45 protein-coding genes and 1 tRNA gene (2 of these 46 only partly in view) are annotated in these 57,671 nt (G+C 66.3%); 14 read left to right on the forward strand and 32 right to left on the reverse strand.

Annotated elements, in window-relative coordinates; all coding sequences use genetic code 11:
- Window positions 1-2,679, reverse strand: the beginning of a protein-coding gene (locus AC5P5V_RS02135; RefSeq protein WP_495215806.1) for a hemagglutinin repeat-containing protein. 9,906 nt of this gene lie to the left of the window's left edge; 2,679 of the gene's 12,585 nt are visible here — the first part of the coding sequence; its start codon is at window positions 2,677-2,679; the stop codon falls past the left edge of the window.
- A 21-nt stretch (window positions 2,680-2,700) separates the two neighbouring features.
- Window positions 2,701-4,377, reverse strand: coding sequence for a ShlB/FhaC/HecB family hemolysin secretion/activation protein (locus AC5P5V_RS02140; RefSeq protein WP_231352616.1), 1,677 nt, complete (start codon window positions 4,375-4,377; stop codon window positions 2,701-2,703).
- A gap of 364 nt (window positions 4,378-4,741) precedes the next feature.
- On the opposite strand from AC5P5V_RS02140, the gene AC5P5V_RS02145 reads away from it, so the two are divergent.
- The 4 genes from AC5P5V_RS02145 to katG all read left to right on the forward strand — a co-directional run bounded on the left by AC5P5V_RS02145 (window position 4,742) and on the right by katG (window position 11,052).
- Window positions 4,742-5,134, forward strand: coding sequence for a barstar family protein (locus AC5P5V_RS02145; RefSeq protein WP_061479158.1), 393 nt, complete (start codon window positions 4,742-4,744; stop codon window positions 5,132-5,134).
- Window positions 5,135-5,269: 135 nt separating this feature from the next.
- Window positions 5,270-7,861: a DNA mismatch repair protein MutS gene (mutS, locus tag AC5P5V_RS02150; RefSeq protein ID WP_134967845.1), complete on the forward strand. Its 2,592-nt coding sequence runs from the start codon at window positions 5,270-5,272 to the stop codon at window positions 7,859-7,861.
- 206 nt (window positions 7,862-8,067) lie between these two features.
- Entirely contained in the window at window positions 8,068-8,667 is a 600-nt protein-coding gene (locus AC5P5V_RS02155) for a DUF937 domain-containing protein (RefSeq protein WP_231352615.1), read from the forward strand.
- 147 nt (window positions 8,668-8,814) lie between these two features.
- Window positions 8,815-11,052 carry a catalase/peroxidase HPI gene (gene katG / locus AC5P5V_RS02160; protein WP_134967844.1) on the forward strand — a complete coding sequence of 746 codons (2,238 nt, stop codon included), beginning with the start codon at window positions 8,815-8,817 and terminating at the stop codon, window positions 11,050-11,052.
- A 220-nt stretch (window positions 11,053-11,272) separates the two neighbouring features.
- Here katG and AC5P5V_RS02165 read toward each other — a convergent pair whose 3' ends face one another.
- The gene (locus tag AC5P5V_RS02165) at window positions 11,273-11,680 is read right to left on the reverse strand and encodes an RNA-binding S4 domain-containing protein (RefSeq protein ID WP_005415742.1); all 408 of its coding nucleotides are present in this window, start codon (window positions 11,678-11,680) and stop codon (window positions 11,273-11,275) included.
- 9 nt (window positions 11,681-11,689) lie between these two features.
- On the reverse strand, window positions 11,690-11,929 hold the full coding sequence (locus AC5P5V_RS02170; RefSeq protein ID WP_061479154.1) for a hypothetical protein: 240 nt from the start codon (window positions 11,927-11,929) through the stop codon (window positions 11,690-11,692).
- A gap of 62 nt (window positions 11,930-11,991) precedes the next feature.
- Here AC5P5V_RS02170 and AC5P5V_RS02175 point away from each other — a divergent pair, with 62 nt between their 5' ends.
- Window positions 11,992-13,464, forward strand: a complete 1,473-nt coding sequence (locus AC5P5V_RS02175; RefSeq protein ID WP_134967843.1) for an MATE family efflux transporter — start codon at window positions 11,992-11,994, stop codon at window positions 13,462-13,464.
- A gap of 68 nt (window positions 13,465-13,532) precedes the next feature.
- Here the strand turns inward: AC5P5V_RS02175 and AC5P5V_RS02180 are convergent, their stop codons facing one another.
- The 10 genes from AC5P5V_RS02180 to ffh all read right to left on the reverse strand — a co-directional run bounded on the left by AC5P5V_RS02180 (window position 13,533) and on the right by ffh (window position 20,592).
- Complete coding sequence (locus AC5P5V_RS02180) at window positions 13,533-13,940, reverse strand: DUF1801 domain-containing protein (protein ID WP_061479152.1); 408 nt, start codon at window positions 13,938-13,940, stop codon at window positions 13,533-13,535.
- A gap of 38 nt (window positions 13,941-13,978) precedes the next feature.
- Window positions 13,979-14,413 carry a DUF1801 domain-containing protein gene (locus AC5P5V_RS02185; RefSeq protein WP_231352614.1) on the reverse strand — a complete coding sequence of 145 codons (435 nt, stop codon included), beginning with the start codon at window positions 14,411-14,413 and terminating at the stop codon, window positions 13,979-13,981.
- 78 nt (window positions 14,414-14,491) lie between these two features.
- Complete coding sequence (locus tag AC5P5V_RS02190; RefSeq protein WP_134967842.1) at window positions 14,492-14,872, reverse strand: DUF6404 family protein; 381 nt, start codon at window positions 14,870-14,872, stop codon at window positions 14,492-14,494.
- Window positions 14,873-14,954: 82 nt separating this feature from the next.
- Window positions 14,955-15,356: a 50S ribosomal protein L19 gene (rplS, locus tag AC5P5V_RS02195; RefSeq protein ID WP_005415736.1), complete on the reverse strand. Its 402-nt coding sequence runs from the start codon at window positions 15,354-15,356 to the stop codon at window positions 14,955-14,957.
- Window positions 15,357-15,509: 153 nt separating this feature from the next.
- Complete coding sequence (gene trmD, locus AC5P5V_RS02200) at window positions 15,510-16,268, reverse strand: tRNA (guanosine(37)-N1)-methyltransferase TrmD (protein WP_005415735.1); 759 nt, start codon at window positions 16,266-16,268, stop codon at window positions 15,510-15,512.
- Window positions 16,269-16,276: 8 nt separating this feature from the next.
- On the reverse strand, window positions 16,277-16,789 hold the full coding sequence (gene rimM, locus AC5P5V_RS02205; protein WP_005415734.1) for a ribosome maturation factor RimM: 513 nt from the start codon (window positions 16,787-16,789) through the stop codon (window positions 16,277-16,279).
- Window positions 16,790-16,833: 44 nt separating this feature from the next.
- Window positions 16,834-17,094: a 30S ribosomal protein S16 gene (gene rpsP / locus AC5P5V_RS02210; RefSeq protein ID WP_005415733.1), complete on the reverse strand. Its 261-nt coding sequence runs from the start codon at window positions 17,092-17,094 to the stop codon at window positions 16,834-16,836.
- An 87-nt stretch (window positions 17,095-17,181) separates the two neighbouring features.
- A complete protein-coding gene (locus AC5P5V_RS02215) occupies window positions 17,182-17,994 on the reverse strand; it encodes an aminotransferase class IV family protein (protein ID WP_231352613.1) in 813 nt (270 codons plus the stop codon).
- The gene (locus AC5P5V_RS02220) at window positions 17,991-19,067 is read right to left on the reverse strand and encodes an NAD(P)H-dependent flavin oxidoreductase (protein WP_061479149.1); all 1,077 of its coding nucleotides are present in this window, start codon (window positions 19,065-19,067) and stop codon (window positions 17,991-17,993) included. Before AC5P5V_RS02220 ends, AC5P5V_RS02215 begins: the two co-directional genes overlap by 4 nt.
- Window positions 19,068-19,215: 148 nt before the next feature.
- Window positions 19,216-20,592 (reverse strand): signal recognition particle protein, encoded by a 1,377-nt coding sequence (gene ffh / locus AC5P5V_RS02225; protein WP_014036403.1) that lies wholly within the window; start codon window positions 20,590-20,592, stop codon window positions 19,216-19,218.
- Window positions 20,593-20,714: 122 nt separating this feature from the next.
- On the opposite strand from ffh, the gene AC5P5V_RS02230 reads away from it, so the two are divergent.
- Window positions 20,715-21,509: a cytochrome C assembly family protein gene (locus AC5P5V_RS02230; RefSeq protein ID WP_134968855.1), complete on the forward strand. Its 795-nt coding sequence runs from the start codon at window positions 20,715-20,717 to the stop codon at window positions 21,507-21,509.
- Window positions 21,510-21,598: 89 nt separating this feature from the next.
- Here AC5P5V_RS02230 and AC5P5V_RS02235 read toward each other — a convergent pair whose 3' ends face one another.
- The 4 genes from AC5P5V_RS02235 to radA all read right to left on the reverse strand — a co-directional run bounded on the left by AC5P5V_RS02235 (window position 21,599) and on the right by radA (window position 27,958).
- On the reverse strand, window positions 21,599-22,063 hold the full coding sequence (locus tag AC5P5V_RS02235) for a YqhG/Tai3 family protein (RefSeq protein ID WP_134968854.1): 465 nt from the start codon (window positions 22,061-22,063) through the stop codon (window positions 21,599-21,601).
- Window positions 22,064-22,166: 103 nt separating this feature from the next.
- The gene (locus AC5P5V_RS02240) at window positions 22,167-24,473 is read right to left on the reverse strand and encodes a tetratricopeptide repeat protein (protein ID WP_231352612.1); all 2,307 of its coding nucleotides are present in this window, start codon (window positions 24,471-24,473) and stop codon (window positions 22,167-22,169) included.
- 49 nt (window positions 24,474-24,522) lie between these two features.
- Window positions 24,523-26,379: an ATP-binding protein gene (locus tag AC5P5V_RS02245; protein WP_134969392.1), complete on the reverse strand. Its 1,857-nt coding sequence runs from the start codon at window positions 26,377-26,379 to the stop codon at window positions 24,523-24,525.
- Between the two features lie 202 nt (window positions 26,380-26,581).
- The gene (gene radA, locus AC5P5V_RS02250) at window positions 26,582-27,958 is read right to left on the reverse strand and encodes a DNA repair protein RadA (protein WP_061479145.1); all 1,377 of its coding nucleotides are present in this window, start codon (window positions 27,956-27,958) and stop codon (window positions 26,582-26,584) included.
- 150 nt (window positions 27,959-28,108) lie between these two features.
- Here radA and AC5P5V_RS02255 point away from each other — a divergent pair, with 150 nt between their 5' ends.
- The gene (locus AC5P5V_RS02255) at window positions 28,109-30,166 is read left to right on the forward strand and encodes a putative bifunctional diguanylate cyclase/phosphodiesterase (RefSeq protein WP_231352611.1); all 2,058 of its coding nucleotides are present in this window, start codon (window positions 28,109-28,111) and stop codon (window positions 30,164-30,166) included.
- Between the two features lie 186 nt (window positions 30,167-30,352).
- Here AC5P5V_RS02255 and cyoD read toward each other — a convergent pair whose 3' ends face one another.
- The 4 genes from cyoD to cyoA are packed head-to-tail and all read right to left on the reverse strand — an operon-like array spanning window position 30,353 to window position 34,369.
- Window positions 30,353-30,694, reverse strand: a complete 342-nt coding sequence (cyoD, locus tag AC5P5V_RS02260) for a cytochrome o ubiquinol oxidase subunit IV (protein ID WP_005415725.1) — start codon at window positions 30,692-30,694, stop codon at window positions 30,353-30,355.
- Window positions 30,694-31,332, reverse strand: coding sequence for a cytochrome o ubiquinol oxidase subunit III (cyoC, locus tag AC5P5V_RS02265; protein ID WP_134968501.1), 639 nt, complete (start codon window positions 31,330-31,332; stop codon window positions 30,694-30,696). The genes cyoD and cyoC overlap by 1 nt, the downstream gene beginning before the upstream one ends.
- Window positions 31,329-33,326, reverse strand: coding sequence for a cytochrome o ubiquinol oxidase subunit I (gene cyoB, locus AC5P5V_RS02270; RefSeq protein ID WP_061479143.1), 1,998 nt, complete (start codon window positions 33,324-33,326; stop codon window positions 31,329-31,331). Before cyoB ends, cyoC begins: the two co-directional genes overlap by 4 nt.
- 2 nt (window positions 33,327-33,328) lie before the next feature.
- Window positions 33,329-34,369 (reverse strand): ubiquinol oxidase subunit II, encoded by a 1,041-nt coding sequence (gene cyoA, locus AC5P5V_RS02275; protein ID WP_231352610.1) that lies wholly within the window; start codon window positions 34,367-34,369, stop codon window positions 33,329-33,331.
- A 352-nt stretch (window positions 34,370-34,721) separates the two neighbouring features.
- On the opposite strand from cyoA, the gene AC5P5V_RS02280 reads away from it, so the two are divergent.
- On the forward strand, window positions 34,722-35,357 hold the full coding sequence (locus tag AC5P5V_RS02280; protein WP_134968503.1) for a GyrI-like domain-containing protein: 636 nt from the start codon (window positions 34,722-34,724) through the stop codon (window positions 35,355-35,357).
- A gap of 13 nt (window positions 35,358-35,370) precedes the next feature.
- Window positions 35,371-35,703 carry a hypothetical protein gene (locus AC5P5V_RS02285; RefSeq protein ID WP_134968504.1) on the forward strand — a complete coding sequence of 111 codons (333 nt, stop codon included), beginning with the start codon at window positions 35,371-35,373 and terminating at the stop codon, window positions 35,701-35,703.
- Window positions 35,704-36,194: 491 nt separating this feature from the next.
- On the opposite strand, the gene AC5P5V_RS02290 is transcribed toward AC5P5V_RS02285, so the two are convergent.
- The 7 genes from AC5P5V_RS02290 to AC5P5V_RS02320 all read right to left on the reverse strand — a co-directional run bounded on the left by AC5P5V_RS02290 (window position 36,195) and on the right by AC5P5V_RS02320 (window position 48,623).
- Complete coding sequence (locus tag AC5P5V_RS02290) at window positions 36,195-37,118, reverse strand: RHS repeat-associated core domain-containing protein (protein WP_321573207.1); 924 nt, start codon at window positions 37,116-37,118, stop codon at window positions 36,195-36,197.
- Window positions 37,119-37,375: 257 nt separating this feature from the next.
- Window positions 37,376-37,451, reverse strand: a tRNA-Thr gene (locus tag AC5P5V_RS02295).
- A 295-nt stretch (window positions 37,452-37,746) separates the two neighbouring features.
- The gene (locus AC5P5V_RS02300) at window positions 37,747-38,088 is read right to left on the reverse strand and encodes a hypothetical protein (RefSeq protein ID WP_134968505.1); all 342 of its coding nucleotides are present in this window, start codon (window positions 38,086-38,088) and stop codon (window positions 37,747-37,749) included.
- Complete coding sequence (locus AC5P5V_RS02305; RefSeq protein WP_134968506.1) at window positions 38,085-39,074, reverse strand: RHS repeat-associated core domain-containing protein; 990 nt, start codon at window positions 39,072-39,074, stop codon at window positions 38,085-38,087. Before AC5P5V_RS02305 ends, AC5P5V_RS02300 begins: the two co-directional genes overlap by 4 nt.
- Window positions 39,043-44,430, reverse strand: coding sequence for a hypothetical protein (locus AC5P5V_RS02310; protein ID WP_495215809.1), 5,388 nt, complete (start codon window positions 44,428-44,430; stop codon window positions 39,043-39,045). The genes AC5P5V_RS02305 and AC5P5V_RS02310 overlap by 32 nt, the downstream gene beginning before the upstream one ends.
- Before the next feature lie 220 nt (window positions 44,431-44,650).
- Window positions 44,651-45,652, reverse strand: a complete 1,002-nt coding sequence (locus AC5P5V_RS02315; RefSeq protein WP_134968509.1) for a 2-hydroxyacid dehydrogenase — start codon at window positions 45,650-45,652, stop codon at window positions 44,651-44,653.
- Between the two features lie 97 nt (window positions 45,653-45,749).
- A complete protein-coding gene (locus AC5P5V_RS02320) occupies window positions 45,750-48,623 on the reverse strand; it encodes an autotransporter outer membrane beta-barrel domain-containing protein (RefSeq protein ID WP_134968510.1) in 2,874 nt (957 codons plus the stop codon).
- 236 nt (window positions 48,624-48,859) lie between these two features.
- Here AC5P5V_RS02320 and AC5P5V_RS02325 point away from each other — a divergent pair, with 236 nt between their 5' ends.
- The 5 genes from AC5P5V_RS02325 to AC5P5V_RS02345 are packed head-to-tail and all read left to right on the forward strand — an operon-like array spanning window position 48,860 to window position 54,868.
- A complete protein-coding gene (locus AC5P5V_RS02325) occupies window positions 48,860-49,387 on the forward strand; it encodes an RNA polymerase sigma factor (RefSeq protein ID WP_134968511.1) in 528 nt (175 codons plus the stop codon).
- The gene (locus tag AC5P5V_RS02330; protein WP_231352608.1) at window positions 49,384-50,352 is read left to right on the forward strand and encodes a FecR family protein; all 969 of its coding nucleotides are present in this window, start codon (window positions 49,384-49,386) and stop codon (window positions 50,350-50,352) included. The genes AC5P5V_RS02325 and AC5P5V_RS02330 overlap by 4 nt, the downstream gene beginning before the upstream one ends.
- Window positions 50,353-50,363: 11 nt before the next feature.
- Complete coding sequence (locus tag AC5P5V_RS02335) at window positions 50,364-53,162, forward strand: TonB-dependent receptor plug domain-containing protein (RefSeq protein WP_231352607.1); 2,799 nt, start codon at window positions 50,364-50,366, stop codon at window positions 53,160-53,162.
- A gap of 45 nt (window positions 53,163-53,207) precedes the next feature.
- The gene (locus tag AC5P5V_RS02340) at window positions 53,208-54,164 is read left to right on the forward strand and encodes a hypothetical protein (protein WP_134968491.1); all 957 of its coding nucleotides are present in this window, start codon (window positions 53,208-53,210) and stop codon (window positions 54,162-54,164) included.
- A complete protein-coding gene (locus AC5P5V_RS02345; RefSeq protein WP_134968492.1) occupies window positions 54,161-54,868 on the forward strand; it encodes a hypothetical protein in 708 nt (235 codons plus the stop codon). Before AC5P5V_RS02340 ends, AC5P5V_RS02345 begins: the two co-directional genes overlap by 4 nt.
- Before the next feature lie 82 nt (window positions 54,869-54,950).
- On the opposite strand, the gene AC5P5V_RS02350 is transcribed toward AC5P5V_RS02345, so the two are convergent.
- The 3 genes from AC5P5V_RS02350 to ispH form a co-directional block, all read right to left on the reverse strand.
- Entirely contained in the window at window positions 54,951-55,616 is a 666-nt protein-coding gene (locus tag AC5P5V_RS02350) for a lysoplasmalogenase (protein WP_134968493.1), read from the reverse strand.
- A complete protein-coding gene (locus AC5P5V_RS02355) occupies window positions 55,613-57,496 on the reverse strand; it encodes a M61 family metallopeptidase (RefSeq protein WP_134968494.1) in 1,884 nt (627 codons plus the stop codon). Before AC5P5V_RS02355 ends, AC5P5V_RS02350 begins: the two co-directional genes overlap by 4 nt.
- Window positions 57,497-57,659: 163 nt before the next feature.
- Window positions 57,660-57,671 carry the final stretch of a 4-hydroxy-3-methylbut-2-enyl diphosphate reductase gene (ispH, locus tag AC5P5V_RS02360; protein ID WP_019659291.1) on the reverse strand. It continues 939 nt past the right edge of the window, so the window shows 12 of its 951 coding nt (coding positions 940-951); its start codon lies beyond the right edge, outside the window — the gene reads right to left on this strand; the stop codon is at window positions 57,660-57,662.

Here is a 57,671-nt window from a genome sequence, read left to right on the forward strand (position 1 = left end):
ATCACCGGTACCGGCCACGCGGCCACCGTTGCTGTTGTCCAGCAGCTCGCGGGCCAGCACCTGCAATGCAGCGCTGCCTGCGGCCAGTACCTTGCCGCCCTGGTTGACCAGGCTGTCGGCCTGCAGCTGCACCTGGCCATTGCCGGATATCGCGCCGCCCGTGTTGTCCAGGGAGTCGCGTACCGTCAGCACCAGACCTTGCGTGCCGGCCGACTGCAGCGTGCCCTTCTGGTTGTCGATGCGACCGGCGGCGATGCGCAGGCCGCCGTTACCGACGATCTGGCCGCCCTGGTTGTCGAGCGCATCGCGCACGTCCAGCGCCAGCGCCGAGACACCCTGCGAAACGATCTGGCCCTGGCGGTTGCGCAGTGCCCCGGCGTGGATCTGCACACTCTGCGCCGATGTCGTACCGCCACTCACGTCCAGCTCGCCGCCGGACAGCACCAGCGCGCCGTTGCTGAGCAGGCGCCCTTCGCTGCCACGCAACGTATCGGCCTGCACGCTCAGGGTGCCGGTGCCAGCCTGCTGAACCAGGCCGTTGCTGTTGTCCAGCGTGGTCGCGACCAGTGCCAGATCGCCGTTGCCGGCCAGCGTGCCGCGGGCACGGTTGTCCAGCGTCGTGGCCTTCACCGAACTGGCCCCGCTACCCAGCGACAGCAGGCTGCCGCCCCGGTTGTCCAGCGTCGCGGCCAGGATGTCGAACCCGGCCGCACTGAGCGAACCGCTGCGCAGATCGGCGTTGCCGGCCGACCATTGCAGGCGGCCCAGGGTACTGAGTCGCCCACCACTGCCGGCCCAGTCGCCCGTAACCAACGCGAGACCATCGCCACCGGCATGTTCGATGCGGCCACCGGCATTGCCGACCTGGCCTGCACGCAAGGCCAGCTGCGTGGCATTGGTGGCCAGCAGACCACCGTCGTTGTTGAACAGGCCCTGCACCGTCCACGACGATGCCGCCTTGCCGGCGTGCCGCAGTTCACCCCCGCGGTTGTCGAGCGACTGCGCATCCAGCCACAGGTCGCCGGCCACGCTCAGCGCACCCTTCTGGTTCGACAACAGGCCCACCTGCAACGCGGCATCGCCATGCACCTGCAGCATGCCGCCGTCATTGCGCAGCTCCCCCCCGGCCTGCAGCGCGCTCACGCCCAGGCGACCGCCGCTGTTGTCGAGACCGTTGCGTGCGGCCAGTGACACCGCGCCGCCGTTGCTGATGCTGCCGCCGTCGTTGTCCAGCGTACCGGCGATGGCGATCAGGCCCTCGGCCAGGGGCAGCTCCGGCGACGTCGGCGTGCCCGCCGAGCCGCCATTGCCGCCTCCGGTTCCCGGCGTTCCCGGCGTGCCGGTTCCGGGTGTTCCACCGCCATTGCCGGGCGACGTGCCGCTGCCAACGCTGCTCCCGTTACCACCTGACGCTACGGCATCCAGTGCACCCAACAGGCCATTGCTACGGTTGCTGGCTGCGTCGGCCTTGAGCGCCAGCGCTTGCGCGCCGGTCTGTTCAATGGCGCCGCCATGGTTGCGCAACCCGTGCGCCTCCACCTGCAGGCGCTGTGCATTGAGCGTGCCGCCGCTGTTGTCCAGCGTGCCACCGGCGGTGATCGCAACTTCGCGCGTGGCCGCGATGGTGCCGCCATTGGCAAGATCGCCACTGGCCTGCACGCGCACGTTCTGCCGCGACTGCAGGGCGCCGGTGTTTTCCAGCCGGCCATCCACCGTCACCACCAGCTCGCCGGCCTGTGCGCCAATGCTGCCGGCATTGCGCACGCCCACGCCGTGCTCGTTGCCGACCAGCCAGATCTTGTTGGCGAACATGCCGCCCAGCGCGCCAACGTCCAGCGCGAAGGCCGGTGCCTCGCCGCTGGCCGCGGTCGCGCTGGCCTGACTGTGGTCGGCACTGACCACGTTGTTGCCCAGCGTCGCCTGCAGCTGGTTGGCCCAGATGCCGGCGTTGACCTGCAACGAACGGGTGATCAGGTCGGTGTAGTCGGCGCGGCTGGTGTCCAGGCCCTGACCATCGATCTGGATCGCGCCCCCTGTGACGCGATATCCCTCAAGTGCGCCTGCACCCGTGAACATCGGCGTGCCGGTGGTCAGGGTCACGCGGCTGGCGTTGAGGAAGCCGCCGCCGTTGACCTGGATGCCGGCCGGGTTGGCAATGATCACCTCGGCGCGCTGCCCGGCCACTTCCACGTAGCCGTTGAGCCGGCTGGCCGGACCGTTCACTTCATTGAGGATGACCCGCGCACTGCCGGTGGCAAGCCACGGATTGCCCTGCACCCAGCCACCCAGCTGCGTCTGCACCTGGCCGCGGGCGTTGTTGAGGATGACGCCCTCGCGTCCGACATCGAACTGCGAATAGCGGTTGCGCGACACACCCGCCGCCGACGGCGTGGTGATGTTCACCATCGGCACGCCATTGGGGGCCGTCACCATCGTCGGCCGTTCACGGCCCGGCGCATTGGGGTCGGAAATGATGCGCGCATCGGATTGCGCCAGCGCAGGGGGTACCAGGCTGACCCAGCCCAGTGAGCACATCAGTGCGAAGCCCAGGGGCGACAGCGCGGCGCTCTGCCGGCCCGGCACATGGCCGACCAGGCCACCGCCCCCCTTCACCAGCTCCGACGCCACCTGCCAGACGCGCAGCGCGCGGTTGAAAACCAGACGATAGATAGTGTTCATGTCACGTGTCCTTGTGGCAGATCAGTAGCGCCAGGCCAGGCTGAAGCCGAATGTGGTGTAGTCGGTGGGGAAATGGGCGGGCTTGTGCAGTGCCGAACCCACGAAGCCATCCCAGGAAAGCTGCTGCCAGCCGCCGCGCAGGCCCAGCGCCATGCCCGCCAGGTCACGGCCGGACTGCCACTGCGCGGATGGGCCGCCGATGCGGCCGTAGTCGGCGGCGACGTAGAACTCCTGGCCACCGCCGATGCCCAGCGAAAGATCGTTGCGCAGCGACCAGCCGCGCTCACCGCTGAGCGAGCTTTCACCATCGAAACCGCGCACGGTATAGCGGCCGCCGATGGCGAAGCGGTCCTGTGGCGAGAGCGGCGTGCGGTTCCACTGTGCCCGCCATGCGGCGGTGTAGCGCAGGCGCTGCCTGCCCAGCTGGAACGGCACGCTGAACTGCGCGTCGGCGGTGATCAGCTTCATCCGCGAGGTCCCTTCCAGCGGCAGCGTCGGATCCCACTGCTGCGCCATCTCTTCTGGCGAGCGCAAGGCGTGGAAGGCCCCCGTGCCACGCCGGTAGGCCACGCTGGCATCGAGCGTGGCGTTGCCGATGAACTGCTTGTGGGTCAGGCCCAGTTCCCAGCCCGCGGTGCGGCGACGCTGTACTTCGATCTCGGTATCGTCGATGTAGTTCTTCGACTCTCGCTGCCAGCCGCGCGCGTAGGCGCTGAACTTGACCTTGGCATTGCGCAGCAACAGCCGGTCTACCCGCGCTTCGGCGTTTTGGCTGCGGCCGCTGTAGTCATAGCGTTCAAAGGCACCAACCACGTTCTGGCTGTAGTCGTAAGCGCTGGCGGTGGCACCGAACAGCCAATACCCGTAGGGCACGTCGTAGTGCGCGGTCCAGCTGTTGGTGTCCTTGCCTCGGCCATTGAACACGCCACGGCCGGCGCTGATGTAGAACAGCTCGTTCAGGCCCAGCGGATTGTCCAATGACAGCGTGGCATTGGCCTGCAGCTTGCCGGTGCCACGGCTGCCGGCATCGTCCAGGGTGACGCTGGCGCGTACCGGTGAACGCTGCGTCCAGTCGATCTGCAGGTCGCTCTGGCCCGGCGCCGCGCCCTCGCCGTCGGCCGGCGCGATCTTGATGTCGGCGCTCACGGTGGGCACGCGCTGCAGGTTCTCCAGCCCCTGCTCGATGTCACGCAGGTTGAGCAGGCCGCCGCTGCGGATCGGCAGTGCATTGGCGAGGACCGGATGCCGTCCCTGCGGGTCGGAGAACACGGCCTCGCGGAACCGGCCTGGCACCACCGACAACGTCAGCGTGCCCTGGTTGAGGTCCTGCGGTGCCGACAGCACCCGCGTGGTGACATAGCCGCGGGCGATGATCGCGTTCTGCACGCGCTTCATCACCACGTTGATGCCTTCGGTCCCCAGGCAACGGCCTGTGGCCGGATCGTCCGCCGGGTCGGCGGCCGCCAGTGCCCAGCCGAAGCGCTGGCTGTCCTCGCCTTCCAACACGATGCGATCGATGCGCACGCAGGGGTGCTCCTGCGCCGGCAGGCGGTCGCCCTCCTTCTGCGCGTTCCGCTCCAGGCGGACGTCGGGGCGTTGTTCCTGCTGCTCGCGCAGCACGCGTTCGCGTTCCTGTTGCCTCAGCAGTTCCTGCGCGGCTGGATCACCGGCCTGCTGGGCGGCAACACCGAAGGTCATGCCAAGCAACACCACCCACCCACCACCACGGCACGCCTGTCGTGCCTGCTTCTTCCCTGACCGCACAGTGTTTTCCTGATATTGATGCAGGCCGTCAGGCGCTCTGTCCGGAAAAGGACAAGGCATCGACGTGCCGGCTTGATTCGGGTCTGCCGACGCACAGGCGACAGCACGCCGCTACGCGAAGCGCAGAAAGGCGCAAAGGGTATCGGCCGCCTCAGGAACTTCTATAGGAAAGATTGCAAATTCAGTCGACTGCGGGGCAACACACCGCAAACGCCCAGGACGCTGCGCGTTCGGGCCATGGCGCGAACCCTGGTCCTACAGCACGCCAGCTTCCGCCTGCTGACGCTACAGTCGCCGCATGACCATCGTCCTACAGATTGAAGGCGCCGCCATCAATGACATCCCCAGCCTGTACGCGGAGATCAATCGCGTGTTCATGGCCGGCGGGAACTGGCAGCTCGGGCCAAGCCTGGATGCCCTGGATGACCTGCTGCATGGCGGCTATGGGGTGTTGGCCGGCCACGACCGGGCCACGGTGATCTGGGGTGATATCGAGCACAGCCGCGCCGCACTGGGACGAACTACCACATGTCAGTGGCTGCAGTCCAAGCTGGAAGCCCCGGGCACGTTCAATACGCGGACCATTGCGCTCCAGCTGGACGCCCTGCAACGAGGCCAGGGCCAGACCTACTTCGAGATCGTAATGGAGATCTTCGCAAGCCACCGGCAGATCACCCTGGTTCCGGCCTGACTGTGTGCCCCGCACGGGCAATGCCCACCAACCGCAGCGGCGCCCACCGGCCCCAGCAGTTACCATGGACGGCCCTGTACCCGCTCCGCTGCCGCTGCCGCCCGGCGCGGCCGGACGCCCTGATCCACGAGTCCCATGTCCAAAGACAAGTCCGCCGAACATACCCCGCTGATGAAGCAATTCTTCGCAGCCAAGTCCGAGTACCCGGACCTGCTGCTGTTCTTCCGCATGGGCGACTTCTACGAGCTGTTCTACGACGATGCGCGCAAGGCCGCGCGCCTGCTCGACATCACCCTGACCCAGCGTGGCAGCTCCGGCGGAGCGCCGATTCCGATGGCCGGCGTGCCGGTGCACGCCTACGAGGGCTACCTGGCACGGCTGGTGGCGCTGGGCGAGTCAGTGGCGATCTGCGAGCAGATCGGTGACCCGGCGCTGGCCAAGGGCCTGGTCGAACGCAAGGTGGTGCGCATCGTCACCCCCGGCACCGTCACCGACGAAGCGCTGCTGGACGAGCGCCGTGACACCCTGCTGATGGCGCTGTCGCGCACGAAGCAGGGCTACGGCCTGGCCTGGGCCGACCTGGCCGGTGGCCGCTTCCTGGTCAACGAAGTGGAAACCGACGACGCCCTGGAAGCCGAACTCGCCCGACTGGAGCCGGCCGAGCTGCTGGTGCCCGACGAAGAGAACTGGCCGGAATTCCTGCGCCAGCGCACCGGCGTGCGCCGTCGCGCCCCCTGGTTGTTCGACGCCGACAGTGGCCGCCGCCAGCTGCTGGCCTTCTTCAAGCTGCATGACCTGAGCGGCTTCGGCATCGATGACAAGCCGCGCGCGACCGCTGCCGCAGGTGCCCTGCTCGGCTATGTCGAGGAAACCCAGAAGCAGCGGCTGCCGCACCTGACCTCGATCGCGATGGAAACCGCTGGCGAGGCGATCGCGATGAACGCCGCCACCCGCCGCCACCTGGAACTGGACACGCGCGTCGACGGCGATACCCGTAATACCCTGCTGGGCGTGCTCGACAGCACGGTGACGCCGATGGGCGGCCGCCTGCTGCGGCGCTGGCTGCACCGCCCGCTGCGCCTGCGCGAGGTCCTGGTACAGCGTCACCATGCGGTGGAAACCCTGATCGACCGCGGCAGCGACGCCGATATCCGCGAACAGTTCCGCCGCCTGGGCGACCTGGAACGCATCCTCACCCGCGTCGCGCTGCGTTCGGCGCGCCCGCGCGATTTCTCCACCCTGCGCGATGGCCTGGGCATGCTGCCCGCCGTGCGCGAGGTGCTGGCGCCGCTGGATTCGCCGCGCCTGCAGGCCCTGCACGCCGCGCTGGGCGAGCATGACGCGTGCGCGCAGCTGCTGGCCAGCGCCATCGCCGAGATGCCACCGCTGAAACTGAGCGACGGCGGCGTGCTGGCTGACGGCTTCGATGAAGAGCTGGACGAGCTGCGCCGCCTGTCCACCCATGCCGACCAGTTCCTGGTGGACCTGGAACAGCGCGAACGCGAAAGCAGCGGCATTCCCACCCTGAAGGTGGGCTACAACCGCGTGCACGGCTACTACATCGAGATCAGCAAGGGCCAGTCCGACCGTGCGCCCGTGCACTACACCCGCCGCCAGACGCTGACCAATGCCGAGCGCTACATCACCGAAGAACTGAAGGCGTTCGAAGACAAGGTGCTGTCCGCGCGCGACCGTTCGTTGTCGCGAGAGAAATACCTGTACGAGCAGCTGCTGGACACCCTCGGCGAACAGCTGGAACCGTTGAAGCAGTGCGCCGCTGCGCTGAGCGAACTGGACGTGCTGGCCGCCTTCGCCGAGCGCGCGCAGGCACTGGACTGGTCGCGCCCGGAGCTGGAAACGGCACCGTGCCTGAAGATCGAGCGTGGCCGCCACCCGGTGGTCGAAGCGGTGCGTGAGCAGCCGTTCGAACCGAACGACCTGGACCTGCATCCCGACCGTCGCATGCTGGTCATCACCGGCCCGAACATGGGCGGTAAATCGACCTACATGCGGCAGAACGCGCTGATCGTGCTGCTGGCCCATATCGGCAGTTTCGTGCCGGCCAGCCGCGCTGTGATCGGCCCGATCGACCGCATCCTGACCCGCATCGGCGCCGGTGACGACCTCGCCCGCGGGCAGTCGACCTTCATGGTCGAGATGGCCGAGACCAGCTACATCCTGCATCACGCCACCGCCCATTCGCTGGTGCTGATGGACGAGATCGGCCGTGGCACCTCCACCTACGACGGCCTGGCGCTGGCGGACGCGGTGGCCCGCCACCTGGCCCACCAGAATCGCTGCTACACGCTGTTCGCCACCCATTACTTCGAACTGACCGCGCTGGCCGACGAACAGCATGAGGGCGGCCGCAGTGGCATCGCCAACGTGCACCTGGACGCCGTCGAGCACGGTGAGGGGCTGGTGTTCATGCACGCGGTGAAGGATGGCCCGGCCAACCGCAGCTTCGGCCTGCAGGTGGCGGCACTGGCCGGCCTGCCGCGGGCTACTGTGGCGCAGGCGCGTCGCCGCCTGGCCGAGCTGGAACAGCGCGGCGGTGAAAGCCACGCGGCCGAACTGGCACCGCAGGCACTGGATGCACCGCAGCAGTTCGGCCTGTTCAGCGCGCCGTCCAGCAAGGCGCAGGAAGCGCTGGCGGCGATCGACCCGGACGAGTTGACGCCGAAGCAGGCGCTTGAGGCGCTGTACCGGTTGAAGACGCTGCTGTAACCGCGCCCGCTGGCAGGCCTGGGCCGAGCGCGGGCTCGGCTCTACAACTCACGCCCTGCCTGTAGAGCCGAGCCCATGCTCGGCTCCACAACGACCCCGTGGCGCTCTGTCTGTAGAGCCGGGCCCATGCTCGGCTGCCTTCGCATTCCCGTAGTGCACGCAGCGTTATGCTCGGGCCGTCCTTCCTTCACAGAACAGAGACTGCCATGAACACCGAATCGCTCGCTGCATCCCTCTTCCAGCAGCTGCAGCAGGGCCAGGGCCTGCAGCAGGTGTCCCAGCAACTCGGCCTGGACAGCAGCCAGACCGCCCAGGCCGTCGGCAGCGCCCTGCCCCTGCTGCTTGGCGCGATGGGGCAGAACGCCAGTGAGCCGCAGGGCGCGCAGTCGCTGCTCAACGCGTTGCAGCGCGACCACAGCGGTGGCGGCGGTTTCGACCTGAGCGGGATCCTGGGCGCGGTGATGGGCGGGGGCGGCAGCGGCGCCACCGATGGCGCCGGCATCCTCGGCCACGTGTTCGGTGGCCAGCAACCGCAGGCGGCACAACTGCTCGGGCAGAAGACCGGTCTCGACAGCGGCACTTCGGGCAAGCTGCTGGCAATCCTCGCCCCCATCGTCATGTCCTTCCTGGCCCAGCGCTTCGCCCAGGGTGGCAACGCAGGCCAGCTGAGCCAGGCATTGGGCCAGGAAACGCAGCAGTCCGGCGGCATCGGCAACCTGCTCGGCGGCGTCCTGGACCAGGACGGCGACGGCCAGTTCGGAGCCAGTGACTTGATGAAGCTGGGCGCGGGCCTGCTGAAGCGTTGATCGGACACGACCGTCCTAGTCGGACGGCTCCATAGTTCGCCACTATCGCATCGGTTGAATCAATCGAATTTACCCATTGGTAGGCGCCACCTATCGTGGTCAGGCCTCCCCCGATTCCACCTTTCGCCAGTCCACAGGTAGAGACCCATGAAAAGCGAAGCGAAGTGCCCGTTCAACCATGCCGTCGTCGGCGACGCGACGACCAACCGCGACTGGTGGCCGAACCAGTTGCGCGTGGACCTGCTCAACCAGCATTCGGCGCGCTCCAATCCGCTCGATGCCGGCTTCGATTACGCCAAGGCCTTCAAGGGGCTGGACTACGCCGCGCTGAAGGCGGACCTGAAGGCGCTGATGACCGATTCGCAGGACTGGTGGCCGGCCGACTTCGGGCACTACGGTGGCCTGTTCATCCGCATGGCCTGGCACAGTGCCGGCACCTATCGCATCGGCGACGGCCGCGGCGGCGGCGGTCGTGGCCAGCAGCGCTTCGCACCGCTCAACAGCTGGCCGGACAATGTCAGCCTGGACAAGGCCCGGCGCCTGCTGTGGCCGATCAAGCAGAAGTACGGCCAGGCCATTTCCTGGGCCGACCTGCTCATCCTCACCGGTAACGTCGCTCTGGAATCGATGGGGTTCAAGACCCTGGGCTTTGCCGGCGGCCGCCCCGATACCTGGGAGCCGGACCAGGATGTGTACTGGGGCCGCGAGACCACCTGGCTGGGCGGTGACGTGCGCTACAAGCATGGCTCGGAAGGCGTTGAAGAGAACCATGGCGTGCTCGTATCCGATGACGATGCCGACGGCGACGTGCACTCGCGCACGCTGGAAAACCCGCTGGCCGCAGTGCAGATGGGCCTGATCTACGTCAATCCGGAGGGGCCGGATGGCAACCCGGATCCGGTGCTGGCCGCGCATGACATCCGCGATACGTTCGGCCGCATGGCCATGGACGACGAGGAAACCGTCGCGCTTATCGCCGGCGGCCACAGCTTCGGCAAAACCCACGGTGCCGGCCCGGCCGACAACGTCGGCAAGGAACCGGAAGCCGCCGGGCTGGAAAACCAGGGCCTGGGCTGGGCCAGCAGCTTCCGCAGCGGCAAGGGCGGCGACGCCATCACCAGCGGCCTGGAAGTGACCTGGACGCGCACCCCGGCGCAGTGGAGCCACGATTTCTTCGAAATCCTGTTCGGCAACGAATGGGAGCTGAGCAAGAGCCCGGCCGGTGCCCACCAGTGGGTGGCCAAGAACGCCGAAGCGGTGATTCCCGACGCGCACGACCCGTCGAAGAAGCACCGCCCCACCATGCTCACCACCGACCTGTCGCTGCGCATGGATCCGGCCTACGAAAAGATCTCGCGCCGGTTCCTCGCCGAGCCCCAGGCCTTCGCCGATGCCTTCGCCCGCGCCTGGTTCAAGCTGACCCACCGCGACATGGGCCCGCGCGCACGTTACCTCGGCCCGGAAATTCCGGCCGAACAGTTCATCTGGCAGGACCCGCTGCCGGAAGCACAGCACCCGCTGATCGACGCCAGGGACATCGCCGCGCTGAAGCAGCAGATCGCCGCAGCGGGCCTGAGCGTCGCCGAGCTGGTGTCCACCGCATGGGCGTCGGCTTCGACCTTCCGTGGTTCGGACAAGCGCGGCGGCGCCAACGGTGCGCGCATCCGCCTGGCGCCGCAGAAGGACTGGGAGGTGAACCAGCCGCAGCAGCTGGCCAAGGTGCTGGCCGCGCTGGAAAAGGTGCAGGCCAGCTTCAATGCCGGCGGCAAGCACGTGTCACTGGCCGACCTGATCGTGCTGGCCGGTGGCGTAGGTGTCGAGCAGGCGGCCAAGGCCGGTGGCCATGAGGTCAGCGTGCCGTTCACCCCGGGCCGCACCGATGCCAGCCAGGAACAGACCGACGTCGAATCGTTCGCGGTGCTCGAGCCGGTCGCCGATGGCTTCCGCAATTACCTGAAGGGCGCCTACAGCGTGCCCGGGGAGGCGCTGCTGATCGACAAGGCGCAGCTGCTTACGCTGACCGCGCCGGAGATGACCGTGCTGGTCGGCGGCCTGCGCGTGCTCGGTGCCAATGCCGATGGTGGCAAGCACGGCGTGTTCACCACGCGCCCAGGCACGCTCAGCAACGACTTCTTCGTCAACCTGCTGGACATGGGTACGCAGTGGAAGGCCACCGGCCGCGAAAGCTACGAAGGCCGTGGCCGCACCGACGGCGCTGTGCGCTGGACCGGTACCCGCGCCGACCTGGTGTTCGGCTCAAACGCGGTGCTGCGCGCATTGGCCGAGGTCTATGCCAGCGCCGATGGCGAGAAGAAGTTCGTGCAGGATTTCATCGCCGCCTGGACGCGGGTGATGGAACTGGACCGCTACGACCTGCACGGTTGAGGCGATCGGGGTAGTCGCCGGGCATGGCCCGGCGCTACCGGCGCGCTTCACCGGGTGCGAAGCGTCGGTTCGCATGCTCTCCACAGCAGGTACGCCATTTCGGCTGGCGTCCCGCAGCGCCTGGACGCAGGCACGGTCCGGCGAACTCTCGTTGAAGCCGTTGCCACCGCGCTGCGGCGTATCCCGGAAGGTGATGTCGCCGGCGAACGCCGGGGCTGCGTCACAGCGCGTCGATGTCCCCCAGCGCGCGGATCAACCGGCGTGCGCGCTTATCCGGCTTGTGCTCCGGCGGCTGGAACCCATCGCGCGCGGCGATGCGCAGCGCACGCTGTTCGGCACGACGCGCCTTGGAGGCCTCGCTCTCGGCATACAGCTGCTGCGCCGTCGCTGCGGGCCCACGCTGATCGCTCAAGCCGAGCACCTGGACCTCGAAATGCTCTTCACCACGGTCGACCTGAAGCTGCTCGCCCACGCGCACCGCGCGTGAGGATTTCGGACGCTGCCCGGCAACGCTGACCTTGCCGGTCTCGATCGCCTGCTTGGCCAGGCTGCGGGTCTTGAAGAAACGGGCCGCCCACAACCAGATGTCCAGGCGGACACTGGGTGACAGCGGGGAAAGCTCGGGCATGGGGGCAGGCTACTCCAGTGGCTTGTTGAGGGGACGCGGGTTGTCCGGGTCGGCGCGGCAGCCTGTGCCGCCGATCAATGGCCGCACCCCGGAGGCCAGGTCCTGGCGCTGGCTGCCGACCAGGCACTCGGGACGGTCGGTTGGCCGGATCTGGGTATCACCCAGCCGGTCGTCCATCGAACATGCGGCCAATACAGCGCTGATCAAGGCCAGCGCCAACCTCCGCTCCACCTGCAGTCGTTGATGCATTGCCACATCCCGCGAACCGGCTTGGTGCTAGTGTGCGCCTCCCGGGATTCGATCACCACTCCATGGCCAAAGCGCCGCTTGACCTGACCTCCGGCCCGATCGGGCGCAATCTCCTGTTGTTCTCCCTGCCGATCCTGGCGGGCAACATCGCGCAGTCGCTGAACGGTTCGGTGAACGCGGTCTGGGTCGGGCGCTTCCTCGGCGAGGCGGCACTGACCGCCACCGCGAACGCCAACAACATCATGTTCTTCCTGATCGGCTCGGTGTTCGGTTTCGGCATGGCCTCCACCATCCTGATCGGCCAGGCGATCGGCGCGCGCGACATCGTGCAGGCGCGGCGCGTGGTCGGCACCAGCGCCACCTTCTTCATCGGCCTGTCGGTGATCATCGCCCTCGCCGGCTGGTTCATGGCCCATCCGCTGCTGGCGGCGATGGGCACGCCGGCCGCTTCGCTGCCATTGGCCGAGGCCTACCTGCAGATCATCTTCCTGGCGATGCCGACGCTGTACGCGTTCGCCTTCCTCACCGCCGCGCTGCGCGGTGCCGGTGACTCGCGTACGCCGTTCCGCTTCCTGATGGTGTCGGTGGCACTGGACATCGTGCTGAACCCGGTGCTGATCTTCGGCATGGGGCCGTTCCCCGCGCTGGGTATCGCCGGCTCGGCCTGGGCCACGCTGGTCGCACAGACGCTGTCGCTGGCCGGCCTGCTGCTGTACATGCGGCACAAGCGCCACACCCTGTGGCTGGGCCGCGCCGACATGCGCCTGTTCAGGCTCGACATGACCATCCTCAAGGCGCTGGTGGTCAAGGGCGTGCCGATGGGCCTGCAGATGGTGCTGATCTCGCTGTCGGTGATCCTGCTGATGACCATGGTCAACCAGTACGGGACCGACACCGGCGCGGGCTACGGTGCTGCCCTGCAACTGTGGAACTACCTGCAGATGCCAGCGATGGCGATCGGTGCAGCGTGCTCTTCGATGGCCGCACAGAACGTGGGTGCGCAGCGCTGGGACCGCGTGCGCGGCACCGCGCGCCAGGGCGTGCTGTTCAACTTCCTGCTGACCGGCGCGTTGATCCTGCCGCTGGTGGTGTTCGATCGCCAGCTGCTGGCGCTGTTCCTGCCACCGGCCAGCCAGGCGCTGGAGATCGCGCGCCACCTCAACCACGTAGTGATCGGCTCGTTCCTGTTCTTCGGCGTCAGCTTCGTGATCTCCGGCGTGGTGCGCTCCACCGGCGCGGTGATTCCGCCGTTGCTGATCCTGGCCGGCTCGCTGTGGGGCGTGCGCGTGCCGTTCGCCGAACTGCTGCAGCCGTACTGGGGCGCCGATGCGATCTGGTGGAGCTTCCCGGTCAGCTCGCTGGTGTCGATGCTGCTGTCGCTGGCGTATTACCGCTGGGGTGGCTGGCGCAAGGCGAAGATGATGGGCAAGCCTTCGCATGCCGAAACGCTGGCCACGCCCTCGGAGATTCCCGCCTGCCCACCCTCGCCGGTGGCCGACCCGGATGCCGCACTGGAGCCAGCGCCGCCACGTTGAGGTGGGTGCGGACCGTTGGTCCGCACAGGCCTGTCAGCCGAGCATGGGCTCGGCTCTACAGAAGACGGTCAGCGCTTCTTCTTCGCCGCGTTGAACGTCGCCGCCGCGCGCAGCAGCGCCTTGAACGCAGCGGCATCCGGCATCGCGCCTTGATGGATATCGATCGCGCGCCGGGTGTTGCCGTCCAGGCTGGCATTGAACAGGCCCTTCGGGTCCGGCAGCGCCGCGCCGTGGGCGAAGGTCAGTTTCACCGCCTGCCTGTAGGTTTCGCCGGTGCACAGGATGCCGTCCTGCTCCCACACCGGCGTGCCGCGCCACTTCCAGGTTTCCTGCACGTCGGGCAGGGCTTCATGGATCAAGGCGCGCACGCGTGCCAGCGTTTCGCCGCGCCAGTCACCCAGTTCGGCGATGCGCGCGTCGATCAGTTCAGCCGCCGGTGTTCCGGCATCGGCAGGATTCGGTGCATGCGTGACCATCAGCGGCTCTCGTCGGGAAGGGAATCGGAACGTCGGGGTTACATGCGCTCGCCGGGCAACGCGGCGGCCTGGCGCACCCAGTCGCGGAACTGCGTTTCATCCAACGGGGCATCTTCGAAGATGTGCAGGTAACGCGTATTGGCGCTCCTGGACGGCTCCGGCGGCACTGGCGCCAGTGCCGCGCCGCGGAAGAACGCCACCTTGATGTAGCGGGTGAAGCAATGGAAGCTGAGAAACCACCCTTCGCCCGGCGCAACCGCATACATCGGCGAGTTCCACTTCACCGCCTTGTGCACGCCAGGTACGGCCTGCTCGATCAATGCATCCAGTCGCGCGCCGATCACACGTTTCCAGTCCGGCATGGCGGCGATGTATGCCTGCACCGGCGCATCGCCCTCGCCCTTGGCGATCTGCGGGTTGCCACCGGACAGCAGCGTGGGCGCAGTGGAAGGTGCGGTTCGCTTGGCAGGCATCGCACGATACGTCCATCGGGATGAAGCTGCAGCCTAGCGCGGGCCCGCCGTGTGGTCACGGCGCAGTGCGCCATCGGCTCAATCGGCCTGCCGCGCCCGGAACCGGCGCCAGTCCGGCAGCTTGCGGTGGCGGCGCAGCGAGCGCATCAGCGCCGCCATCACCATGCCGAACAGCGCTCCGGCCAACAGGCCGGCCACCAGCAACAGCACCAGCGGACGTTCGCTGCCCTGCCACAGCATCAGCCACATCAGCGCGGTCCAGAACAGCCCGAACAACAGGCCCTGCACCAGCGCATTGGTACCAAAACCAGCCAGGATCGGTGGTGGCAGCGCGATGCCCGCGCGCCACAGCAGGCGGTGCAGCAACGGCGCCGACTGCACGCGCGCCAGCCCCTTGCCGTCGAGAAAGCGCAGCGCCGACTGGATCACGGCGGGATAGCGCGGGTTGATATCGTTCATCAGCTGATCGTGGCCGATGCGATGCCGGAAACGCAAACGGCCACCCGAAGGTGGCCGTCGCGGCAACAACCGAAGTTGTTTATCAGGCCTTGTCGGCCAGACGGGCAGCCTTGGCGGCAGCAGCGGCAGCCAGGTCTTCCTTGATGCGGGCAGCCTTGCCTTCCAGGCCACGCAGGTAGTACAGCTTGCCGGCGCGGACCTTACCACGACGCTTCACTTCGACCGAGTCGATGATGGCGCTGTGGGTCTGGAAAACGCGCTCGACGCCGTAGCCGTGCGAGATCTTGCGGACGGTGAACGAGGAGTTCAGGCCGGCATTCTTGGTGGCGATGACGACGCCTTCGTAGGCCTGCACGCGCTCGCGGCTGCCTTCCTTCACCTTCACGTTGACGACAACGGTGTCGCCCTGGCTGAACTTCGGCAGTTCACGGGTGATCTGGGCGGATTCGAATTCCGCGACGATGGACTTGTTCAGCTTGCTCATGGGTTACACCGATTCTTGTTCGGGTGGGCGTGTCGTATCGACAACGTGGGCTCATGCAGTCACCGGACTGTGCTGCACGTTTGTTTTGGGTACTGCGCGCGCCAACGGGGCTGGCGGGAATTGGCCATGATAGCCGATAAAGCCAGCCCTGCGCTAGGGGCTGGCCTTCTGGTTCCGGGCCTGGCGGCCCTGCTCCAGCAGTTTGCGGTCGGCCTTGCCCAGTGCCTGTTCATCCAGCAGGTCCGGGCGCCGCTGGGCGGTCCGGAGCAGCGACTGCTGGCGGCGCCAGGCGGCGATGGCCGCGTGGTTGCCCGAGCGCAGCACCTCCGGCACGTCCCCCAGCGGGTGCTGGGCCGGCTGGCTGTAATGCGGGCAGTCGAGCAGACCGAGGTCGCCCTCGAAGCTGTCCTGCGCCGCCGACTCCGCATCGTTCAGGGCACCGTCCTGCAGGCGGGCCACGGCGTCGATGATCACCGCCGCGCCCAGCTCGCCCCCGGACAGCACGTAGTCGCCGAGGGAGATTTCCTCGTCGACATTGGCCTCCAGGAAACGCTCGTCGATGCCCTCGTAGCGGCCACAGAGCAGGACCATGCGCGGCAGCGCCGCCAGTTCCCGCACCTTGGCCTGGGTCAACGGCGCGCCCTGCGGACTGAGGTAGATCACCCGCGCAGGGGTTGGATCGGCCTCTCGGATCGCCTGCAGGCAGGCCTGCAGCGGCTCGATCAGCATCACCATGCCCGGGCCACCACCGAACGGACGGTCGTCCACCCGGCGGTAGTTGCCTTCGGCGTAATCACGGGGGTTCCAGCCATGCAGGCTGAACAGTCCCTTCTCCTGCGCGCGCCCGACCACGCCCAGTCCAGCGGACTGGGCGAGGAACTCGGGAAACAGGGTGATGACGTCGAAACGCATGCTCGCACTCAGAACTCGGGGTCCCAGTCGACCACGATCAGGTTGGCCTCGAAATCGACCGATTTGACGAAGTCCGGCTGCACGAACGGAATCATCCGCTCGCGGTCACCCCGGACCACCACCACGTCATTGGCGCCGGTGCTGAACAGGTGCGAGACCTGGCCCAGGGCGACGCCCTCGGTGGTCTTCACATCCAAGCCTTCCAGGTCCACCCAGTAATATTCATCGGGCTTCGGCGGCGGCAAGGCACTGCGGGCCACGTAGATCTCGGTGCCGCGCATCGCTTCGACCACATCGCGATCCTCGACCCCGGGAAAACGGGCCACCAGGTGCTTGCCGCTGTCGCGGCCGCGTACACCCTCAACCGTGGTTTCCACGCCGGACGGGCTGCGCACGATCCACGGCTGGTAACGGAAAATGGCGGAACGAGGCTCGGTCCAGGACTCGAGCTTGATTTCGCCGCGCACACCAAAAGCGCCGACAACCCTGCCCAGCAGGATGCGGCGCTCGATATCTTTCATCTGCTTCAACCAAGAGGGCCACGCCGAAGCGTGGCCCGTCAGGATCAGGCCGCAGCGGCCTGGGACTTGGTCGCTTCCTTGATCAGGTTGCGGACCTTGTCGGTCGGCTGGGCGCCGTTCTTGACCCAATGGTCAACGCGGGCCAGGTCCAGCTCGATGCGCTTCTCGGCGCCCTGGGCGACCGGGTTGTAGAAGCCAACGCGCTCGATGTTGCGGCCGTCGCGCGCGCTGCGCACGTCGGTGACGATGATGTGGTAGAACGGACGCTTCTTGGCGCCGCCGCGGGTCAGTCGGATCTTGACCATGGTGTTTTTCCTATTGCCCAGTCGCCAGGATGGCGAGGTAAGCGGGCGATTATAGCGGCAGATCGCGGCCGGGCCAACCCCGGGGGGTCAGATCGCTTTTGTGCCGCAAAAGGGGGCTGACCCCAATCCCTGCCAGGCCACCGCCGCCAGCACCGCCCTGCCCTGTTCAGCCAGCGCCTGCGAGCCGGGCAGGACATGTCCGTCGATGGCCTCCAGCGCCCACAGGCCGCTGGCGTTGCAGGCAAAAGCGGCCTTCACACTGCCTAGTTCAGCCAGCGCCAACGGCCGCGTCAACTGCGCATCGGGCCAGTGCCGCTTCAGCAGCGCCTCAGCCGTACCGCGCAGGGCCGGCGCCTGTGGCCAGCGCAGCCGCTCACCATCGTGCACGGCCAGGTTCCAGGTGCTGCCTTCACTCACGTCGCCATCGGCGGTCACGAACAGCGCATCGTCGAATCCTTCGGCCAGCGCCGCGCGACGCTCGGCGAACAGGCCGAAGGTGCCCACATGCTTGATCTGCGGCAGTTCACGCTGCCAGGCCACGCTGCGCACGCGCTTGGCGACGGTCAGCGTCACCGGCGCTGACACCGCCACCAGCACGTCCACCGGCACCGCCGCCAGCGGATTGCGGAAATCGAAGCGGCGCGAGTACACCGTCACCCGCAGCGAGGCATCGGCCTGCCCTGACTGCTGCAATGCCTGCGCCATCCATGCCTGTACCTGCACCGTGTCCAGTTCGCTGCCGAACAGTTCGCGCGTAGCCTGTGACAGCCGCGCCAGATGCAGGTCCAGCCCCTGCACTGCACCACCACGCACCTGCAGCGAGGTGAAGTGGCCGTAATTCACCAGCGCCGGCAGGAGATCCTCCACCTGCGCCGCCCGGCCGTTGCAGCTCACCATCATGGCAGCAGTGCCTGCGCCTGTTCCCACATGCCGCGCAGCACGTCGGCGGCCGGCTGCGCCGGCGCCATCCACGCCGACTGCCCGGCCCAGGCCTGCATCGCCGCCAGACGATTCTCCTGTGCCGCCTGCCTGCGCATCGGGGCGGTCAGGCCGCGCTGCACCGGGTATGGACGCGGCGCGGGGGCGCCTTCTGCGGCAGCGGCGCGCACATAGGGCGTCGCCAGGCCACGGCCCAGGCGACCACTGAAGGCGCGGGTCGGCCAGGTGTCTTCCGGTTCGCTGGCGGCCAGCCCATCGGCCCACGCCGAAGCAATCGCCGCTTCCGGCGTGCGCAGGAAGGCGGTGCCGATCTGCACCGCACTGGCGCCCAAGGTGAGTGCGGCAGCGATGCCACGGCCATCGGCGATGCCGCCGGCGGCAATCACCGGAATCTGCAGCTGATCAGCCAGGCGCGGCAGCAGCGCAAACAGTCCCACCAGCTGGCGCTCGGCCATCGCCGGATCAAAGGAACCACGATGGCCGCCGGCCTCCGCGCCCTGCGCCACCACCGCGTCGGCGCCGGCGTCCTGTGCCGCGCGCGCTTCGGACAAGGTGGTGGCACAGGCGATCCAGGCGATGCCGGCGTCCTTCAACTGCTGCACGTGGCGCGGCAACAGCACGCCCATGATGGTCGAGGCCACCGCAGGACGCGCCGCCAGCAGTGCGGCGAACTGTTCTTCGAAGTCGGCCGGCGTGGCGTCGGCGGCACTGGCGGGCACCTCCGGGCCCCATTGCGCGAGGAAGGCGCGGCTGGCGGCCTCGGCGGCAACGTCACGGGCAGGTACAGGGTCCGGCATCCACAGGTTCACTTGCGCCGGACCGCTGGAGGCTGCGCGGAAGTCATCCATCCAGCGACCGATATCGGCCGAAGAGGACAACACCGCGCCCATTGCGCCCATGCTGCCGGCGTTGGCCAGCGCAGCCGACAACGGTACCGGGCAGGCACCGGCCATCGGTGCCAGCAGGATCGGAACGGAAACGCCAAAGCGCCGGCAGAACGCCTCGGCGCGGGAAGCTACAGCGGAACTCTGCATGACGGCCCATCGTTTCGGACAGGCCCCCATGGTGCGCGCAGGACAGGGGAAGAGTCGAGCCTGCTGCCCGACGGCCTGCTGCGGCGCTTGTGCGCCGCCGCCCGAGCGTGGGCCCGGGCGCTACATCAGATTGCGGAGGGGGCCGTCATCAACGGAACGGCATGCCGCGGCCGCCCATGGCGCCCATCATGCCCTTCATGCTGCGCAACATGCCCTTCATGCCACCGCCGGCCATCTTGCTCATCATCTTTTCCATCTGCATGTACTGCTTCATCAGCTTGTTGACGTCGGCCGGCGTCACGCCCGAGCCCTTGGCGATGCGCGCGCGGCGCGAGCCGTTGAGCAGGTTCGGATTGCGCCGTTCCTTCTTGGTCATCGAGCCGATGATGGCGATCATGCGCGGCACTTCCTTGCCCTGGCTGACCTGCTGCTTCAGATGGTCGGGGATGTTGCCCAGGCCCGGCAGCTTGTCCATCAGGCCGCCGATGCCGCCCATGTTCTGCATCTGCTCCAGCTGGTCACGCATGTCGTTCAAGTCGAATTTCTTGCCCTTGGCGACCTTCTCGGCCAGCTTGGCGGCCTTGTCCTTGTCGACCTGCTGCTCGACCTGCTCGACCAGCGACAGCACGTCGCCCATGTCGAGGATGCGGCTGGCGATACGGTCCGGGTGGAACACGTCCAGGCCTTCCGGCTTTTCACTGACACCGACGAACTTGATCGGCTTGCCGGTGATGTAGCGCACGCTCAGCGCGGCGCCGCCGCGGGCGTCACCGTCGGTCTTGGTCAGCACCACGCCGGTCAGCGGCAGGGCATCGCCGAAGGCCTTGGCGGTATTGGCCGCGTCCTGGCCGGTCATGGCATCGACCACGAACAGCGTTTCGGCCGGATTCACCGCAGCGTGCAGGGCCTTGATCTCGGCCATCATCGCTTCGTCGATGGCCAGGCGGCCGGCGGTATCGACCAGCAGCACGTCGACGAACGACTTGCGCGCATCGTCGATGGCCGCGCGCACGATGGCTTCCGGCTTCTGGTCGGCGCTGGACGGGAAGAACAGCACGCCCACCTGCTCGGCCAGGGTCTTCAGCTGCTCGATCGCGGCCGGGCGGTAGACGTCGGCCGACACCACCATCACCTTCTTCTTGCGCTTTTCCTTCAGGTGCTTGGCCAGCTTGCCGACCGTGGTGGTCTTGCCGGCACCCTGCAGGCCTGCCATCAGGATGATGGCCGGAGCGGGAACGTTGAGGTTCAGGTCGCTGGCTTCGGCGCCCATCACCGCGGTCAGCTCGTCGCGCACGACCTTGATCAGGGCCTGGCCCGGGGTCAGCGACTTCAGCACTTCCTGGCCGACCGCACGCACCTTGATGCGCTCGATCAGGGCCTGCACCACCGGCAGCGCAACGTCGGCCTCGAGCAGCGCGATGCGCACTTCGCGGGTCGCCTCGCGGATGTTCTCCTCGGTCAGGCGGCCACGGCCACGCAGGCGCTCGATGGTGCCGGAAAGGCGCTGGGTCAGGGACTCGAACATGCGGCGCAACCTGTCTGAAAGCGGGGGACAATAAGGCAGACAGTATAACGGGTCCGGCTGTCTCCCCGGACTGCGGCCACGGGGCCGTCGCCAGCATCACGGGGGTATGCGAAACTGCAACGATGACAATCGTTCTCATCGCCGTCCTGCTCTACCTGGCTGCCAGTGCCCTGCTGGTGCGCGCGCTTGGCCGCGATGAGACGACCGGCTCCCCCATCTGGCTGTGGCCGGCCCTGCCCGCCATGCTGCTGCACGGCGGCTACCACGTGATGGTGGCGATGCGCACCAACGGCGGGCCGGACATGCACTTCTTCGCCGCACTGTCGCTGGTCGGCCTGGGCATGGCCTGGCTGACGTCGCTGGTCGGCGCGCGCGGGCGGATGTCGGCGCTGGGCGTGGTGGTGTTCCCGCTGGCCGCCGTGCTGCTGCTGGCCTACCACGGTTACGGCCACGAATCGAGCAAGGTACTGGGCTGGCGCCTGGCCAGCCACGCCTGGCTGGCCCTGCTGGCCTACGCCACGCTGAGCGTCGCCGCGTTGCTGGCGATCATGCTGTGGCTGCAGGAACGCGCGCTGCGCCGCCGCGAGTTCCGGCCTTGGCTGCGGGCACTGCCGCCGCTGGCCGACCTGGAATCACTGCTGTTCCGGGTGATCACCGTCGGCTTCGCGCTGCTGACCCTGACCCTGGTCACCGGCGTACTGTTCGTCGATGACCTGCTGGCGCAGAAGCTGGTGCACAAGACCGTGCTGAGCGTGCTGTCGTGGATCGTGTTCGGCGTGCTGCTGATCGGCCGCCGCCGCTACGGCTGGCGCGGCATGAAGGCGGTGCACTGGACGCTGGCGGCGATGCTGTTGCTGCTGCTGGCGTTCTTCGGCAGCCAGTTCGTGATCGAGCTGGTGTTCGGGCATTCGCGATAAAGGCGTGCCGACCAACGGTCGGCACCCACCCCAGCATCACCGGGTAGTGCCGGCCGCTGGACCGCACCATGCGTGGATGCCGTGGACGGTCAAGGCAGCGGCTGGGCCAGGATTTTCCGCACCGAACGACCACTGTTGGTGAGGATGTCATCAACCTGCCAGCACCCCTGCCCGTGGCGCACCATCGGCAGGCGGGTCAGGTAGGCCTTCTTCCACACCGAATAGCGCATCTCGACCTGGCCGGCGGAGGCCGAAGCCTCCTTCCAGCTGTAGCGCACCGGGGTTTCGATGTCACCGTCCTGCGCATCCAGCCACGGATCCGAATCGATCGTGCAGATGCCCTCTTCGCGCTGCTGGCAGGCGCGCTCTCCACGCAGTGCCTTGCCGAAGGCAGGGCTGACCAGCGCGGCCGGCGGCTCCAGCAGGTCACCGTTGCCGGTCGTCGCCTCGTAGAAAGCGCGGGCGACAGCCGCAGGCTCCTGGCATGCGGGTGCAGCCTGTGCGGTAGGGGCCAGCAGCACCCCGGCGATCACGAACATCCTTGTCCCGCGCATATCGCGTTCCTTGGTGATGATGATTCGTTGTAGAGCCGAGCCCATGCTCGGCTGATTATCCGCATGAGCCGAGCGCAGGCTCGGCTCTACACGAGCCTGGGGCCTACAACCCGTAACGCTCGATCACGTCCAGATGCGGCTGGCGATCCTGGTCACAGGCTTCAGCCAGGCGCAACCAGCAATGCGGATGCGGCCACGTCGCGGTGTGCTGCTGCAGGAAGCGGTGCAGTGCCAGCGGTGCGTGGTCCTGCGGCTGGGCCACGGTGAACAGCAGGCCGGGCAGCGTCCCCTCTTCCACATCGGGGTCGGTGACGGTGTAGTCCGGCCGGCTGTGTGACCACACTCTCCAACCCTGTGCTTCGGCCGCCTCGACGAAGGCATTCCAGGCCTCCTCGCCCGGGTGCGCGCCATCGATCATCCAGCTGCGGGCGAAGCCGCCGCGCTCCAGCACATGCACCTGCGCATAGGTCGGGATGAAATGCTCGCGTGCATCCTCCTCCTCGGGTGCCGGATGCACCGGCGCGGCATCGAACACCACCCAGTCGCCCACCTGCTGGGCGCGGTTGGACGGCGCGTTCTCGACGATGCGCGCGGTCACCGGACCGCTGCGACGGGCGTAGTACTCCATCGGCTCGCCGTTTTCTTCGCTGCGGATGATCACCCAGCCCCACGGCTCCTCTACCACGCCGTCCTGGCTGGACAATTCCATGCCAAGCGCCGACGCCGAGCGGCGCACGGCGTCCCAGTCGCGCGCGGCGCTGGCTGCGCTCATGTGGTCCCAATGCGCGGCATTGGGCTCGTCCAGCAGCTCCACCAGCTGTGCATAACAGGCCTGGGCCTCGCTGAAACGGCCGGTTTCCATGTACATGCGCGCCAGCGTGCCGCGCGCGCCGTGCGAGCCCGGAGACAGCTCCAGAAGCGATCGGGCCGCCTGCTCCAGCGCCGGCCAGTCGGACACGCGGCGTGCACGCTGCACCTCGCACCAGTGCGCGAACACGGGCACGCTGCCGCGATACAGATCGGCCAGCTGGCGCAGTCCGTCGTCGTCGCCCTGTTCGGCCAGCCAGCGCATCAACGTGTAGGCCACGGGGCCATCGTGCTGCACATGGCCGCGTACGAACCGCCACAGCAGCGACCGCGCCTCGGCCTGCGCGCCGCAGGCATTCAGTGCCGAGGCGGCCATGTCGGCCAGCGCCTCGTCATCGGGCAGCTCGGCATGCGCCTGCAGCAACCACTGCGCTTCGCGCTCGGGATCGCGCGACTGGTTTTGTTCGCCCTGCGCGTCCAGCCATGCCAGCAGCTCGCCCGCCGGCACCGGCAGCGGCGCGACGTCCGGCAATGCCTCGATGCGCGCGGCCAGGCCTGCCACCAGCGCCGCAGCACCCCGATCCTGGCGCAGCTGCGCCAGATGGGTGCGGGCCAGTTCCAGCTGCCGCAGTGCGACCCAGCGCGCGCCACGCTGCAGGGCGAGTTCCAGGCTCAACGCCGCGACTTCGATCAGCAGGCGGTGCGAACCGACCCGTGCGAAGTGCTCGATGATGGTGTTGAAGCGCGTGCCCAAATCCCACGTATTGCGCGCGGGATCACGCTGGCACAGCGCTGCGGCGGTGTTTGCCCACAGCCGCCAGTAGTTCGGGGTAAGCTCGCTCCACGGCACCAGCTGCTGCAGCGCCTCTTCGTCGCGGCCCAGCTGGGCCAGCGCCCAGGCCTTGGACAGGCGGCGCGGCACCGTGCAGTTGGCCGGCTCGTACTCTCCGGACGCAGCAACTTCGGCCTCCCGCTTTTCGATCAGCGCCAGTGCCTCATCGGCACGGCCCATGCCCAGCAGGATCTTGATCTGCATCTCCGGGAAGCTGTCGAACACTTCCTTGCCACAGGCTTCCACGGCATCGGCCTGCACCTGCAGGTAATCCAGCGCCGCCTGGCCACGGCCATCATCGAGCAGCGCATCGGCCTTCTCGCAGCTCAGGCACTGGAAACAGGCCCAGCTCGGATCGATGCGGCCAAGGGTTTCGTCGCAGACCTCGATGCGCTCGGGCACCCAGCCCGGGCCGTCGATGTTGCCGTAGCAGGCGGCCAGGTCCTGGGTCACGCAGATCGACTGCGGGCATTCCAGGGTGTCCTCGCGGTGCGCGCGCTCGAACAGCGCTACGGCTTCGCCGAGTGCGCTCTCGCCTTCCACGCGGTTGCCGACGCGGTTGCGCAGCGCCCAGTGGCCGACATAGACGTCAACCCACGGGTTGTCCAGTGCCTTGCCCAGGGCGCGTGCTTCGGGCAGCAGGGCATCGACGCGGTCGATCTGCAGTTCACTGACCTCGTCGGCGAGGCGGTTCAGCAGGTGCGCGTTCTGCGCCTGGCCGGCCTGGCGCAGGTCACCCTGCAGCTTTTCGACCCAGTTCCAGATGTCCATGGGGGTAATTGCTCCTGTCTAGCGAAGGCTGGATGAGAAGGTGCGGTGCTCAGCGCAGCATCTGCTGCAGGGCACCGGCGATATCGGTGAAGGCACCATTGAGATCCGGGCCCGGCGTAGCAGTCGCGCGTGCCAGCGGGCGGCCCTGCGCGGCGACGATGACTTTCAGCGAGCGCAGCAGGCGGGCTGCGGCCTCGGCCTGTGGGTGGCCCTCGCGCTGGGCGCGCAGCAGTGCCTGCACCGCCGGGTTGTCGAGATTGAGATACAGCCGCGACGGTGCGCGCGATTCGATGCGCGCGGTGAACTGTCGCGCCAGGCGCAGCGCGGCCATCGAGACGCGCTTGTCGTTCTCGTCGTCTTCCAGCCGCTGCTTCAGCTCGGCCTCGCGGTCGGGCACCACCACCACCGGCAGCGCCTCCGGGCTGAAACGCGCGGGCAGCAGCTGCTCGCCGTCGCCCAGTTGTTCGCGCAGCCACGCCAGCTGCGCCTCGTCGAGGCTGTCATCACTGCGGAACAGTGCGCGGTTGCCCTGTTCGGTACCCAGCTCGACCAGGCGCAGGCCCTTGGCCTGGGCCCAGCGCCGCAGGAACGGCACCACCGCATAGCGATGGCCATGCGCGACCGGTACGCCCATCGCCCGGAACAGCATCTCTTCAAAGCCACCGCCGTTGTCGAGGATGACATGCACGGCACCGCGCGCCGGCAGCGCACTGGCCGGCAGGTCGCCCTGCGAAGTCGGCACCCGCACATGCTCCATCAGCAGTTCGAACAGGCGGTCATCGCACAGTGCCGCACCCAGCAGCGCCTCGTTGTGGCGGGTCAGCACGCGCCGCCAGGCTTCCGGTTGCTGCTTCGCAACGTCGGCCAGGCCGTCGATCAGCGCCTCCAGAAGTGCATGCTGCACCGCGCGGTACTGGTCATCGCGCTGCAGGTCTTCGCGGCTGGCGGTGGGCGTCAACCGCGAGGATTCGATCACCCCGCCGATGAAACCGGCCCACGGCGGCAGCAGGTCGCGCGCGTCGTCATCCAGCAGCATCCCACGCACGAACACCGACAGGTTGCGGTTGTCGCTGGTGCCATAGGTGGCGCCATCCTGCACCCACAGCAGGCCAGTGGCATCGCTGTTGCCATCGGCACGCAACGGCACGGTGACGATCGGCTCGAAATCATGCTCGAACCGCGCGGCGAACTGCAGTGCCTGCCGGCGGGCCTGCACCGGATGCACGGCGACATCCCCCTGGCCGCGCCACGGCGGCGGCTCGGGATTGAGCGCCTCGCCCGCAGCACCGATGAAGATCGGCTCGGACAGCAACGCGCAGTAGCGGCCCAGCACCTCATGCAGGCGCGCTTCGTTGGCCAGCGGCAGGAAGTCCGGATGCAGCTCCAGCTCCACCTCGGTACCCACCGCGCGTGCCGGCACTTCGCTGACGGTGTACTGCTCGGCGTTGCTGGACACGTACAGGTGGCCCAGATCCGGCGTCTGGTACGAGGTGGTGCGCACGCTGACCCGGCGCGCCAGCACGAAGGCCGACAGGAAGCCGAGGCCGAACATGCCGATCAGCCCTTCATCGTCCTCACCGCCCTGGCGCAGGCCACGGGTGTAGCCGACGCCGACGGTGGCCAGGTAATCGTGGATCTCCTGGCGGGTCAGGCCGGCCCCAGTATCGGTGATGCGCAGCACGCCGGCACCGGCATCAACCTGCACCGAAATGCGCGAAGGCACGTCAACGCCGGGCTGCTCGATGCGGCGGCGGATGATCGAGTCATGCGCGTTCTGTACCAGCTCACGCAGCGCCACCACCGGGGTGGAATACAGGTGCTTGCCCAGCACCGTCATCAGTCCATTGAGATCGACCCCGGCACGACGGATCTCGGCGTTGGGGGCGGTGAGTGCGGTGTCCTGCATGTAATCGTTTACTCCTGGGCACGGAAAGACGCCAGAGGGCGTCTTCGTCGAGCGGGAAAAACTAGCACAGTGAAGCTGACCGTTACTGCATTGGACACGTGTAGAGCCGAGCCCATGCTCGGCTGCTGTTCGACCACCAGTCGAGCATGGCTCGACTCCACAGAAAGCAGCCGAGCGTGGGCTCGGCTCTACAGGGCTGGCATCACGCCGCGTCGATGGCCTCGGACAGGCGTTCTACCGCGATCACCTCCATGCCTTTCACCGAACCGCCCTTGGGCGCATTGGCCCTGGGCACGATGGCGCGCTTGAAGCCATGGGTGGCGGCCTCGCGCAGGCGGTCTTCGCCATTGGGCACCGGGCGGATCTCGCCGGACAGGCCCACCTCGCCGAAGGCGATGGTCTTCTCCGCCAGCGGCCGATCCTGCAGCGACGACAACACCGCCAGCAGCACCGGTAGATCGGCGGCGGTCTCCTGGACGCGGATGCCACCGACCACATTGACGAACACGTCCTGGTCGCCGACCAGTACGCCGCCATGGCGATGCAGCACTGCCAGCAGCATGGCCAGGCGATTCTGCTCCAGGCCGACCGCGACACGGCGCGGGTTCGACAGCGGCGATGCGTCGACCAGCGCCTGTACCTCCACCAGCAGCGGCCGCGTGCCCTCGCGGGTGACCATCACGCAGCTGCCCGGCTGATGGGTGCTGCCGCCGGACAGGAAGATCGCCGAGGGGTTGGAGACCTCCTTCAGGCCCTTGTCGCCCATCGCGAACACACCCAGCTCGTTGACCGCACCGAAGCGGTTCTTGAACGCGCGCAACAGGCGGAAGCGGCTGCCGCTCTCGCCCTCGAAGTACAGCACCGCGTCCACCATGTGTTCCAGCACGCGCGGGCCGGCGATGCCGCCCTCCTTGGTCACATGGCCGACCAGGAACACGGCAGTGCCGGTTTCCTTGGCAAACCGCACCAGCCGCGCCGCGCTCTCGCGCACCTGGCTGACCGAACCGGGCGCAGCGGTCAGGCTCTCGGTCCACAGGGTCTGCACCGAATCGGCCACGATCAGCCGCGGGCCGGCCTTGGATGCGTGCTGCAGGATCGACTCGACCCCGGTCTCGGCCAGCGCATTGACGCCGTCCAGCGGCAGCTCCAGGCGATGCGCACGGCCAGCCACCTGCGCCAGTGACTCCTCGCCGGTGACGTACAGCACAGGCAGCTCAGCGGCCATCTTCGCCACCGCCTGCAGCAGCAGCGTCGACTTGCCGATGCCCGGGTCGCCGCCCACCAGCACCACCGCGCCTTCGACCAGGCCGCCGCCCAGCACACGGTCGAACTCGCCGATGCCGGTGGAGACCCGGCGATGCTCGGTCTGCTCCACATCCTTCAGCGCGGTGATCTTCGGCGGATCGATCTTGCCGGCCCAGCCTGCCCGGCGCGACGCCGGTGCCTTGGCCGCCGCCGCGCTCTCCAGCACGATTTCCGACAACGAGTTCCAGGCGTTGCACTCGGTGCACTGGCCCTGCCACTTGCTGAATTCGGCGCCGCATTCATTGCAGACGTAGGCGGTGCGGGCTTTGGCCATCGGATGATTTCCAGCAACGGGAACAGGCGTGGCAGGATAGCCGAGCCGGGTCGCAGCTGCTGCGACCGCTCAAGTCCTGCCCACCCGCGCCGATAGGGGTCGCGGGCGTGCGCCTTGCGGGCGCTCCCTTCCTCCCCCACTGGATTCAACATGACTGGCAGTTACAGTCAGAGCCTGGTCATCATCTCCCTGCTGGTGGCCATTCTTGCTTCGTACACGGCGCTGGACATGGCCGGGCGCCTGGCCACCGCCGAGGGGCGCGTGGCGCGCTGGTGGCTGGCCGGAGGCGCGGCGGCCATGGGCCTGGGCATCTGGTCGATGCACTTCATCGGCATGCTGGCCTTCGACCTGCCGATCCCGCTGGGCTATGACCTCGGCATCACCCTGTACTCGCTGGCGGTCTCGATCGGTGCCTCGGCCTATGCGCTGTGGCTGGTATCGCGCCCCAGCCTGCCGTGGCGCCGGCTGCTGGCCGGGGCCGTGCTGATGGGCCTGGGCATCGCAGCCATGCACTACCTGGGCATGGCAGCGATGCGCATGCAGCCCGGCATCGACTACCACCCGGGCTGGTTTGCCGCCTCCATCGCGGTGGCCATCGGTGCCGCTGGCGCCGCCCTGTGGATCGCCTTCCGCCTGCGCGCCGAGCAGCGCCGCACCCTCCTCCTGCGTGCGCTCGCATCGCTGGTGATGGGCCTGGCCATCGTCGGCATGCATTACACCGGCATGGCCGCGGCACGCTTCCCGGAAGGCAGCCTCTGTGGCGCCGTCGGCAGTGGCGGCATCGACACGCGCTGGCTGGCGGTGCTGGTGATCGTCACCACCGTGGCCACGCTGGGCATCGCCCTGGTGGCCTCGCTGATCGACCGGCAGATGCGCGTGCGCACCGGGCTGCTGGCCGATTCGCTGGCGCACGCCAACGACAAGCTGATCCAGGCGGCCCTGCACGACCCGTTGACCCAGCTGCCCAACCGCATGCTGCTGCAGGACCGCATCGAGCAGGCTATCGAGAAGGCGCGGCGCCGCAATCATGCGGTGGCGGTGATGTTCTGCGACCTGGATGGCTTCAAGGCGGTCAATGATGCCTATGGCCATCAGCTTGGCGACCGCCTGCTGGTGGCGGTGGCGCAGCGCATCGGCGGCCTGCTGCGCCCGCAGGACACGTTCGCCCGTCTCGGCGGCGACGAGTTCGTGATCGTGCTGGCCATCGATACTCCCGACGATGCGGTCGTGGTGGCCGAGCGCATCATTGCCGCCGCCGGTGAGCCGTTCACGCTGGATGCGGCCGAACTGCAGGTCAGCGCCAGCTTGGGCATCGCCCTGTACCCGGATGACGCCAGCAACGAGCGCGAGCTGATGGCGCACGCCGATGCGGCGATGTACCACACCAAGGAAACCGGGCGGAACGGCTATACCTTCTTCACGCCCTCGATGCAGCTCAGTGCCAATCGCCAACTGCGCCTGCTGCAGGACCTGCGCAAGGCCATCGCCCGCAACGAACTGATCCTGCATTACCAGCCCAAATTTCCGGCCGCGGGCGCACCGGCCACCGGCGCCGAGGCGCTGCTGCGCTGGCAGCACCCGGAGCTGGGGCTGCTGGCGCCGGATGTGTTCATTCCGATCGCCGAACGCAGCGGTCTGATCCTGCCGATCGGTGACTGGGTACTGGACCAGGCCTGCGCGCAACTGCGGGCATGGCACGATGCCGGGCATGCGGAATGGACGATGGCGGTGAACCTGTCGCCGTTGCAGTTCGCCTCGCCGGCACTGCTGGACAGCGTGCGCGAGGTGCTGGAGCGGCACCGGATCGAACCGGCACGGCTGACCCTGGAGATCACCGAGACCACGGCGATGAAGGACGTCGATGCCAGCTTGGCGATCCTCAGCGACCTGACCGCAATGGGCGTGCACATCGCCATCGATGATTTCGGTACCGGCTACTCCAGCCTGCTGTACCTCAAGCGGATGCCAGCCACCGAACTGAAGATCGACCGTGCGTTCGTGCACGACCTGGAGCGCAATGACGAGGACGCCGCCATCGTCTCGTCGATCATCGCGCTGGGCCGCACCCTGCAGCTGCAGGTGGTGGCCGAAGGCGTGGAGACGCAGGCACAGCGCGAATACCTGAGCGAGCTGGGCTGCGACCAGTTGCAGGGTTATCACCTGGGGCGGCCGATGGAGCCCGAGGAGTTCCTGCGCCGGGTGGGGTGAGGCCCCGGTTCCGGGGTCGGATCCCTTGCCGCAGGCAAGGGCTCTGACCCCATCCACGCATGGCGTGGATCTACCCGGGCCCCAGGGTCAGAGCCCTGTCCTGCGGACAGGGATCCGCCCCCATCCATCCGCCAACAAAAAGGCCGCCCGAGGGCGGCCTTTCTGCGCGGCAACGTCGCGAGGACGTCAGTGCATCATGTGCACGTTCATGTTGTGCATGACCCACAGGGTGCCGATCACGATGATGCCGATCACCACGACAGTGAAGGCCGCAGCGTTGACGTTCCAGCGACTTTCCGAAGAGCGGTCCAGGTGCAGGAAGAACACCAGGTGGACCAGCATCTGCAGCACCGCGGTGACCGCGATCACCACACCGTTGACGGTGCGCGAGAAATCGCCCGACATCACCATCCAGAACGGGATGACGGTCAGCACCACCGCCAGCACGAAGCCGATCAGGTACGACTTCACGCTGCCGTGGCTTTCGCCGCCGGTGCCGTGGTCGTGTGCATGGTTGTCATGTGCCATTACAGCGCTCCATTGAGGTAGACGACGGAGAACACGCCGATCCAGATCAGGTCCAGGAAGTGCCAGAACAGGCTCAGGCACGCCATGCGGGTCTTGTTGGTCGGGGTCAGGCCGTACTTCTTCAGCTGCACGAACATCACCAGCAGCCACAGCAGGCCGGCGCTGACGTGCAGGCCGTGGGTACCGACCAGGGCGAAGAACGCCGACAGGAAGGCACTGCGGTCCGGACCGTAGCCCTGATGGATCAGGTGCTGGAACTCCCACACTTCCATGCACATGAAGCCGAAGCCCAGCAGCCAGGTGATGCCCAGCCACAGGTACATCTGGCCCATCTGCCTGCGGTGCATGGCAATCATGCCCAGGCCGAAGGTCAGCGACGAGGTCAGCAGCAGCGCGGTTTCCCACGCCACGAACGGCAGCTCGAACAGGTCCTTCGCGGTGGGACCGCCATCGGTACCGCCTGCCAGCACCACGTAGGTGGCGAACAGCGAGGCGAAGATGAGGCAGTCGCTCATCAGATACACCCAGAAACCGAAGACGGTGTTGCCGCCGGTATCGTGGTGCTCGTGGTCGTCATGGCCATGGGCCGCCGCATGCGCGGCGTGCCCGTGGCTCAGGGTCGAGGTATTGGTGCTCATGCCTTCAGCTCCGACTTCACCAGGCCCTGGGCTTCCAGGTGCTTGCGGTGTTCGTTCTCGATGCGTTCCACCTCGGCGGCCGGGACCCAGTAGTCCACGTCCTGGTCGAAGGTGCGGTAGATGAACGTGGCGATCATGCCGACGAAGCCGACGATGGCCAGCCACCAGATGTGCCAGATCATCGCGAAGCCGAACACCAGGCTGAAGGCACCGATGACAACGCCCGTGCCGGTGTTGCGCGGCATGTGGATGTCGGTGTACTTGGCCGGCTTCGGCCAGGCTTCACCCCGCTGCTTGCGCTCCCAGAAATCGTCCAGCTCGGTGACTTCCGGCAGCGTCGCGAAGTTGTAGAAGGCCGGCGGCGAGGAGGTTTCCCACTCCAGCGTACGGGCATCCCACGGGTCGCCGGTCAGGTCGACGGTCTTCTTGCGGTCGCGGATCGACACGGCCACCTGGATGATCTGGCACAGGATGCCGGCGCCGACGATGAACGCGCCGCAGGCAGCAACCAGCAGCAGCGGCTCGTAGGCCGGGTTCACGGTGCTCTGCAGGCGGCGGGTCATGCCCATGAAGCCCAGCACGTACATCGGCATGAAGGTCACGTAGAAGCCGATGAACCAGCACCAGAACGCGCACTTGCCCCAGAACTCATTGAGGCGGAAGCCGAACATCTTCGGCCACCAGTAGGTGATGCCGGCGAACATGCCGAACACCACGCCGCCGATGATGACGTTGTGGAAGTGGGCGATCAGGAACAGGCTGTTGTGCAGCACGAAGTCGATGGCCGGAATCGCCAGCATCACGCCGGTCATGCCGCCGATGACGAAGGTGACCATGAAGCCGATGGTCCACAGCACCGGGGTGGTGAAGTGCACGCGGCCACGGAACATGGTGAACAGCCAGTTGAAGATCTTCACGCCGGTCGGGATCGAGATGATCATCGTCGTGATGCCGAAGAAGGCATTGACGTTGGCACCCGAACCCATGGTGAAGAAGTGGTGCAGCCACACGATGAACGACAGCACGCCGATGCAGGCGGTGGCGTAGACCATGCCCTTGTAGCCGAACAGCGCCTTGCGCGAGAAGGTCGCGATGACTTCGGAGAACACACCGAACGCCGGCAGGACCAGGATGTACACCTCCGGGTGACCCCAGATCCAGATCAGGTTGATGTACAGCATGGCGTTGCCGCCACCGTCATTGGTGAAGAAGTGCGTACCCAGGTAACGGTCCAGGGTCAGCAGCACCAGGGTGATGGTCAGCACCGGGAAGGCCGCGACGATCAGCACGTTGGTCACCAGGGCGGTCCAGGTGAACACCGGCATCTGCATCAGCTTCATGCTCGGGGTGCGCATCTTGAGGATGGTGATGAAGAAGTTGATACCACTGAGCGTGGTACCCAAACCCGCCACCTGTAGGCCCCAGATGTAATAGTCCATGCCGACGCTTGGACTGTATTCGATGCCCGACAACGGCGGGAACGCCAGCCAGCCGGTGGCAGCGAACTCACCGATCCACAGCGACAGCATGATCAGCACCGCACCGGACACGAACAGCCAGAAGCTGAGCGAGTTGACGAACGGGAACGCAACGTCGCGCGCACCGATCTGCAGCGGCACGGCCAGGTTCATCAGGCCGGTGATCAGCGGCATCGCCACGAAGAAGATCATGATCACGCCGTGGGCGGTGAAGATCTGGTCGTAGTGGTGCGGCGGCAGGTAACCCTCCGAGCCACCGACGGCGATGGCCTGCTGGGTACGCATCATGATGGCGTCGGAGAAACCGCGCAGCAGCATGACGAAGGCGACGATGAGGTACATCACGCCGATCTTCTTGTGATCCACCGAAGTGAACCACTCCTTCCACAGATAGCCCCACAGCTTGAACTTGGTGATCAGGGCGACGACGCCCAGGCCACCAAGAACCGCGCCGACCAGGGTGGTCAGCACGATCGGATCGTGGGGGATCGACTCAAGAGAGAGTTTTCCCAACATGTTCATTCTCCCGAACCCGCGTGGCCGGCATGGCCTGCGTGTTCGTGTTCGGTGGCATCCAGGTTTTCACCCGATTCCTTGGAATCATGCGCGTCACTCGGGGCGTGGCCCTCGTGCGCTTCATGGGTGGCGGCATCGGCAGCGGCGGCACCAGCATGCGAGTGCTTCATGCCGTAATGCTTGTTGTCGCCCATGTGCTTGGCGATGACCCAGTCGAACAGGCCTTCTTCGGTCTTGCCGAAGTAAGTGACCGGATACCACTCGGCGTTGCGTGCTTCACCCAGGGCCTTGAACGAGGCCTTGTCCAGGGTCTGCTCGGCGGCGCGGACCTGGTCCAGCCACTGGCGGTATTCGGCATCGGTGACCGAGTAGGCGGTGAAGTGCATCTTGGCGAAGCCCGCGCCGCTGTAGTGCGAGGACATGCCCGGGAATTCACCGGTCTCGTTGGCGATCAGGTGGAGCTTGGTCTCCATCGCAGCCATCGAGTAGATCATGCTGCCCAGGTGCGGGATGAAGAAGGCATTCATCACCGAATCGGACGTGATCTTGAAGTTCAGCGGCGTGTTGACCGGGAACTTGATTTCGTTGACGACCGCCACCTTCTCTTCCGGATAGATGAACAGCCACTTCCAGTCCAGCGAGATCGCCTCGATGGTGACCGGCTTGACGTCCGAATCCAGCGGACGGTACGGGTCCAGTGCGTGCGACGAGCGCCAGGTCAGGACCGCCAGGACCAGCACGATCATGCACGGGATCGACCACACCACCACCTCGATCGCCGTCGAGTGGGACCACTTCGGCTCGTAGCGGGCCTTGGTGTTGGAGGCGCGATACTTCCACGCGAACGTCAGGGTCATGATGATGACCGGGATGACGACCAGCAGCATGAGCACGGTGGCCGTGATCAGCAGGGTCTTCTCATCCTGGCCGATCTGGCCCTTCGGACTGAGGATGGCCACGGCATCGCAGCCGGTGAGCATCACCAGCAACGACAGCAGCAGGCCCGGGCGCAACCAGCGCCCAAGGGTTTTCAACGGAATCATCGGTCGATCCAATTGCGAGGGAATGCCGTTCCCCGTCCCTGCCTGTTCCGGCCAAAGCCGGTCCCACCGGTCCGGAAGACAGGCAGGGAGGTGGGGTCGAGTCAGCCTTTCAATTTTAGGCCGTCACCCACCATTTAAGAAAGACATTGACATTGATCGAGCGCAGGAAAGGCCCGATTCTGGCTGCGACACGTTGTCGCACCGCGCAGGCGCGGCGGGCAGAACAGCCGGGGGCGGCATCCTGGCATCGAGTGGTGGCCGGCGCTCCGCCCTCGTTCGGCAAAGTCATCTGAACCTGTTCAGGCGTGCTGGCAGGTGCCCGGCATGGGATGCTCGGCGCTGGAGGAAGCCCATGGACAAGATCGACTTCAAGAAGCGCGACCGGGCGCTCTATCAACCGCCCGCCGGCAGGTTCGTACGCGTGGATATACCGCCCCTTCCCTACGTGATGGTCGATGGTCGCGGCGACCCGAACACGGCCCCCGCCTACCTGCAGGCCGTGCAGTGGCTGTATTCGGTGAGCTATGCACTGAAGTTCGCGCTGAAGGCCGAAGGGCGCGACTACGTGGTGCCACCGCTGGAAGCACTGTGGAGTGCCGAGAACCCGGCCAGCTTCGTCGCGCGGCGCAAGGATGAGTGGGCCTGGACCGTGATGATCCGCACGCCTGAGGACATCCGGCCTGCGCAGTGGCAAGCGGCGATCAGCAAGGCGCGCGCGAAGCTGGGAGATGCGCCGCCCAGCCTCCGCCATGAACGCCTTGCCGAAGGCCCCAGCCTGCAGACGTTGCACGTGGGCGCCTACGACGACGAAGGACCCGTCCTGGCGCACCTGCATGACGAAGTAATGGCCGCACTGGGTTACACCTTTGCCGGCCCCCATCATGAGATCTACCTGAGCGACCCGCGCAGGACCGAGGCGGCACGATTAAGAACCGTGCTGCGGCAACCGGTGCGGCCGATTGAGCCTGATGAGGGCTCGCACACGTGATACATGGAATGCCATGCGCCTGATGGACCAGCTGCTGCGCTGGACCAACCTGCCCGCCGTGCGCTGCCTGATGGCCGCGCTGGGTGCTGCGCTGGTGATCGTGCTCGCCTGCAACCCAGTGCTGTCGCCGTTGCTGCCGGTGGTGGACGCGCTCGGGCTGGACGTGCTGATGCTGTTGCTAGGTGCGCAGGTGGTGGCGGTACTGCCTTGGGTGCGGGAGCGGGCCGCGCGCGGGATCAGAGTGCTCGCACGCCTGCTGATCGGCGCATTGGCGGGAGCTGCAGGTGGTTATCTCCGGCAGCTGGCGTGGTGGCTGGCGAAGGATGCAGGGATGACGAGGCGTTGATGAAGGCTTGCAGCCTTCAGTGAGGTGGCCATCCAAGGATCACCGGCGGGCGCAAACAAAAAGCCCCAACCAAGGCCGGGGCTTTTCATTACAACTGGTGCCGGAAACAGGAGTCGAACCTACATTTCATCTCAGTCCCGGGTCTGTCGGCCCAGCGATATTTCCGGTTCCGACCATCCTGTCCAGACTCTCCTCAAATACCTCACCATCTTCAATGTAGAGCTGGACTTCGTGGTCGGATGATAGCCGGATGTCCAGTACCCATACTTGCGGCGCGCCGGCAAGCGCATCGCACAGATCACCCGTAGACACCTCTAACGGCCTGTTCACCATCCGCTCTCGAAGATGACCCAAGGTCGCTTTTGACTCCGCTCCCGAAGGGACATCCAAATGCGATAGCAGCCAAATATCATTCGTGCTGAAGTTATCTCTTAACGCCTCAACTACCCTGTCTCCCGTGATTGGGAAGTCCCAAGCGTTTACCGTCATGACTATCCGCCTCCGTTAAGCGGCCGCGCGGGTCCGCGTGAAGGAGTGCCCCCGGTAGCACTCGGCTCATAAGGATGTTCGTGCGGGTTCGTATGACTGCCCGGCCGGCCGTGGTCAGTAAAATCAATAGTCTTTACCGGCCTCCCGTGACCGTCGAATTCACTCGCCTGATCGTACTTTCCATTTCTACCATCTCGCTGCCCCAGTTGCGTATGCGGGCCAGCCGCATCCGGTTCTGGTGCAGGCTCACCATTGGGCTTCGTGGGTAGTGGTCGGTCGGGGAAACGATTGGGTATTGGCTGCCCGTCTCGCCCCCGCCGAACTGTATCCCGACCTGCGGGACGTTCAGTGGGCCTCGAAGTCGGCCTTCCACTTGGCCCGCTCTCGCGATTCCCCCCGGATGTATCCTCACTGCGCTGGATGTTTCCACCGGGGTTGGGAACCGGGATGGGAAGGATGTAAGGGGCCGGCATCGGAATCGCCTGCCGTCCATCAGGATCAGTGAACTTGTACGGATTCCCGTTCGCATACCGATACCGATTGAACTGCCCAACCGGCTGCTCATACGCTGTCACCGGATCCACCGACAGGAACACTCCCAACTGCGGATCCATGTAGCGCTGCTGCATGTAGCTCAGGCCAGTAGCCGAGTCGCTCACATGCCCGGTATACCCCGGTCCGTCCGGGACTTCCCCGCCTACCACGGCACCGTAAGGCTCGTAGTCATAGCGCTTGATCACGTTGCCGTTGGCATCGCTCTCGGCCACAACCGAGCCCAAGGCATCCGTGTGAATGTACGTGACCGTCGTCTGGGCTATAGCGGATGGCGACAGGCCAAAGCCGATCAGCAACACGCAGCACAGCCAGGCGCCCAATGCCCCCAGCTTCCGAATTCGATCTTCAAATCCTCTGAAGCGGGTCGACACACCGCCTGCAGTTCCCCCCGAACCTGCGCATCCTTCCAATCCCTGAAAGAGCCTCGAAGCAAGGCCGTGTATTCATAGCACAGGAATGACCGGCTGCGGTTGCCAAGTCAGGAACAGGGCGAGGAGGTAAGCGTCTGGGAAGCCGGAGGGGCGAGCTGCCCCCCCCCCGAGATTCGGAAATCGCGACCTGCCAGCCATGGGCTGGCACTACCTGAGCACAAAAAAGCCCCGACCAAGGCCGGGGCTTCTCATCTAACTGGTGCCGGAAACAGGAGTCGAACCTGCGACCTACGCATTACGAATGCGCCGCTCTACCAACTGAGCTATTCCGGCTTAGCTGGCTATTCTAGTGGCTGTCAGGCGCCAAGGTCAATTGCCTTGAGGGCACAGCCAAGACGATCTGCTACACCCTCGGGATTTCCGCTGCGAGCGGGTCGTCTGCCGCATCCTCCTCAATTCTTCAGCTGGCGCGGTGTCACATCGGGCGTGTTCCAGAAGTACCTGAGCATTGGCGCGACGGGAGTCTTCTAGGGCAGACAGCAGCCAGGCAGCACCATGTTCTTCCAACCCATCGCTCTACCTTTAACAATCTTGGCCGCCCTCCCACATCCACTTGCTTTCCCCCCATCTACTGGATCCTGAACGCGCATCCATCCTTGCCCACGACAACGACCAATGTCTGAAGAGCACCGGCAGCAACATAAACATCCCCGCCGCAATGGATCTCCTCCGACTGAGGTGATCGCCGATACACAACTTCCGCCGCCGAATCCGTGACAACGTCCAGACTGCCAGACGCCTTCTCACCCGCCGGCAACTGGTCGGTGCCAAACGTGCTTCCTCCGGCCTGCAATCTGACCTGATAGATCGCCTCACCAGATTCATTGCTCAAACTTACCCCGAGACCCGGTGGCGAACTGCAGCCAATGAGGGACAACAGCCCCGCCGCCAGCAAGATCAAACCTCTCATTTTCCCCACTCCTCTACGTCGGTGCTGAGCGACCCGTCTCCAACTCCTGACATGCATGCGGCCGCGCACGTGCGTCCAGAACCACTATACCTTCGTCCAACTTCATTATTGAAAAGGTCCATAAGCACCTCGCGTCTTGGGCCGCTACTCCATGCTTCGTGTATGTCGCCAACAGACTTAGCGCTGTTCTGACCAATTGTGTTCGCCATGTCACATGACCAAAGACAATGTCGAAATGCGTCTCCCTTGCCATTGTGCTGCCCTGGGAGGCCTGACTCCACCGCCGCAGCCAGTGCTCTGTCGGCTGCAGACTTGGCTTTCCACGTGGGCAGCAGACCGATTGCATTCACGATCTGCTTTTTCTCGCCATTTGAATCGGATTCCTTGTACTCCCTGGATGATGCATTGGATATTGCCATCCTCGGAGCGCCAGTTTCTCGCTTATCGTCGACAGGGCTTCGCGCGGACGTTCGCAAACCCGCGACACCGCCAGAATCGCAGACGCCTTGGATTCTGGTTCCAGTGCATCCGATACGTCCATCTGGGTCAACGAATCGATACGGACTTCCATTTCCATACCTGTACCTGTTGAACTGCGCCATAGTCCCCCCATAGGCCGTCACAGGATCCACACTTAGAAACACACCCAACTGTGAATCCATGTACCGTTGCTGCATGTAGCTCAAGCCTGTCGAGGCATCGGTCACATGCCCGGTATAACCAGGCCCATCAGCAACGGATCCACCAACCACAGCACCATATGGCTCATAGGTGGTACGTCGGATAACGATGCCAGCCGAGTCGGTCTCAGCGACCGGTGACCCTAACGCATCGGTGTGGATATAGGTAATCGTCTCCGCAGCAGCCTGATTGAACAGCCCACCCAGAATCAGCGTGGCCCCGGCAACGGTCCGAATCAGCAGCGTCCTCATTCCTGCGTCCATCGAGTCCACCTCAGTTCGACCATGCCGAGCACGCCTGCGCATTGCAGGCACGCACCTTGTAACCACCCTGGCAGCGCGTATCGAGGTCGTAGCCGATGCCTTCTGCCCTATAGGTCGCGCCGCCGCTGCTTGAACGCATGTTGTAGTAGGTGGCACCCGGCGACGCATTCCAGATGACCGAGCAGATGTTGGGGCCGCTCTTTACGATCCTCACACCCGTAGGTACGGCCGGCGCACTGGAAATCGCAACCAGGCCAGCAGCAGAACTGGGGCTGCAGCCTGCGGGATTGCAGGCACGACCACGGTAGTAGAAGTTGCCTCCGCCGCCCTTATTCAGGGAAACGGTTCGATCCCCCGCAATCAGCGACCAGTTGGCGCCGTCAATACTTTCGTCGATTTCATAGCGCGTCGCGTCCGCTACTTCCAGCAGGGAGATCGAGTAAGCCGCGCCGATTCCCACTCCATCCGGCACGCGCAGGACCGGGGTCGCCGGAGGACCAATCACGCGCACGCCCGCTACCGCTGACCACGGTCCGCAACCGGCGACATTGCAGCCACGCACCTGGTAGTCCCACTGCCCCGGCCAGCGGCCGCCTCGGGCCACAGCGGTCGCACCGTCTTCCTGGGCGAGTCCGAAGCCACCGCCGTTGAGCTGTTCCATCAACTGGTAACTCGTCGCGGTGGGGATTGCGCCCCACCACATGCTCACGGTTGAACTGTAGCTCACGCCACCGAGATTGATTCCCGTGGCTTGGACCGGTGGCAATGTCACGACGATACCGCCTACGGCGCTTGCCGCGCTGCACCCGGCGTCATTGCATGCAAAGGCACGATAGGCGTAACTGCCGGCGATTCGTCCACTAATGGCCAGTTGATTCCCACTGATCCGGTTGATCTCAGTCCATGCCCCCCCGTTGAACTGTTCTTCAATGCGATAGCTGCTGGCCTGGGCCACGCTCGAAACAGAGACGGCGTAGCTGCCGTTGTAGCTCGCAGCAGGTACCGACAGTGCGGGTACGGATGGGGCATACAGCGCAGTAATCGCCGCTTCGGTCGAGTAGGCGCCGCAGCCCTGTGGATTGCATGCTTTGACCCGATAGCGGTAGGTGCCTGCAGGCTTGCTGGTCACTTGATAGGTTCGGCCAGAGCCATCAAAGGCCACATTCCAACCACCCCCCACGGCCTCCTCAAGCACAAAGCGGGCGGCCCCCTGCACCGCTGACCAGCTCAGGGAATAGGTTCCGTTGATACCTTGCGCCGGTGCAGTGATCACCGGCGCAGCGGTGGGAGCAAGCTCCACCTGGATGGAAGCTTCCACACCCCAAGCACCGCAGACAGTGCCATTGCAGGCACGGCCACGATAGCGATAGACGCCGGAGCTTCGCCCGGCCAGCGAAACGTTCAGCGCAGGCCCTTGATAGACAGCCTGCCAGTCACCGCCACCCGACTCCTGCACCTCGTAACGCTGCGCACCGGCAACGGCTGTCCACTGCACCGCAAACGCACCGTCCGCACTGTAACCCGGAACCGTTACGACCAGTGCTGCAGGCGCGATATCCACGGCACGCTTGGCAACAAGGCTGCCGTTGAGCTGGATATAGTCAAAGCCCTTCGCCTGGCGCTGATCGTGCTGATAGCGCAGCACGCCATCCTGCCCATAGAGGGAACGAATGTTGCCATTGGGCGCACTGGCCAGGGTGCGGCGTCCATGCGCGTCGTACTGATAGGCCTCCTTGCCATCGACCTCGCGCAGGCGATTGCCGTAGTCGAACCGGAACGCCACGCCATTGCGGATCTTCAGGTTACCCTGGCTGTCATAGCCAAGCCCGGTCACGGTCGCACCACTGCCGACATCCCGCACGTTCGTCAACCGATTGTTGAAGTCGTACTCAAAGGACTGCCGCCGCGCGCCGACGTTGGCGGCCACGATGTTGTCCAGAACGTTGTACGCATAGCTTGCGTTTCCGAAGCTGGCTGCCGTCACCGCGGTCAGACGATCCAGACCGTCATAGCGCATGTCGCGGTTTCCAGGGGCTGCCGGTAGGCCGTCACTGATGGCCGCCACATTGCCATTGGCATCGTAATCGTAGCCATCATCGATGACCTTGCCACCGGCACCACTGTCGGTGCTGCGATCGGGAAGGCCGCGCGCGTTCTGCGTCATCTGATGCACGACGCCGTTACCATAGGTGAAGCCGCTCATGCCGCCGTTCGCGTAATAGCGCACGTTGGTGGCGAAGGCTCCGGCTCGCGTCGGCTGCCCCAGCGCATTCGGGCCGTAGTCGATCGTCAGGCCGGACGGCTGCACATGGGTTGCCAAAGCGCCATTCGCATCGTAGCCATAGCCCAGCGCCCAGGCCTCACCACCGTCGTAGGCCACGCTCTCGGACGTAGGCAGCCCGCGTAGGTTGTAGGTGTAGTCGTTGGTGGTGACGGCGCCGTTGTTGCGGGTCTGCACACGCTTCACTTTCCCGCCAGGCCAGTAGTTCCAGTCCTGATCACCCTGGCCATCCGAGAAGCGCAGCGTCAGCAAACGATTCATGCTGTCGTAGGTGCGGTCAGCCCGTGAAGGCGACGCATAGGCAGCCTCGCTGTCGCATTGAGGGCCCAGCAACGTCAGGCCCGAGGCAGACCAGAGCAGATTGCCTGCAGCGTCATAGCCCATGCCGGTCGTACCCGTTTCGGGCTCCATGCTCTTGCACAGTCGCTGGGCGCCGTCATAGACGTACTGCCGCCGCACACTGATGCTGCCATCGCCGTTGCGTCGCAGGATCGACAGCGGCTTGCCCAGCGTGTCGCGCTGAATCTCCGTCACCACTCCCTCAGCGTGGAGAATCCGGATGGGCGTGTCCTGGCTGGGCTTGCCGTACATCAGGTAGTCGGTGGTGGTGGCAATGCCGCGCGGATTGGTCACCCTTACGCTGCCTCCACCGAGCTGCTCGGTGGTCGTGACAAGCCGGCCCAGTTCGCTGTCCTGCTCGCTGCGATTGGGGCGCCCGAGCGCGTCATAGCCGGTATGGGTGCCGGGCAGCGCCGAGCGGAAGTCGGACGCCGCGCGCGTCGGATAGGAGGTAAAAACCAGGCGCCCATTGCTGTCATAACGGGTCACCGTCTGGCGCAATGTACCGCCACGGTCCGCAGCGTCGAACGACTCTTCCAATACTGGGCGCCACAACCCATCGTAGTACGTCACCGCGCGTGCGTTGCCGGTACTGGACTCGCGCTTCCAATGTCCCGCTTCCAGCCCGATCTCCGCTCCCGGCACCTGGAAGAATCGCGTTGTAGAAGGATTCCAGGCCACGCTGTCATTGGCGGCCTGGGTCGCCAGTATGATTCGGCCCATCCCGTCGTAGTCGAAGCTCCGGCTGGCACCATTGGGCTCCACCGCTGCGCGCACCCAGCCATTGTCATCGACCTGCAGCGAGGCACTGCTGCCGTCCGGATACGCGACACTCTGCGGCAGGCCACGCTTCCAGCTGCCAAGCGCAATGGCATTGCCCTTGCCATCGGCCACGGAGGCGAGCGTGCCATCGGCGTGATAGCCCAGCGTCTGCTGCAACGCGCCGAAGGCGTAGGTACGTTGCGGGCGCGCCATCGAGTCGAACTCGGTGCGTTCGGTCTCAATCTCAACGCCGCCAACGCTCTGTGTGCTGCGCGCGACTTGGCTGAGTATCCAACGACCCGTGTCGTCGAAGTAGGTGGTTCTCAGCGTTCGCGCGCGCCCCAACGAGTTACTCTCGGTCTGCACCACCGGCCGCACATGCGCATCGAACTGATCGGTCGTGTTGACGAAGTTGACACCATCCTGGCTGAGCACAGATTGCTTCAGGGGACGAATCTTGACGGCGAAGGGATCATCGGCTGCGGTCATCGAACCATAGCTGTCCGGGAACGGTCCGGCCTGGACCTCGTCCGAACTCATATAGGTATTGGTGGTGACCTGGACGATCTGACCGTCCGGCGCGCGCACCGCCTCCTGCAGCAACTGCCCCTCATTCTCGTCGAATTTTCGTCCGAATACGCTGTGACGACGCGTGCCGTCCGGCTCCACGATCGTCGACACTGCGGAGTTCGCCAGGCCCGAGTCATACCCGCCCGATTCGTACGTCCAGGTCAGACTGCCCAACCCGGCCCCCGTCAGCGTCTTGCTGGTGATCGCGAAGAGGTCGAACGCATTGGAGGCGCGTTGCGCGTAGCGCCCACCGCCCATGTCTGCGCAGGCCGTACTTTTCACACCCAGCCGGGTGCGGCGCAGGTACTTGAACTCAAACTGCCCGCGCGTTCCCGATGGGTGGGTCGCGATGAGGGTAAAGCCGGACTGCTCGAACGTGGGCTTGATGCAGAGCTTCGGTTCACCATCCCAGCTCTGATACTCCGGATTCAGCCCTCCGAATCCGCCGTCCTGCCAGCTGTACTCATAGCCGAAGCGAGCACCATCCGGCTGCTGCACGGCACGCAGCGCAGGCCAGCGTGCGAATCCCATTGCACCGGAGCCCTCGTTGTACTCGTAGCTCCAGGTACGGCCATTGGCTGTCGCACTGGCAATGCGGTCCCCGGCATAGGCAATGGAGATGGCACGACCATCACTGCCGCGAATGCCAACCAGCTTGTCGCCCGAATAGTCATAGGCTACCCAGTTGCCGTGGCGATCTTCGACCCGGCTGGCCATCAGCAGAACACGCACCAACTTGGAACCTACGCCCTGGCCGAGATCCATGAAGCCCGCTGTTCGTTCAATACCCACATTGAAGAAGTAGCGATTCCCCGAAGCATCCACGCCCAGGAATCCCTCACCGGGATAGCCATTGGCCGTCGAGCCCAGGCAACTGAGGCGCATATTGCCTCGAGTGCCCCAACGATAGGTTTCACCGTTGGTGGGTTTCGGGTTGGAGGCGTTGGCGATCAGCAGCATCTCCTGCTCGCCCTGGTCGGGGACACGCACCTGCACGCCGGTCCAAATCTCGAAGGTGCCCACGCCGGTACGCGTCTTGGGGTAGAAGGTCTGCGAGCAACGCTGGGTGGCACCATTACCCGACTCGTTCCACTTCCAGATGGAGTCGAAGGTGGCGTGCATGTAGGGGACTTCGATGTCCCAGCTGCCGAATCCCCCCAACGGCTGCCGGTCCTTGAAGGACTGCACAGCGAGACGACGCTGCAATCGCACCGGCAGCGCGTTGTTGCCTGGCAAGTCGATGTCGGTAACGACAAATTCGGTCGACCCCGAGCTGGGGCTGATGCTATCCCCGAACAGGCTCGAGGTCAGCGGTGCCAGCCCCTCGCTGTTCTTGATCTTTTTGTAGTACTCGGTATGCGGGGTGACCGGGCTACTCGCCCAGGTCCACCCGGATGACACGACCAATGCCGCGCCCAACAACGCCTGCCACTGCCAGATACGCATGGAACATCCCTTTGTCCAATTGCGTCGGCAATCACCAGACGATCGGTAATCCACCGACGTGTGCTGGCGTCATGTTCCGGCCAGAAAGCAGCTGCGCCGTCCCTTGCGCCCCCTGTACTTCAAGGGAGGACAAGCCCCCCTTCACGACAGCTTCATATGATATTCACCCAAAGTAAATACCCTAGGTGGGGACTGGGTGAGGCCCACTTCCGCAGCGTGTCTACGCTCCCACCCGGTTCGCACACACCCGCCCCTCGGCGAAATCCCGCAGGTTCCCCAGCGTGATTGCCGAGATCTCCTGCAGCGCCTCTACGGTGAAGAAGCCCTGGTGGCCGGTCACCAGCACGTTGGGGAAGGTCATCAGGCGCTGGAAGGCCTCGTCGTCGATGATCTCGCCGGACAGGTCCTGGAAGAACAGCGCGCTTTCCTGCTCGTAGACGTCGATGGCCAGATGCCCCAGCCGCCGCGACTTCAGCGCGCGAATCACCGCATGGGTATCGACCAGCGCGCCGCGCGAGGTGTTGACCAGCATCGCGCCGGTCTTCATCCGCGCCAGCGAGGCGTCGTTGATCAGGTGCTGGGTATCGGGCGTCAGCGGGCAATGCAGCGACACGATGTCGGCGCGCGCCAGCAGTTCATCCAGCCCAACCATGTCGCCCACGCCGGCGAAGGCCGGCGATGGATACGGGTCATGCCCCAGCACGGTGCAGCCCATGCCGTGGAAGATGCGCGCGGTGGCCAGGCCGATCTTGCCGGTGCCGACGATGCCGACCGTGCGCCCATGCAGAGTGCGGCCGAGCAGGCCATCGAGCATGAAGTTGCCCTCGCGCACGCGATTGTAGGCGCGATGGGTCTGCCGGTTGAGCGTCATCACCAGCGCCAGCGCGTGCTCGGCCACGGCTTCGGGGGAATAGGCCGGCACCCGTGCGACGAACAGCTCCAGCGCTTTCGCGGTGGCCAGGTCCACATTGTTGAAGCCGGCGCAGCGCAGCAGGATGGCGCGTACGCCCAGCGCATGCAACGCGTGCAGAACCGGCGCGTCGAGGCGGTCATTGACGAACACGCATACCGCGGCGCAGTCCTGTGCCAACGCAGCGGTATGCACGTCCAGCGCGGCATCGAAGTACACGAACACAAAGCCCTGCCCGGCCGCATCGCGCTGGTTGGCCTCGCCGAGGAAACGACGATCGTAGGGGCGGGCACTGAAAACGGCGATCTGCATGACGGGGCCTGGCTGGAGTTCCCTGCCGACCATACCGCAGCACCTGCCCTGATGGGATGGCCCCGGCGATACGCATATCGCCGGGGCCGGGTACCACTTAGAACCGATAGCCCAGGCCCAGCATCACGCCGTTCTGGATCTGCCCGTCGCGGCGCTCACCCACGTAGTCGGCCATGATCGACAGGCGCTCGCTGGCACGACTGGTCACGCCCAGGTTCCAGGCCAGCACCTGCTCACCCACGGCCTGGCTGCTGGCACCAAACACTAGGTCCGGGGCCGCAGCGAAGCCGGTGCTGTAGCGCGCCTGGGTGTCACCCAGTTCCTTCTGCCAGACCACGCGGGCACGCGGGGTGATGCGCTCGCCGTTGTTGCCCTCGAAGGTCTTGAACAGCTGCAGGCCGGCACCCACACGAATGCTCTCCAGGCTGCCGCTGCGGCCGAGCAGCGCACCGGCGCCCTGCCCTTCATTGAAACGGGTGGCCGAGGTCCGTGCGTAGTCCACCACCGGCAGCAGCGGCTGGATCACCAGTCCCTTGCCGGTGGTGAAGGAGAACGCGTGTTCGACTCGCGCCGAGATCGCATCGTTGCTGTATCGGGCGCGCAGCGGCTGTTGCAGGCCATCGATGGCCGAAAGGCTGCGGCGGGTGTCATGCCGCAGGTCGGTGTAGCGCACGGCCGCCGACAGATAGCCCCGCGAATAGGTCGCATCCAGATAGCCGCCCACATCCAGCGCGCGTACGTCGCCACTGAAACCGGAGCCATCGCTGGCCTTGGTCGACATGTCGGCCGCGGCCACGCTGACGCCAAGGGTGACGCGGTCATCGGCCACGCGGGTGTCGGCACCGACCACGATGCCACCGATGTTGTGGCTCAGGCCGGCCACGCCGCCGTCGGCATCGATGCGGCCATGGCTGGCGAAACCGCGTGCCCACAGGCCATGGCTGCGCCCCGCCACGCGGCTGTCGCCAGCAGCCTCGCCCGCCGGCTCGACCAGATGCATGGCCAGCTGATTGAACAGGCTGCCATGGCGCATGCCCGGCTGCGCTGAGACCGACTGCGCCGCCTGCGAAGCCAACCCGTCTGCATCGCCGCCACTGCGCATCGCTGCCTGGTGCTGCTGCACGACGTTGCCGATGCTGCCGATCAGTGCATTGTCGGCCAGGCGCAGGCTGGCGTGCGCGTCACCGCGCAGGGCGCCAGCCTGCTGTGCGATCACATCACGGTCAGCGAACTGCAGCGCGCCGAGCAACGACTTCAGGCCGCTGTCCTGGCGGTCCGATGCAGCGGCCAGCGCGCGCCCCAGGCCGTCGCCGGAGGTGCCGTTGGTGAACAGGCCCAGCTGGTCGAAGCCTGGATTGGCAGTCAACCACAGGCCATCGGCGGTCTGGTTGACGTTGAAGCTGAGCAGCGAATTGTGGCGCGGGCGGAACACTTCACCGGCCGTGATGCTGGCGCTGTAGCCGGCATCGCCCAGCCGCACGGCATCCTGGAAGCCCCCCTGGTAGATCGGTCCTTCCACCAGGTCGCGACGGTAGGTGCCGGCATAGAAGCCCTGGGCGACGTTCAACGCCAGGTGCGCGCCCTGCGCGATCACCAGCGCGCCCTCCTCGGTGCCGCCATCGTAGAAGCTGCCGACGCGCAGGCGGCCACTGCCGGCACCACCCGCTTCGGTAACATCGAACAGCACCTGCCCGCCGGGCATGATGTTGACGTAGCCGTGGGTCACCAGATCACCGCCACGCGGCATCAACGTGCCGAACACGCGCAGGCGGTTGAAGCCATCCTCGCGGTAGGACGGGCCGGTGCCATCCAGCAACGCATCGCTGTCGGTGCCGACCGATGCGATATCACCGTGGCCGACCACGATGCTGCCCGGCATCACCCGCAGTTCGGGGGTGCGCAGCGCACCACCCTCCAGTGCGATGGTGCCGTTGTCCACCAGAATGAAATCGGCGCCGGTGGTTTCGGCGGTGCGCCAGGTGGCGCCGTTGCTGACACGGATCACGCCCGCCGAACTGCCCAGGGTGGACGCATCCAGATCGGCCAGCCGCAACTGGCCGCGCAGCTCTTCCTGGAGGTCGGGATCGGCGAGCAGCTGTTGCAGCGACTGCGTGCCGATGCCGTTCGGCCCCCGCGTGGAGACGTTGTACAGGCTCACCGCGTAGTTGATGTAGGTGCTGGCCCAGTCGGTATTCCAGCGCGCGAAATCGTCGTCGACGAAGGCCTGCAGCTGGCGCGCGGTGCGCAGGTAGCCCGGGTTGATGTCGCCGCTGACGTTGCTGGTGACACGGAGGGTGTCGCCCGGATCGCGATAGCCTGCCGTGTTGATGATGTTGTTGCCGCGGATGTCCTGGCCCGGGAACGACTCCAGCTTGCTGCCGCTGCCATCCGGATCGAAGGTGACCGACGTACCCGTGGTGCGCGCCGGGTCGCGGAATACCAGCAGGCCATTGGGTTGAACCACTTCATACATCGCCTTGTGCAACAGGCCCGCATCCATCCCGCCGCCGTAGTTGCCTGTGTAGATCTGGGTCATGCGCGCTGACGGCGCATAGGTGATCTTGCCGCCACTGCTGGCGGCATGGATCTGCACCGAGTCGACCAGTGGCAGATCGCCGCCGAGGTAACGGTTGACGCCACCGGACTGCATGATCGAGCAGGACGAGATGCAGTGGCCGGACACGATGGTGTCCAGGCCCTGGGTGCGGATCACCGCCTGCAGCCACTCGCCGGCGATCAGCGCGCCACCATTGGATGTGCGCAGCACGACTTCGCGGATCGGACGGCCTTCAGCCTGTGCCTTGGCCAGCAGCGCGGGCAGCGCCACCACGTCGGCGACGGTCACGCCGCCGCTGAGGAAGACGCGATCGTCCCGCACGTGATAATTCATTGCCATGACGTCATCAACCGCCGCCATGGCGGTGATGCCCATCAGCCCGGCCAGGGCCAGGCTCAACTTCGAATGCTTCATGTGTTCTCTCTCCACCCGCAACACACGGGTCAGGAGTTCAACGTCCGGGCGGCGCAAACTCCCCCAGCGCACCAGCCCCCGAAACATGAATGCATTCACAATGGAATCAGGGGCCATGCACACTCTTCCCCATCCGGTCATCGTCGCGTAAAACTCGAAGACGCACCCGCCACCGACGCCCGAGGCCAGCCCTGTCCACGCCCTCTCCTCTGATCCATCGCGCGCCGGACCTGTCCGTGCCGACGGACGCGTTCATTGCGTTCGTACGGGAAGAGCGCGCGCCGTTGTGCACTTTCCTGCGCACGCGCGGCGTTGGGCCGGAGGATGCCGAAGACATCGCGCAGGACTGCATGGAGCGGCTGATCCGCTATCGCGCGCACAGTGCCGACGAGCTGCGGTTGCTGCTGTATCGTATCGCCCGCAACCGCCTGGCAGACCGCGGCCGCTCGTCGCAGTCGCGGCCACACCTGTCTCTTGCCGAACACGATGGCGGCGACGAGCCCTCCAGCACGTCGCCCGATCCATTGCGCCAGGCCGAGTCCGGGCAGATGCTGTCCCTGCTGCGGCAGGCCCTGTTCAAGCTGCCCGAGCGCGCGCGCGAGGTGTACCTGCTCAACCGGATCACCGGCATGAGCTATACGCAGATCGCGCGGCACTGTGGAATCACCGCCAAGACCGTGGAAAAACATATCGCCCGCGCCCTGCAGGGCCTGCGCCAGGAACTCGGATCGGATCCGCTGCACAACGACAGGGACAACGGATGAGTCACGCCAGACCCAGGGAAGACACCCTGCTGTTTGAACGCGCCAGCGCCTGGGTGGCGCGGCTGGAGGCTCCGGACTGCACGCCGGGCGAGCGAGAGAGGTTCGAGGACTGGCTGGCCGAGGACCCGGCCCATGTCAGCGCCTGGATCCAGGCCGAGACCCTGTTCCAGCGGGGCGAAGAACTGGCCGCCGACCCATGGCTGCGCACCGCCGCAGCACGTGCGGCACGGCCGGCGCAGCGTCGCTGGCTGCCGGCAGTGGCCGCCGCCGCAGGCGTCTGCCTGGCCATCGGGATCGGCTGGATGGTCGCCATCGACGGCAACCCCACACCGCTGCGCTATGCCAACGATTCCCACCAGCCCCGGCAGCAGACGCTGGCCGATGGCAGCGTGGCCACGCTGGATGCGGGCACCACGCTGCACGCCCGATTCGGTTGGCGCCATCGCAACCTGGTGCTGGAACGGGGCCGCCTGCAGCTGCAGGTCGCACCGTCGAGCAAGGCGCTGCAGCTGCGCGCCGGCGACAGCACCATCCGCGACATCGGCACCACCTTCCAGGTGGAGCGCCTGAACGACGGCCTGGTCGAAGTCGCACTGCTGGAAGGTGCGGTGGAAGTCAGCAATGGCGGGACCCAGCACACCCTGGCACCCGGCCAGCAGCTGCAGGTGCTGCCCTCGGGCCGCTTCCAGCCCGGCCCGGCGCTGTCGTCCAATGCCGCTGCCGAAGGCTGGCTGAAGGGACAGCTGGTGTTCGACGCCACGCCGCTGTCGATCGTGGTCGAGCGCATGAACCGCTACGGTCGCACGCCGCTGGTGATCGCCGATCCCGAGATCGCCAGCCTGGCCGTGAGTGGCACCTTCCGTGCCGGTGATGCGCAGGAACTGCTGTCGGCGCTGGAACTGGGCTGGTCGGTGGCTGGCCAGACGCGACCGGATGGCGCGCTGGAACTGCGCCGCACGTACTGAGGAGGCCTGCAGTGAAGGCAGTACCGGGCGCGCTGCGGGAGGGGCTGCTCCGCACCCTGTTCTGCTTCGCGCTGAGCTTCGCCGCGCTGCCCTCTGCCGATGCAGCCGAACAGGCCGGCACCCTGGAGGTCGATGTGGGTTCAGGCCCGCTCGCACCTGCCCTGCAGCAATGGGCGCGCCAGAGTGGCATCGCCCTGCTGTTCGATGCGCGTGAACTGGATGGCCTGCGCACGGCCGGCACCCATGGCCATAGCGACGCGGCCGTGGCCCTGAAGGAACTGGTCGCCGGCATGCCGGTGACCATCCTGCGCACGCCTGCCGGTGGATTCGTCGTCCGCCGCACCCGGCCGGCACCGCCATCGCCACCGCCGGTCGCGGCGCGTGCGATGCCCGCGGCACCGTCGCCGGGCAGGGTGCCCGAGACGCCACCGCAGGTGGAGCTGGCGCCGATCCATGTCACCGGCAGCCGGCTGCCGCGCACCTCCGTGCAGACCACGCTGCCGGTGACCATCATCGACCGCGATGACATCCTGCGCAGCGGTTACGGCAGCCTGTTCGACCTGCTGCGGCACTTGCCGGGCATGAACGGCCACCCGGCAATGAGCACCTCGCGCAGTGGCGATTCGCAGTACCTGCCGGTGGGTGCGGCCACCACCACCAGCCTGGACGGCATGGGACCGCGTGCGACCTTGTTCCTGGTCAATGGCCGGCGCCTGCCACGCTATCCGATGGTGTCGCTGGAACAGGGCGGGCTCACCGACCTGGGGGGCATCCCGCTCAGCTTCGTCGAGCGCATCGAACTGGTGCGTGGCGGTGCGTCGGCCATCTATGGAGCCGACGCGATGTCCGGCGTGGTCAACATCATCCTGCGTGACCAGGCCGATGGCCCTGAAGCCATGCTGCAGACCGGCCTGAGCGGGCGCGGCGACGCCGGCCAGTATCGCCTGCAGGCGGCCACCGGCGGCGTGCGGGACGGAGGGGACCGCTGGTTCGCTGGCATCGACCTGCATCGCATCGACCACGTGGCCGGCGATCGCCGCGAATGGCATGCGGAAACCTCGCAGTACCTGATCGGCGCGTTCCGCGATGGACGCTACTGGCCGGCAACGCGCTGCGAAGGGCCATTGAAACGGCGCGATGGTGCCTGCTGGTTCGACAGCGCACGCCCGCGTTCGCTGCAACCGGCCTCGGACACCGCCTCGGCCTACCTGCGCTATCGGCATGAGCGCGGCGAGGGTCGCTATGCCTACGCCGAGGCACGGGCCAGCCACAACCGGCAGCGCTTCGACCTCGGCCCGACCGCCGTAGCCATCGGACTTTATGGGTTCACCTTCAACAGCGTGCTGCGCGAAGCCGGCAACGTGCGTCCGCATGTACGTGCCACCGATGCCGACGTCACCTTCGGCATCGGCCGCGACCAGGGCCGCCGCAGCTGGGATGCCGGCATCAGCGCACAGCGCAGCGATGTCACTCTGACGACGTCCGGCACCGTGCGCGCCCAACCACTTTTGCGCGCGGCCGAGACGCTGGATTTCCTGCCCGGCTTCACCTCGTTGCCGGCAGAGACCGCCGCGCAGTTGTTCCCGTCGATCCGCAACCGCGGGCGCACCGAGCAGTGGCAGGGCTGGTGGGGCATGCAGCGCGAGTTGATGCCATTGGCCGGCGGTGCTGCACAAGTGGCCACCGGCATCGACCTGCGCCAGGAACGCTGGACGTCGCATCCCGACGCGCTGCTGAGCCAGGGCGACCTGGCGCTGGGCCTGCCACAGGAACAACGCCACCTGTCACGCCGCAGTGGCGGTGCCTACGCCGAACTCGGCCTGCCATTGGCGCGCACGCTGCGCGTGGACCTGGCAGCACGCTGGGACCGCGATGGCGATTACCAGGCTTTCTCGCCCCGCGTGGGCGTACGCTGGAGCCCGACACCGCAGTGGTCATTCCTGCTTGCCACCGGGCGCGGCTACCGGGCCCCCAGCCTGTTCGAGCAACGGCGGCCGCCGGGCTATTTCGGCGCGATCGAACTACCCGCCTCCAGTGCACTGCCCGACTGCGCGCAGAGCAACGGCAACGGACGCTGCAGCGTAACCGTAGACGTGGTGGAGAACGATGCGCTGAAAGCGGAGCGGTCGCGCAGTCATTCCTTGGGTGCGACCTGGACACCGACCGATGCGTTTTCACTGTCGCTGACCCACAACATCGTCGAACTGCGCAACGAGATCCTGGCCCTGCAACCGGCCGACGCAGTGTGGAATTCAAGCACGTGGGAGTTGGACGAGGACGGCAACCTGCACAACCTGCGCCTGTCCTTCGACAACATCGGCCGCACCACATCGCGCAACCTTGTTCTGCGCGGGGAGTACCACATCGACACCGGCAGCACCGGCCAGTGGCTGTTCTCCGTCGATGCATTGAAACAGCAGGAGCTACGCCGCGAGCGTGGCCACGAAGCGACGGTGGACCTGCGTGGCCATGTCACGCCAGCGATGGCCGCCGTGCTCAATGTGCAGTGGCAGAACAGCAACTGGGACATCGCCCTGCGCGGCAACCAGGTAGGGCGCACGCGTGCCTGGCTGCCCGGTGCGGAATGCCCGGAGGAACAGCGCGAGCAGAACCATTGCATGAATCCGCGGCAGCTGCGCTGGAACCTGCATCTGGCAAGGCGGCTGGGGCCGCGCGTGGTCGCCGCGCTGGACGTGCACAACGTGCTCGACACGCAACCGGTGAACTACCTGGTCGGCAATGGCGGCCAGATGCCGGGGCTGGACGATCCACTTGGCCGCTACTTCCTGCTGACCCTGCAGATCCGCTGAGCGTAGTACCCTACGCGCCCTGTTCCATCGGTCCCCCACCACCCCATGAAGGCCTATCTCTGGTTCTGGGGCGCGTTCCTGCTGTTCTTCGCGTTGCCCTTCCCGAGCATCCTCTACTTCGGCACGTCGTGGCCGGTGCCACTGGCCGACCGCAGCGCGCCATGGCTGGCCCTGCTGCTGCTCGCGCTGTCGCTGGCCCTGTGGCTCGCGTTGCTGCTCGCCTTCCTGCACTACCTGCTGCTGGGCCCGCCGCGCGCGCTGCATCGGGTGCGCACCATCCTGGCCGACGGTGAGCCACGTGAGGCGTTGATCGAACAGGCCGAGCAGACCGGCGTGCACGTGCGCGGCTTCGCGCAGTGGAAGCTGCAACTGGGCTTCCAGAACCTGTCCGGCACGCCGATCAACGAGCAGATGCTGGTGGTGGACAGCAAACCGCAGCTGCAGCGTTTCGTGGCTGGCCAGCGCATCGAGGTTCGCCTGAGCCGGATGCCGGGTGCGTTCCCCAATGTGGTGCTGGACGGTGCCCAGCCCGAACTTGATGTCGCCAGCCTTTGGCGCCGCGGCGCCGGAGCGGTCATCGGCATCGTCGTGGTTGCCAGCGCCTACGTGCTCGCCTATCGGCTGCAGAGCGAGGGCCTGGGCTGGACGTTCCTGTCCTTCGGCCACCCACTGCTGGTGTGCCCGCTGGTGTTGTGCGGCTACGCCCTGGGTCTGCGCGTCCTGGGGCGCCTGCTGCAGGCCGATGCACGCGGCGACGCGCTGAAGTACCGCGGCATCGGCGTGGATGCGAAGGTGCTGAAGCTGCGCCAGACCGGCACCTACCTCAACGAGCAGCCGCAGGTGGAGTTCCAGCTGGAGTACACGGACCGCGAAGGTGGCATACAGCAGGTGAGCGTGCGCCGCTTCATCCCGTTGATCGAGCTGGCCAACCTTCCACGCGAGCAGGTCACGCTGCTGTACGACCCGGAAGATCGCGGCAACGTACGTCTGGAGGGTGTATGAAGCAACCCCCCTCGACGCGGCTGGTATTTTCGATGGTGCTGCTGTTGCTGGCCGGCGTCGCCGTTGCCGGCGGGGCACTGCAGACCCTTGCCGAAACGATGGGCCATCCGGTGCAGGATGACCGCGCAACTACGCCGATCACCACGCCACCACCGCGCGAGCGGCCTGCTTCGCTCGCACCGATTCCCGAACCGCGGTCGATGCCGATGCCCGAACGCAGCAACCGCTTGTTCGATGCGGACTACCTGCTGGCCGCCCGCCAGGCACTGGAACAGATGCCAGCCCTGGCCGGGCACCGGTTGATGGTGTTCCACAGCATCCACTTCTACGATGACGGCCGCATCAATCTGGACCTGGTCGATCCGCAGCAACCCACGCACGTGGACAGCTACCACTTCGAGCACGGCCAGTGGCGCAAGGGCGAGCCGGTCGATCCGCAGCGCTTCGCGCCCACCATCACCCTGCGCCGCAGCAGCACGGCGCTGGCCAACATTGATTTCGAGGCGGTGCCACGCGTCGCCCAGGCGCTGCAGGCGCAGCGCAACGCCCTGATGGCCACGCCGGGTGACGTCGGCCACGTCTATGTGATCGTGCGCAAGGGTGGCAAGCTGGTGTGGCTGCCGGATGAAGTCGCCGGTGATCGCCAGTCCGTGCGACTCTCGTTCGATGCACAGGGCCGTTCCGGCAACGCGAGCCTCCAATAGTCAACGCAAAGAGGGGACGGAGGGGATTAAGTCGTTTGCGCCTTGGTGCCGTCTGCGACTTAATCCCCTCCGTCCCCTTTTTCTATTTCACCGAACGGGCGATGGCGTACTGCGCGCCGTAGTAGGTGGACAGCACCAGCAGGCTGGCCAGCTGCAGGCCGCCGGCGAAGCGGTCCCAGGCCAGCAGCGAATCGCTGGCGACGAACAGCAGCGCACCGGCGGCCGCCCAGCGGGCGCTGCTGGCTTCCATTGCATCGGTGTGCGGTCGCCGCCACTGGCGTGCGAGCGCCAGTACCGCCATCGATGCCAGCACCACCACGTATGCCAGCACCGGAATGCGCATCGGTGCGGGCAGGTGCGGCCACAGCCCAAGCACATTGAGTACAGCGAACGCACCGAGCAGGATGCTGGCGGCGAGCAGGCCACGCCCGGCACGCAGGCCCTCACGGAAGGCGACGATGTAGCAGAGGTGCGCCAGCAGGAACGCCACCAGCCCCGGTACGAACGCGTCCATCGGCAACATCAGCGCGATGTCACCCACGCACGACAGCAGCATGCCGGCCAGCACCGCGCGCCGGTAGGACGGCCGCGCAGGATCACGCACCCGCCAGGCGATGGCAGCGATCAGCAGCGTGGTCGCCGGCTTCGCCAGCCAATGCAGCCAGCGCCCGTCACCGTGCAGGAACGCGCCGATGATGGCGAGGACCGCCATCAGAAGGATCCCGACGTCGCGCACGCGCGCTGTCATCGCGCCTTCCACAGATCCGCCAGACGGTCAGGCTTGCCGGCAATGCGCTCCAGCACCGGATACTGCAGGCCACCGTGGTAGTCGATGTTCATCGTGTCGATCCGATCGAACTGCTTCACCAGCAGCACGATCGGCGCCTTGTCCTTGGCCGCCGTCGCCACCGCATCCTTCAAGCGCTGGCTGCTGTACTCGCGCCCGCCAACCGCGATCACCTTCATGCCGGGTGCAAGACCGGCGTTGAAGGCCGGGCTGTCCCAGATCACGTCGCCGACCACGCCGCTGTCGAGCACGGTCGCGCCCAGCGAGTACGCCAGCAACGCCGCCTTGGCGCGTTTCTCCTGTGCCTTGTAGGCGTCGTTCGGGGTATTGCGGTAGACCAGCTTCCAGCCCGCCAGTTCCAGCCCCCCGGTCAACGAACCGTGGCCGTCCAGGCGCCCGCGCAGGAACGTCGCCCAGTCGTAGCGCGCGATGCCGTTCAAGGTCGCCACTACGTCGTCGAAGGTGTACGGGTTGACGTCCCAGTCGCCGTTGCCGACGCCGAAGAACGCACGCGCGAAGTCATCCAGGCTGCGACGGTTGCCGCTCAGCGCGCGCAGCTTGCCCTCCACTTCCAGCCACAGCATCTGGCCACCGGAGTAATAGTCTTCGCTCATCTGGTAGTTGCGGTACGGCAACGTGCGGCGCTGGGCGATGGTCGGGTCGTTGGTGGTGTCCTGCAACGGCCGCCACGCCAGGCCCGGGCGGCCGCGATCATAGGTCGCGGCCACATTGGCCAGCATGTCGCGTGCCTGCGCGACCGACCACAGCCCAGAGCGCGCCGCCAACACCTGCCCCCAGAACTGGGTCTGCCCCTCGTATACCCACAGCAGGCTGTCACCCATCGGCGTGTTGAAGTTGGCGGTAGCCAGGTCAGCGCCACGGCGGTATTTGCCGTTCCAGGAATGGGTGTACTCGTGCGGCAGCAGATCGCGCATCCAGGCGTTGTCGTCCCACTCGGTGAAGTAACCCGGGTCGGCGCTGTTCTCGCTGGAGCGGTGATGCTCCAGGCCGATGCCACCAAGACGGTCGGTCAACGCCAGCAGGAATTCATAGTGGTTGTAGTGACGCGCACCGTAGAGCTTGTCCGCCTGCTGCACCAGCGCGCGGTGCATCATGATCTGCGCCTCGCTCGGCTTCAGCGACTTGGCTTCGTCGGCAAACACATTGAGGTGCACCGGCACCTTCGCGCCCGGATCGAGATCGATGCGCTGGTAGTGCTCGCCAGCAAACAACGGCGAATCGACCAGATGGTCATACGAGATCGGCTTGAACACCACGGTATCGCCGTCGCGGCGCGCGGTTTCCAGCGCAGTGGCAAACGACCAGCCCTTGGGCAGGGTCACGCTGGCCTGCGCCTGCAGGTCGCGTGCATCGACGCCGGCCGGATACAGCGAGTTGGCATTCCACTGCAGGTTGAGCATCTCCGGGGTCATCACCACCCGCCCCTGGCTGCCCCCCTGCGAGGACAGGAAATCGAAGTGGGCGACGATCTCGCTGACGCCCTCGGGCACGTCCACCTTGAACGCATAGACGTTGTACTGGTCGCGCTGCCAGGCCAGCGGCTTGCCGTTGGCGGTGACACGCAGGCCGGCCAGTTTGTCGATCGGGCCAGTGGGTGAATGGTTGCCGGGAATCCACTGCGGGTACAGCAGGGTCATCGGGCCGGGCTTGGCCGGCACGGTGGCAGTCACCTTGAAGATGCGCCGGGCCAGGTCACGCGCATCCACATCGATGCGCAGCAGTCCTGGGGCTGCGGCATCACCCGATGGCGAGGCCTGCGCCAGCGCGGGCGTGGCGGCCAGCGCGAACAGCAACGACATCGCCAGGGCTCGGGTCTTCATCGGCAACTTCCAGCAGCGGAGAATCCTCCGATGCTAGGCCTGTGCGGTGCCCTGCCCCATGGCCAAAGGTCATGGGCGGTGCGCCCATCAGTGCATGCCAAAGGCGTGCGAACCAAGGTTCGCACCCACCTTGTGCAGTCTCACCTACCAGAGCCAGGCCGGGTCAGTCGACCAG

This window comes from Stenotrophomonas sp. YJH_SMC_130 (assembly GCF_059369035.1).

Bases quoted from the DNA above. Each gene is read 5' to 3' on its own strand.
- AC5P5V_RS02240 (WP_231352612.1), bottom strand. From the start codon at position 24,473: ATGGACATCTGGAACTGGGTCGAAAAGCTGCAGGGTGACCTGCGCCAG.
- AC5P5V_RS02300 (WP_134968505.1), bottom strand. From the start codon at position 38,088: ATGAGAGGTTTGATCTTGCTGGCGGCGGGGCTGTTGTCCCTCATTGGC.
- AC5P5V_RS02245 (WP_134969392.1), bottom strand. From the start codon at position 26,379: ATGCAGGACACCGCACTCACCGCCCCCAACGCCGAGATCCGTCGTGCC.
- AC5P5V_RS02145 (WP_061479158.1), top strand. From the start codon at position 4,742: ATGACCATCGTCCTACAGATTGAAGGCGCCGCCATCAATGACATCCCC.
- AC5P5V_RS02310 (WP_495215809.1), bottom strand. From the start codon at position 44,430: ATGCGTATCTGGCAGTGGCAGGCGTTGTTGGGCGCGGCATTGGTCGTG.
- AC5P5V_RS02315 (WP_134968509.1), bottom strand. From the start codon at position 45,652: ATGCAGATCGCCGTTTTCAGTGCCCGCCCCTACGATCGTCGTTTCCTC.
- AC5P5V_RS02170 (WP_061479154.1), bottom strand. From the start codon at position 11,929: ATGCATCAACGACTGCAGGTGGAGCGGAGGTTGGCGCTGGCCTTGATC.
- AC5P5V_RS02305 (WP_134968506.1), bottom strand. From the start codon at position 39,074: ATGCGCAGGCGTGCTCGGCATGGTCGAACTGAGGTGGACTCGATGGAC.
- AC5P5V_RS02345 (WP_134968492.1), top strand. From the start codon at position 54,161: ATGAAGCAACCCCCCTCGACGCGGCTGGTATTTTCGATGGTGCTGCTG.
- cyoC (WP_134968501.1), bottom strand. From the start codon at position 31,332: ATGAGCACCAATACCTCGACCCTGAGCCACGGGCACGCCGCGCATGCG.
- ffh (WP_014036403.1), bottom strand. From the start codon at position 20,592: ATGTTCGAGTCCCTGACCCAGCGCCTTTCCGGCACCATCGAGCGCCTG.
- katG (WP_134967844.1), top strand. From the start codon at position 8,815: ATGAAAAGCGAAGCGAAGTGCCCGTTCAACCATGCCGTCGTCGGCGAC.
- AC5P5V_RS02180 (WP_061479152.1), bottom strand. From the start codon at position 13,940: ATGGTCACGCATGCACCGAATCCTGCCGATGCCGGAACACCGGCGGCT.
- AC5P5V_RS02350 (WP_134968493.1), bottom strand. From the start codon at position 55,616: ATGACAGCGCGCGTGCGCGACGTCGGGATCCTTCTGATGGCGGTCCTC.
- AC5P5V_RS02280 (WP_134968503.1), top strand. From the start codon at position 34,722: ATGGACAAGATCGACTTCAAGAAGCGCGACCGGGCGCTCTATCAACCG.
- AC5P5V_RS02330 (WP_231352608.1), top strand. From the start codon at position 49,384: ATGAGTCACGCCAGACCCAGGGAAGACACCCTGCTGTTTGAACGCGCC.
- AC5P5V_RS02320 (WP_134968510.1), bottom strand. From the start codon at position 48,623: ATGAAGCATTCGAAGTTGAGCCTGGCCCTGGCCGGGCTGATGGGCATC.
- mutS (WP_134967845.1), top strand. From the start codon at position 5,270: ATGTCCAAAGACAAGTCCGCCGAACATACCCCGCTGATGAAGCAATTC.
- radA (WP_061479145.1), bottom strand. From the start codon at position 27,958: ATGGCCAAAGCCCGCACCGCCTACGTCTGCAATGAATGCGGCGCCGAA.
- AC5P5V_RS02340 (WP_134968491.1), top strand. From the start codon at position 53,208: ATGAAGGCCTATCTCTGGTTCTGGGGCGCGTTCCTGCTGTTCTTCGCG.
- AC5P5V_RS02175 (WP_134967843.1), top strand. From the start codon at position 11,992: ATGGCCAAAGCGCCGCTTGACCTGACCTCCGGCCCGATCGGGCGCAAT.
- AC5P5V_RS02255 (WP_231352611.1), top strand. From the start codon at position 28,109: ATGACTGGCAGTTACAGTCAGAGCCTGGTCATCATCTCCCTGCTGGTG.
- trmD (WP_005415735.1), bottom strand. From the start codon at position 16,268: ATGCGTTTCGACGTCATCACCCTGTTTCCCGAGTTCCTCGCCCAGTCC.
- rpsP (WP_005415733.1), bottom strand. From the start codon at position 17,094: ATGGTCAAGATCCGACTGACCCGCGGCGGCGCCAAGAAGCGTCCGTTC.
- AC5P5V_RS02355 (WP_134968494.1), bottom strand. From the start codon at position 57,496: ATGAAGACCCGAGCCCTGGCGATGTCGTTGCTGTTCGCGCTGGCCGCC.
- AC5P5V_RS02190 (WP_134967842.1), bottom strand. From the start codon at position 14,872: ATGAACGATATCAACCCGCGCTATCCCGCCGTGATCCAGTCGGCGCTG.
- cyoD (WP_005415725.1), bottom strand. From the start codon at position 30,694: ATGGCACATGACAACCATGCACACGACCACGGCACCGGCGGCGAAAGC.
- cyoB (WP_061479143.1), bottom strand. From the start codon at position 33,326: ATGTTGGGAAAACTCTCTCTTGAGTCGATCCCCCACGATCCGATCGTG.
- rplS (WP_005415736.1), bottom strand. From the start codon at position 15,356: ATGAGCAAGCTGAACAAGTCCATCGTCGCGGAATTCGAATCCGCCCAG.
- AC5P5V_RS02215 (WP_231352613.1), bottom strand. From the start codon at position 17,994: ATGATGGTGAGCTGCAACGGCCGGGCGGCGCAGGTGGAGGATCTCCTG.
- rimM (WP_005415734.1), bottom strand. From the start codon at position 16,789: ATGAAAGATATCGAGCGCCGCATCCTGCTGGGCAGGGTTGTCGGCGCT.
- AC5P5V_RS02220 (WP_061479149.1), bottom strand. From the start codon at position 19,067: ATGCAGAGTTCCGCTGTAGCTTCCCGCGCCGAGGCGTTCTGCCGGCGC.
- cyoA (WP_231352610.1), bottom strand. From the start codon at position 34,369: ATGATTCCGTTGAAAACCCTTGGGCGCTGGTTGCGCCCGGGCCTGCTG.
- AC5P5V_RS02155 (WP_231352615.1), top strand. From the start codon at position 8,068: ATGAACACCGAATCGCTCGCTGCATCCCTCTTCCAGCAGCTGCAGCAG.
- AC5P5V_RS02140 (WP_231352616.1), bottom strand. From the start codon at position 4,377: ATGACCTTCGGTGTTGCCGCCCAGCAGGCCGGTGATCCAGCCGCGCAG.
- AC5P5V_RS02185 (WP_231352614.1), bottom strand. From the start codon at position 14,413: ATGCCTGCCAAGCGAACCGCACCTTCCACTGCGCCCACGCTGCTGTCC.
- AC5P5V_RS02230 (WP_134968855.1), top strand. From the start codon at position 20,715: ATGACAATCGTTCTCATCGCCGTCCTGCTCTACCTGGCTGCCAGTGCC.
- AC5P5V_RS02235 (WP_134968854.1), bottom strand. From the start codon at position 22,063: ATGCGCGGGACAAGGATGTTCGTGATCGCCGGGGTGCTGCTGGCCCCT.
- AC5P5V_RS02165 (WP_005415742.1), bottom strand. From the start codon at position 11,680: ATGCCCGAGCTTTCCCCGCTGTCACCCAGTGTCCGCCTGGACATCTGG.
- AC5P5V_RS02285 (WP_134968504.1), top strand. From the start codon at position 35,371: ATGCGCCTGATGGACCAGCTGCTGCGCTGGACCAACCTGCCCGCCGTG.